The following is a 57,671-nucleotide window of genomic DNA, read 5'->3' as shown; positions in this document are numbered from 1 at the left end:
ACTTGGCGATGTGGTTGCCGACGACCTCGTGCGGTTTTTTGAAGGTCATGGTCAGCGTGGAAGATTTCGCTTTATGCGCGGGGCTGAACCCTTCAATCGTGAAATCATCCGCCTCGACCCGCCAACTTGCGCTGACAAAGGGCGCAAGGCGTGGCGCGTTCTGGGCGCGCAAGGCCACCTTTTCCATCAGCGCCTCGGCATAGGCGGTGACAGCGGCGACCAAATGCGCGTCATCGGGGGCGTGGGCGGCAATGTCCTGATCCAGTTCCCAAAGGGCGCCGTGCAGGGCGATCTGGCCATTGTCGGTTAACACCTCCTCGACCTCGCCGACCTCGGCCGTCACCTCGGTCTGATGCGCGGACAGCAAATAGGCGGTCGCATTGCCGAACACATAAAGTGTCACCAACGCCTCTGCCGCCAGCAATTCCGCAAACTCGGTCTTGCGTGCGGCGGGCAGAGCCCCTTCAAGGTTGGCGCGTTTCAAATCCCCAAGCCCCGAGACAGAGGCATAATTCTCGGCAACAGCCAAAGCGATGGAAATGGCGCGCCGCAATGCGTTGAGCACCGTGGCCTGCACCGGTGACATCAGCGCATCGCCCTCGTCCGCGCCCTCGATGGTGGCCATGATCTGCACGGCTCCCGTCGGCGTACTGCGCCGTGTCACCAGCCCCGGCGTAGTAGTGCGAAAGCGGCGGCGGGTGCCGAGCCCGCTTGATCGCTCCTCGGCGAGCGCAGTGGTTCTTTTGCCGATGCGCGGCGCGTGATCGAACCCCTGCAACATGGCCAGTGCCATGGGGTAATGCGCGGTGATCTCGGCCTCGCGCAGTTCCATTTGATCCGATGTCTGGCTCATCTCACGCCCCCGCTCTTCTCTGTTCCAAAAAATCCTCCCCGAAGGGCCGGATTGCCATCCCGCTCTGCGGTCTCAATATCTCAGCACCCGTCCCGCAGGGCTGACCACAAATTTCCGCACTGACGCAAAGCCGGGCGGGTTCAATTCCTCAAGCGCCTGATAAGGCCGTTGTGGCTGCACGATGCTACGCTCCATCCGCGTGGTGCCGGTTTCGGCTCCGCGTCCCGCAAACGGGTCGAGGGCAAAGACTTCCCGCTCGACGCTCGAAAACCAGCCCTGCCGTTCGGTCATCACGCGCTCTGACTGCAAATCTTCCTCGGTCCAAACCAACGCCCAATCCTGCCCCTGCGGCGCGCGCGCGGCTTCCAGCACGCGCGAAATCGGCCCCGTCTGCTTGGTAAAGGCCGACGAATACATCGGCCCCACATGAAACCGCCGCAGACGCTTGGGGTGCAGGTCGTCAAAATCCTCGTCAAACCCTTTGGCGATGGTCACCAGCTTCAGCCCGCCCAAGGCCTGTGCCATCAAGTGCGCCTGCACTTCGGGCCAGCGGCGCTGGTCTTTGGGTAATGCGGTGCGGCCCGTATCCTCGACCTCCATCATATAGATCACGGGCAGGTTCACCTGACTGTCATAGACGGCCCAGTGGATGCGGAAGGTGCGACGTTCCTCGCTCAGGTTACCAGTCCATACAATGCGTGGATCATTGCGCGCCCAGAACAGGTTTCCGCGCAGCAGTTCCTCGTAATAGTACCGCTGGGACAGCGCGAATTGCAGTTTCGTGGGCGGTTTGCGTTCGCTGATGATCACGTCGACCATCTGTTTCTTCAACTCGTTCGCCGATGGCATGCCCGCAAGGTGGCGCTCGGCCTGTTGGGCGTCGCTGGCCATGGTGATGATCTCGTCCGCAGCGGGAAAACCGCTTTCGACCGCATCAATGGCAAGGCTGCCAAAGAACCGCCCCGTATCGCGCCCCACCAGCAGGTATTTCTGGCTAAGAGCGCGGAAGGTAAAAGTCAGTTCAGTCAGATAGCGGGTGAGGATATTCACCTCATCGCGGTTCAGATCACCTTCGGCCTCCATCACGCCCGCCACACGGGCGAGATGTGAGGTGATCGTCTCGAACTTTTTGAAATAGCGGCGCGAGGCGAAAAGGTCCGTCAGGCCGATGGTTTCTGTCTTGCTCATGACGGGCAATCAACCACGCGCACAGGCGCGCAACATGCCGCCGGACGCAGTCGGCTGTGGCGGGCAGAGCGTCATCGCTCAGCCCCCATACGCGTTGCTGTCGTGCTTCTCGACGATCTTGGCAAACCGGCGGGCAAAGCGTTCGTCCGCCTTGGCCTTCTGTTCCAGTACGTCGCGGGCGAACACCATATGGTCCTCGTGCGCTTCGAGCATGTCGGCCATTTTCCTGTTCGTCGCGGCACCGATGCCGGCCATGGCGGTCTGCGCCTCTTGGTCTGTTTTCACACCGATTTCGTTGATGCGGTGGGCCACGTCCTGCTGCTGCGCCGTTTTCAACGATTTGGTCAGAGCATCATACAGCACCACGCGCTGCTTGGTGTCCGTCTGCAATTTGTTGATCAGCACCATTTGCGTCGCCGCCTGGTTCTGCAGCGAGTCGATCCAGGTTTTACCCTTTTCGATATAGCGTTCCAGCGTTTGCGACTTGGCCAGCTTCACCTGTTCGTCCTGTACCATCTGGTTGTACTGGCTGTTCAGTTCGGCCAGTTCGGTTTCCAATGCGGTCCGCTTGGCCGCATCGGTTTCCGACGCGATCTTGTTTTCAAGCGTGATGATCTTGGGGTCCATCGCCTGAATATCGCCCTGCAACGCAGCCAGTTCCTGAACGGTGAATTCGCGTTCATCCAGCGTTTCGGTCAGGTTGTTCTCGACCTTGACCTTCTGTTCCTCAAGCATCGCCAACTGCCCTTCGAGCAATTGCACAATCACGTCGGATTTCGAGATCAGATCCTGCAACTTGTCATCGATCGAGGCAGAGCGTACGCGTTCCTGCCGCATCGATTCCGCCTTGGCGCGCGAGAAGATCCCAATCAGGGTTTCCATGCCCGTCTTGTTGCGCATCTCGTCAAAGTCTTTGGAGAAGGCGGCCGTTACATCGTCCAGACCCATGATCAGTTCGGCGATGTTCGCATTCATGACGTCGGTATGGGCATGCACGTCCTCAAGAGAGGCATTTTCGATATCCAGCGCGATGTCATCGCCCGACTTCATCTTGGACCGCGCGATTTCAATCCGGCTGGTCAGTTCGGCAATCTTGCTTTGCGCTTCTGCGACCTGGGCCTGGGATTCTTTCACCTGACTTGCGAAGTCGGCCATCTAATTCTCCAATCTATCAACATCTTGATACGTATATAGGTAATGTAACGACGATTTACATCGGCGTGCAGTGGCGATTTATCAGATAGTTGCAAAAAGCCTGCGCCTTGAAAAGCCGTGTCGCACCTGAACGGAAAAGAGCGCCATAAAATATGGGCGTTCGGGCGGAGTAAGCCGCCCGCGCAGCACTTGGCGCGGGCGTGCCGATTTCTTTAAAGAGGCGTCGGCCGGATCAGCCGATCACGTTGTGTTCGGGGCCATAGGGGAAGCCGGTGATATTTTCGGCACCATCCTCGGTAATGACCAGAATGTCATGTTCACGGTATCCGCCAGCACCCGGTTGGCCGTCGGGAATGGTCAGCATCGGCTCCATCGAGATCACCATGCCGGGTTCAAGGATCGTGTCCACGTCCTCGCGCAGTTCCAGACCCGCCTCGCGCCCGTAATAGTGCGACAGAACGCCGAAGGAATGCCCGTAGCCAAAGCTGCGATATTGCAGAAGGTCGCGGTCCTGTAGGAACGCGTTCACACCCTCGGTCACCTGCGCGCAGGTCACTCCGGGTTTCAGCAGCGACATACCCAGTTCATGGGCGCCGACATTCGACTCCCACAGTTTCAGGCTGGCGTCATCCACCGACTGGGCGAACAAGGTGCGTTCAAGCGCTGTGTAATAGCCGGAGATCATCGGGAAAGTATTGAGCGACAGGATATCGCCCGCCTCAATCGCACGGGCGGTGACGGGGTTGTGCGCGCCGTCCGTGTTCAGGCCCGACTGGAACCAGACCCACGTGTCGCGATATTCTGCGTCGGGAAAGCGTTTGGCGATTTCCAGTTCCATCGCGTCACGCCCCGCCATGGCAACGTCGATTTCGCGTGCGCCGACTTTGATCGCGTCGCGGATCGCATAGCCGCCAACATCGGCCACTTGCGCACCGTGTCGGATCAGGGCGATTTCTGTCTCGGATTTGTACATGCGCTGGCGCATCGTTGTTTCGCTAAGGTCCACTGTGACGACGGGGTTCAGGAAATCTTCGAGCTTGCCTTGTTGTTGCAGGGTCAGGTGGTCGGCTTCTACCCCGATCACGGCACCTGTGCCGGTCACTTCGCGCACGGCGCGCCAGAAGTTATCCCGCTGCCAGTCTGTGTAGGTGATGTTGTCGCCATGGCTGCGCCGCCACGGCTGACCCGCATCGATGCCCGCGCTGATGGTCACACAGGCGTCTTCGGTCACGACACAGGCGTAAGGACGGCCAAAGGCGCAATACAGAAAGCCCGAATAATAGGCGACATTGTGCATCGAGGTGAGCACGGCAGCGCTTGCGCCTTGTGCTTCCATCCGGTCGCGTAGCTCGGCAAGGCGGGCGTCATATTCGGTGGCGTCGAACGGCAGCGGGGCTTTTTCGCCATTGTGCAGGCGGTAATGGTCGGGGCGAGTGGTCATCCTGACCCTCCTTTTCAGAAAGGTCCCGGCGTACAGGACGAAAGGCGTCTAGATGCGGGCGACGCCATCACCCACGGCCTGCTGCGATGTTGCCGATCACGGGGCTGTCGTCAAGCGGCGTGTCAGGTCGCTCTCTGGATCGCAAAGCGGGTCGATGACGTTGAAATGATGTTCGTCCTGCACGACCACATGTTTGCAGCTCCACGCCTGTGCCAGTTGTTCGGCTTGCTGTAGAAAGGCGGGACGTTCCGCGCCTCCGACCCAGACGGTCACGGGTGTGTCGGGTGCGGGCTGGTGTACGGGACTTTCGGCGCGGGCCATGTCACGGTCAAGGCCGAAGGCGTCGTTCATACTGGTGCGGAGCAATGGCTCAAGATCGGCAACAGGTGAAATCGGCACCACATGGCTGATGCGGTCGCGCACGGTTGCGGGCAGCATAGCGGGGGCAAGCATCCGCGCCGCCAGATGGCCGCCCGCAGAATGACCGGCAAGGCTGATCGGGCCTTGGGTTGTATTTGCGACGCTCATCACGGCCTGGGCGATCTGCTGTGTAATGCCTGCGATACGCAGATCAGGGCAGAGGTCATAGGATGGCATCGCCACCGTCCAGCCCCGCGCCACCGCGCCCGCCGCGAGATGCGACCAGAACGTTCGGTCGAACCGCAGCCAGTACCCCCCGTGGATGAAGATCAGCGTGCCCTTGGCAGTGCCTTCCGGGCTGAACATATCCAGCGCCATTCGTTCCGACGGCCCGTAGGGGATATCCAGACGTGCCCGCGGCCCTAGGCCGTCGCGGAAGGCCGCCGCCTGTGTCGTCCACCGGGCCGGATAGGCGTCTGCACCCTCAATATATGCCGCGTTTGCGTAGGCATCGTCCAATTCTGCCATTTTGGCCTCCGGTATTACTGGACAAGCCTAAGCCATGTTGAGAGACAGATACCAGACCTCGAAAGGATGCCCCGATGCTTGATCAGACGACTGACCTTAAATCCATGCTCAAAGACCCTTCGTTGCTGGAAACGCGTGCCTATGTGAACGGCGCGTGGATCGATGGCGATGACGGCACATTTGACGTCACCAACCCCGCCCGTGGCGATGTGATCGCGCAGGTCGCAGACCTAAGCCGTAAACAGGTGGGCGATGCCATTGCCGCCGCCGAAGCCGCGCAAAAGGAATGGGCCAAGTGGACCGGTAAGGAACGCGCCGCCGTGATGCGCAAATGGTTCGACCTGATGATGGAAAATCAAGACGATCTGGGTGCCATCTTGACCGCCGAACAGGGCAAACCGCTGGCCGAGGCGAAGGGCGAAATCGCTTATGGCGCATCGTTCATCGAATTCTTCGGCGAACAGGCCAAGCGTATCTATGGCGAAACAATTCCGGGTCACCAGCGTGACAAGCGGATCACTGTGATGAAGCAGCCCATCGGCGTTGCCGCGTCGATCACCCCGTGGAACTTTCCCAATGCGATGATCACACGCAAGGCCGCGCCTGCGCTGGCGGCGGGCTGTGCCTTTGTCGCGCGTCCGGCCGCGGAAACGCCCCTGTCGGCCATCGTCATGGGTGTGCTGGCGGAACGCGCCGGCATTCCTGCGGGCGTGTTCAACGTGGTGCCTTCGTCGTCGTCCTCGGCTGTGGGCAAGGAGTTCTGCGAGAACCCCGCTGTGCGCAAGCTGACCTTTACAGGCAGCACCGAAGTCGGGCGCATCCTAATGAAACAGGCCGCCGATCAGGTGATGAAGTGCAGCATGGAACTGGGCGGCAACGCGCCGTTCATCGTGTTTGATGACGCTGATCTGGACGCCGCCGTCGAGGGTGCGATCCTGTGCAAATTCCGCAACAACGGCCAGACCTGCGTTTGCGCCAACCGCATCTATGTGCAGGCGGGCGTTTATGATGCCTTTGCTGAAAAACTGAAAAAGCGGGTCGCCGCTATGAAAGTCGGCGACGGGTTCGAAGACGGTGTGGAGCTTGGCCCGCTGATCAACGACGAAGCATCGGAAAAAGTGGTCGCTCATATCAAGGACGCCAAGGAAAAAGGCGGCACCGTGATCTTGGGCGATTCCAAGGACGACATGGAAGGCAACTTCTTTGCGCCCACCATCATCACCGGCGTGACGCAGGACATGGCCGTGGCGACCGAAGAAACCTTTGGCCCGCTCGCACCCTTGTTCAAGTTCGAGAACGAAGACGATGTGATCGCCATGGCCAATGACACGATCTTTGGTCTGGCGTCCTACTTCTATGCCAAAGACCTGAGTCGCGTGTACAAAGTGGCCGAGGCGCTGGAATACGGCATCGTCGGCGTGAACACCGGCCTGATCTCGACCGAGGTCGCGCCCTTTGGCGGCGTCAAGCAATCCGGTCTTGGCCGCGAAGGATCCCACCACGGGATCGAGGATTATCTTGAAATGAAATATGTCTGCATGAGCGTTTAAGCATCATGCAAAGGGCGGGCCAAAAGCCCGCCCTTTTTAGTTACTCGGCAGCGCGACGGGGCAGCACCCAGTCGGGCCGTACAAAGTGGCAGGTATAGCCGTTGGGTATCCGCTCAAGATAATCCTGATGCTCCGGCTCCGCCTCCCAGAAATCTCCGACAGGCTCGACCTCGGTCACGACCTTGCCAGGCCATAGGCCCGAGGCTTCCACATCCGCGATTGTGTCCAGCGCGATGTCTTTCTGTTCTTCGTCAACATAGTAGATCGCCGACCGATAGCTCAGCCCGCGGTCATTGCCTTGCTGGTTCAGCGTGGTCGGGTCGTGGATCTGGAAGAAGAACTCCAGCAACTCGCGATAGGACGTGACGGCGGGGTCAAAGATAATCTCGATCCCTTCGGCATGGGTGCCGTGATTGCGGTAGGTAGCGTTCGGCACGTCTCCACCGGTGTATCCGACGCGGGTCGATTTGATGCCGGGTTTCTTGCGGATCAGGTCCTGCATTCCCCAGAAACATCCGCCTGCCAAAACTGCGCGTTGTTCGCTCATGCGACATCCTCCACTTGGTTCAAATATTCGCCGTAGCCTTCGGCTTCCATGTCATCGCGATGCACAAAGCGCAGAGAGGCCGAGTTGATGCAATAGCGCAAGCCGCCACGGTCGCGGGGACCATCGGGAAACACGTGGCCAAGGTGGCTGTCGCCGTGTTTGCTGCGCACTTCGGTGCGGATCATGCCGAGTGACGCATCGCGCAACTCCTCGACGTAAGCCGGTTCGATGGGCTTGGTGAAAGATGGCCAGCCGCAACCCGAGTCATATTTGTCAGACGATGCGAACAACGGCTCGCCCGAGACGATATCGACGTAAATTCCGGGTTCCTTGTTGTTCAGCAGCTTGCCGGTGCCGGGGCGTTCCGTGCCGCTTTGCTGGGTCACGTGGAACTCTTCGGCGGACAGGGTCGCGATCACGTCCGGATTTTTGGTATATTCGGCCATTGGGTACCTTTCCTATGATCCCTCACATCTGCCCTATATTTGGGGCGCAGTGCCCTAATTGAAAGAGGGTGACGCAAAGCTGTGATGCCCTACCTTAAGGAAACGGATTTGTTACGGGACGCAAGGATGCACCGTTTGATCGCCGCAATAGTGGCCATTTTCTTGGGCGGCTTTGCCTTTGCGGGACTGCCGAATGTGACGCTGCCATCTATTGACGGGGGCACGTTGGAGTTTGCGGATTGGGATGGGCGGCCCGTTTTGGTGGTAAACACTGCGTCGCAATGCGCTTACACCCGCCAGTACACCGAATTACAGAGCCTGTACGATACCTACCGTGATCGCGGCTTGGTCGTGTTGGCCGTGCCGTCGGATGACTTCAATCAGGAACTTGACAGCGCCGAAGAGGTCGCCGCCTTTTGCGAGATGACCTATGGGATTGATATGCCGATGGCGGATATCACCAAGGTGCGGGGCTGGAATGCGCATCCGCTTTATCGTGTCATCAAAGAGCAAACGGGGTTCGAGCCGCGTTGGAACTTCAACAAGGTACTGTTCGCGCCGGACGGCACGGTCGCTGGTACATGGGGATCACGCGTGGCGCCGATGGACAGGGCAATTGTCGATGCTGTCGAAAGCGCCCTAGGGCGGCGCGACTAGACCACGGTGAGCCGTGTACGAGCACGTATAGTGGGTTTTGGCGGTATGTGGGCCGAATCACTTGCCCTGGTTGGCGGGATGAATTCATCGGCTTAACCAACTTGTTTTAGTGAATTCGTGTCACCCGCTCGGGCGCGACGACCCTGTGCGCGATCCGTCATTCAATCGCTTTTCGATAAGGACGGACGACACCAGTGCCGACATAGGCGCGCGTGACGTGTAAAATCTTATGCGTCACAAAGAAAAGGGGCCCGCGCAGGATGCGCAGGCCCCAGTTCTGTCTGTAATCCGGAAAAACCGGATTAAAATCAGTTTGTTGAGTTGCTGGAACCCGCGCCGATGAACAGCAGCGTGGTCAGGCCAACGATTGTGGCTGTCGCGCCAAGGCTCAGGCTCAGGGCGCCGCCGGCTTGGCCGTCAACTTTTTCGGCACCTGCGCCACCGGAAACGGTTGTGTTCAGCGGCACGTCTTTTGCAACGGCTGCAGTGGATGTCGCTGCCACGAGAGCGGCTGCTGCGATGAGCTTCAGTGTCTTGGTCATAACGATGACTCCCTTTAGATTACTGGTTACAAGCTAGGTCAGATTGCGCATCAGTACAATCTGGATTGATGTGTTGGCAACTATTCGCATCCAATAGCGGATCAGTGCGGCAGAAAGGTTACTTCTTGAGCAGGCGCGTCTGCACATAACCGACGCCCGGACCGGCCCATTGGCGCGATTTCAGGACCGTTCCGTCGCGCGTATCCACCCAATAATCGTAGGTTACAGGTGCTGACGCGCCAGAGCAGTTTTCCTGCAAGTGCACGGTCTTCGTTGTGCGCTGGACAATCTCGATGGCCTCGACCCCGAGATTGCGCATGTCACAGGACAGCGGGATCTGGGTGATGCCGTTGTCGCCGTTCTTGACGTACAGGGCGTGTGGACCGGACACCGCGCTGCGCGTACGCACCGACTGTACGGCACTGCCCGCATCGGTCGAACCGAGATCGTTGCCAAGGCCGCGCGTTGTCACCAGTACGCCCGAGCGCATGGTCAGTTGGACATCGTCCGCCGTGCGCCATGTGCGCAGGCCGCCGCTCCGGTCCGAATAGGGTATTAGAAAGGCGGTTTGGCCGGTGCGTTCCAGCTGCACCTCAAGGGTGGATACCGTCAGGCCGTCGATGACCGCAGTGGTCAGTGCAGGGACGGCTGGTGTCGCCTCGGGCCGCGTGCGCAGGACGTCCACATAGGTGCCGAACTGTGCCGCTTGGGTGTTCGGCAAATCGGTCCCGCCCGAGCAACCGGCCAGAAACAGGCCGGCAACCGCAGCGACCAGATTGATTGCGCGCATCATTCCCATACCCTTCCCCAATCAGCACTCAGGTCAGACAGGTGACCATCGCGCACTTGTTCGTACAGACGATCCGACACATTCAGACGGGCACCGCCGTCACGCTGGATCGGACGAATGGTTGTCGACAGGGATTGCCGCGTCGGACGACCGGTGAACCAGCTGACCGGAATGGTCACTGTGATGCCCTTGTCGAACGATCCTTCGCCAAAATCTGCAGTGGATACATCGGTCAGGGTAAAGAACCCGCCAACCCGCCAGCCATTGGCAAACTCGCGTTCAAGAGAGACTGTTGCCCCCAAATCGCCTGCCAAATAGCGGCCTACATCCAGTTGGCCGTAATAGCCCTTGCCAAAGTTGTAATAAGCCGAGACGTGACCGGTCGCGACTTCGTAGTTCTGGAAGCCGAAGCGCTGGTCGAAATCACGTTGCTTGACATAGTTCGCTTCGATTCCGAGGCCGAGGCGGCTATTAACGGGTTTCCACAACAGCTCTGCCGACACACCGCCATACATCTGCTCAAGGTAACCAACACTGATGCGAGCATAGGTGTTTTTGCCGGGCTTCCACTGTTTGGACACGAACAGGTTTTCGAGTGTGGTATCGGCTGCACGCGCATAAAGGACACCATCGGTGCGCACGCGCTGGATGGCCGAGTTGGACAGGCGCGGGCTGCTTGCCACGTTGCCCGCAAGGCGGTGGCGGATTTCACCGGAAAGCAACCAGCCTGGACCGAAGCGGTACCGCGCCTCGGCGGATATTCCGAAATCGACCCGCACAGGATCGTCCGGGTCGAAGAAGCTTGGGCGGATGTAAGGGCCGATAGCCCAGCTGAAACGTGGATAAAGATCCTCGGTCACGGCTGTTACGCCGGTTGCGCGGGGTGCTGCGCTGTCGATTACCGCGTTGGAAAGAAGGGCCTGACTTGCATTCGGCTGGAACTCGAGCGTCTCAAGGTCGCGGCGCGACAGGGTCACCTTGGACATCGCGAGGCCGTTGTTCACCAGCACGATGTCGAACATATTTACCGAAGGCGGCAAGATCCTTGCCATAGCACGGGCAGTCCTGCCGACAACGATCGCCTGATTGTCGTAGCGGATACTGGAAACGCGGGCCTCGGCGCGCGTGGCCGAGACGGACACGCTTTCCAACCGGATGCCGTCATCGGTCAGCTCTGGCGCGATGGCGTCACGAATGACGATGGGCGCAGATGAGGATGTGGTCCAACTGGTGTCATAGGCCGCAGGGTTCACATTGCGGTCTGGCCGCACGATGACCGGACGCGGTCCGGCAATTGAAAACGGTGCGGCGGGTTTTTTCGGGTTGAACTGGATTTGCGCGTTGATCCCGATCTCGGACCCATAAAGCCAGTAACCGCCGACACGCAGGTTGTTGAAGACTTGGTATTCAACGCCAAAGTTGAGGCGCGATTTCTTGGTGAACAGGCCGCGTGTGGTTTCTGCCGCATAGGCATCGGTCGAGTATTCGACCTTGAAGCCAAGCCGGTCATTTGCCTGCCACTCGATCCCGCCGAAGGGCGAGACGGGGCCTCGGAACCATGTGTCTGTGGCCGGTTCGCCGCCAAACGCGCCACCAGCCCGCGCGGGTCTGGTTGATCCGAACGGCGCGCCTATGTCGCCTGTGCTGCCAAAGCGCCCCCAGCCAAGGCCTGCTGTGACCTTGAATTTTCCGGGCAGGTTGAAGGGGTGTTCAAAATTCTTGGTCGCGACCAAATATTCAGCGGCATTGATGCTGGTGCCTGCAAAGTCTTGCAAGCCAACCGACACTGCCGGCACATAGCGACCTTCCTTAAGCAGCAGATACCGCACATCAAAGTTACGATCCCGCAGGGTCGAGCCATCAGGGTTAAAACCTTGCAACCCGTTATAGCGGAAGCTGGCAGAGATGCGGGGCGAGAACTGGAATGTCAGGTTTGTTCTGGTTTGACCGCCAAAGGTCGATACGCCGATGGCGACTTGACCACTAGGCAGCGCTTCGCCGCTTGGCATGTCGATCAGGCCCGGAACGCCATAAAAGTTAAGCGAAGGAGAGGAGGTCACCACGGCCGGTTTGCCGGTGTTACGGCCCTGCGCGGTAGCAATGGTCGCCGCCGTGCTGATCGCCCCAATGGTAATTCCGGCCAATACAAAGGCGTGAAGGGTCTTTGCCATGCTCTTTAACTGCCCGAAAATTGTGAACGACATTTGCGATGCCTTTTAGAACACGAGGGGCATTCCCAGATCAACGGCAAGAATCTGCTTCTGGGGTAACACGCGAAAAAACGCGTCTTTCAAGATACAGACATCGCTTTTTGTCGGCAAAGAGCTCGGTTCTGGCGTCAGAAGTAACTGCGCACAAGGCTGCCTGCGATCAGGCTCCAGCCGTCGGCGACCACAAAAAAGGCCAGCTTGAACGGAAGCGACACAATGGCGGGCGGCACCATCATCATCCCCATGCTCATCAACACAGCAGCGGCGACGAGGTCGATGATCAGGAAGGGAAGGAAGACAAGGAAGCCGATCTGGAAAGCGCGCGAAATCTCGGACAGCAAAAAGCTGGGGATCAGCACAGACAGCGGGGCGTCCGGTGTCAGGACGATGTTCTGGGTGTCGGGGCGCAAATCTGCCATCGCGGTAAATGTGTCTGCATCCAGCCGCGCGGCCATAAAGTCCCGAAAGGGGGCCAGTGTGCGCTCGAACGCGATTTCTGGATCAATCAATTCGTTCGTAAGCGGTTCCAACCCCTCGTCCCACGCGCGGGTGAAGACCGGTTCCATTACGAAATAAGTTAGAAATAGTGCCAGACTGACGATCAGCATATTCGGCGGAGACTGCTGAAGTCCGATAGCCTGACGCAAAATCGATAGTACTGTCACCAGAAACGGAAAACAGGTGAGCATGATTGCAAGACCGGGCGCGAGGCTCAGCACAGAGATCAGCGCGAACAGTTGAATCGTACGCGCACTTAACGACGTGTCATCCCCGAGAGAGAAGGACAGATCCTGTGCCAGCGCGGGCAAGGGCGACAGCACCACAATCAACAGAACGAGCGATAGGAGCCGCATATAGTCAGGCGCCCGGCGAGAGATCGAAAATTTCGGTCAGTCGTACAAGAAGTTGCCCGTCCTCGTCGTCATCGGCCTCTTCAAGAATGCCGCGCGCAATCAATTTGTCGCCGACAAACAGGTCAACGGGGTCATCCACCCGCTTGTCCAATGTCAGCACCGCGTTTGTTCCCAACATGACCAAATCGCGAACCAACGGGCGGGCACGACCAACCGAGACAGTGATTTCTATGGGTACAGCCGTGAAAGGGTTGTGGGTGTCAGACGCAAGCGTCTGCGTGTCAGGCAGGTCCGCCATCGGTCACCTCCGGTTTCTGGGTTTCAAAATAAGTGGTTATGGCCGCCGTGATTTCCGCCATCATCTTGTCGAGGTTCAGCTCGGTCTCGGCATCGCCGAGTTGCAGCAATGCCTGGTTGGCCGTCAGGGCCGGACTTGTGACCAGCTTGAACGGATCCTGTAGGTCGGAGGACAGAATTGATCGCACGGCGTCTTCGCTTTCGGGCGCAACGACGATCTCGATCGGTTTATCCAGCGCCTCGCGCACTACGCTTGCCACGAAATCGCGGATATGCGCGCCCAGACTAGCCTGCGCGGCTGTGGGCAAGATCTTCTCCACAACGTCCGACATGATGCTTTGCACCGCGGCATTCATCGTCGCCCGCAGCTCGTGGTATTCGAATGAGGCGGATTGCAGGCTGGAGGCCAGTTCGGTGGATACGTGGGTCAGGGATTCCGATTGAGCGCCATCAGCGTCTTCCCACCCTGCCTTGTAGCCGCTTTCAAAGGCCTGAAGCTTCAGTTCCTCGATTTCGTCAACTGTGAGGGACTGTTTGCCGACCTTTGTGGTCTTCAACGTCCCGAAGTCTTGGAAAAGGTGCGATGAAGACATCACGCACGCTCCTCTGATTCTTCGAGCCATGAACGCAGGATCTCTACCGTCTCTTCCTGTTTGTCGCCGATCATGTGGCGCAAACGGTCCACAGGGTCCCCCGATCCTGCCATCGAACCGGCCCCGCTGGCCGGAAAGTTGAGCACCGGAAGATCGGGCAAGTCGTCACTGCCGCCGTTCAGCTGAATGTCGGGAAAGTCATCGATCGTGTCACTTACCTCGCCGGTCAGGGCGCTGGATGACGTGTCAGAGGAGTTGTCCGCAGCGATTGCCGCAGGTGGTGCAGTTAGCGCAGGCGTTACGGCAGGGCGCGATAGGACAGGGCGGACGACAAACAACCCAAGAACGAGCGCAACAATGGCCAGGATTGCCATCTGGATCGCAGACATAACGTCCAACTCGAACAGATCGAGTAGCGATGTTTCCGCTTGGGTTCCCGCCGGTTCGACCTTTTGGAGGGCCATTGATTTGATGGTGATGATGTCGCCGCGACTTTCGTCATAGCCCACCGCCGATTGCACCAATTCGCGCAACGCCTCGATTTCTTCTTCGGAGCGTTCGGCGGGCGTAGCCTGATCGTCTGCATCAGGTGGCAGGGCGTGGTTCACAAGCACAGCGACAGTGATTCGCTTCACCGCTCCGGCGGCGCGGGTTACTGCGCGTTCGGTTTCGGACACCTCATAATTAATCCGTTCTCGGGTCTCTGTATCTTCGGAGGACGTGCTATCGCCGCCAGCGCCGTCGCCATCGGGCAGATTTGACGCGACGGTTACGTCACCGTTGCCAGCCTCGTTCGAGTTGCTTGTGCGTTCTTCGGTATCGGTGCTGATCGCGACGCGACCTTCGGGATCAAAGCGGCGTTCGCGAATCTCTTCAGTCTCGTTCACCGTATCGACACTCACCTCGACGATGGCATTCCCGTAACCGACACGCGCTTCAAGGAGGCGTTCAACACGCTGGCGCAGCACTTGCGCTTTGTCGTCCGATCCTGCCGCCGGTGCGGCATCGTCCGCGGCACCAATCAACGCGCCATTTGCGTCGATCACGGCAACATCTTCAGCAGAAAGCCCTGCGACAGCAGAGGCGACGAGGTAGCGGATCGCCTTGGCTTGTTGCGCCGTCAGTCCAGCGCCATTCGGGGAGACAGAAACGGACGCCGTTGGGGTCACCCCCCGCTGGAACGGGTTGGATCCTGTTGTCGCAATGTGGACACGCGCCATGGTGATATGTGGGCTGGTCACAATTGTGCGCGCCAACTCCCCTTCTTTCGCGCGCCAATATGCAGCGTCGAACATCTGTGATGTCGTGCCAAAACCGGACAGGTTATCAAGCAGCTCATAGCCGCTGTTGCTGTTCGCAGGCAGCCCTTCGCTCGCGAGGGTCATGCGCAGTTCGTCCCGATTCTGTCCGTCGACAAAAATCGAACCGCCGCGCACTTCGTAGACAACGCCACGCTGTTCAAGCGCGCGAACAACATCGCCTGCAGCGCCGTTTTCCAGCCCTGCGTAAAGGAGTGTCATGGAGGGGGCTGTGGCGATTCGCGACATTGCGAGCACCGATAGAAAAACCGCGACGGTTGCCGCCACGACAGTGATTTGTCGCCGGATATCCAAGCCCATCCAGACATTCAGTAATTGCTGCACAATCGCCTCCGTCCTGTCGCGCGTTCTGCCCGACGTTGTGCAACCAATGACTGAACTGCCTTAACAATCGGTTAGTTGATCTGTGGCATGAGTGATTTCGAACCAAGAAATGGGACGATTATGACTGATGCGGTTGCACAAGCCCCCGAAGAGGCGGGGAAAAATTCAAAGTTGCCTTTGATCCTTGGCGTTGTTGCCGCTTTGGCGGGTGGCGCGGGGGGCTTCTATGCGACGTTTTCCGGGATGATATTGGCGGTCGCCCCACCCGATTCTGTAAAGAGTGAGGCCGCGGCACCTGGTGCGATGCCCGACGTGTCATTCGTGCCTTTGGATCAAATGACCGTTTCGCTCAGCCCCCTCTCGCAAGGCAGGCACCTGATATTCAGGGCGCAGTTGGAAGTGCCTTCGAAATATGAGGGCGAGGTGCAAAAGCTGCTGCCCAGAGTTGTGGACGTGTTGAACGGCTATCTCCGCGCAGTGCGACCAACGGATTTCGAACAACCCGCCGCCCTGACGCGGCTGCGGTCGCAAATGCTAAGGCGCGTGCAAATTGTCGTCGGTCCGGGGCGTATCAATGACCTGCTGGTCATGGAATTTGTGCTGAATTGAGGAATACGATGGATTTTATTTCAGACATACTCTTAGCTGCGGGCGCGATCGGGGCAGGATTTTATTGCTTCATCCTCGGGCGTCGGTTGAAGAAGTTTAACAGCCTTGAGAAGGGCGTTGGAGGGGCGGTTGCTGTTCTTTCTTCGCAAGTTGATGAGCTTTCGGCGATGCTGACGGCCGCGCAAAAGACCGCAGCCGAGTCCTCAAAGACATTGTCTGATCTTTCGGAGCGCGCCGAGCAGACATCCCGGAAACTGGAAATGCAGATGGCATCCTTGCATGACTTGCCGGATACGCCACCGGAAGCTTCCAAAGTTGAGCAAATACCAGAACCAGTGCGCCAACCGCTGTTCACCCGCCGTACGAGTGGAGCCAACTGATGACGATGCGCAAAGTCCCGATGGCCCGACGAAGCGCCACGACCCTTATCGCCAGCCTCTTGGTCAGCTCAGCCTTGTTGCGCATCGCCTTCGGCGACGGAACTGCCATTGCCGAAGGAAACCTAGCGACCCAACTGATGATGCCAGATAGGTCCGCAGAAGCCGAGCCCGAGCAAACTTCGCTGGAGCCTGCGGAAATTACCACCCTCCTAGGCGCGCTAAACGAACGCGAGGCGCGTGTCGGTGACGCTGAGACCCAATTGGCAGTCAGGAAAAAGGCGCTCGACATCGCTCAGGTCGAGATTGAACGCCGATTGGTTGCGCTTGAGGATGCCGAGAAAAAGCTGGCGGCGACCATGGCGCGTGCGCAAACAGCGTCCGAGGATGATATCGCCAAGCTGACGGCTGTGTACGAAAACATGAAGCCAAAGGAAGCCGCGGAACTATTTGAGACAATGGAGCCGGAATTCGCCGCTGGATTCATGGCGCGAATGCGTCCTGACGTTGCTGCCAAAATACTGTCGGGATTGGACCCAACTGTCGCCTATTCCATCAGCGCGATTCTGGCGGGGCGTAATGCAAAAGCACCTAAAAGCTAGGATGAAAACCTCTCCTTAACGCGAGTGCGGGATATTCGCCGTAGCGTTAAGTTAGGAAAAAACATGATCGGTATAGTCGGAATTGTCACCATTTTCGTGATGGTCTTTGGCGGTTACTTAGCTGCCGGCGGAAAAATGGGTATCATCCTCAAATCTCTGCCATTCGAAATGACAATGATTGGCGGCGCTGCCGTCGGCGCTTTTCTCATCAGTAATTCACTTCCGGAAATCAAACATACAGCGAAGGACGTTGGCAAGGTGTTCAAGGGGCCAAAGTGGGCGCCTACGGACTATCAGGATCTTTTGTGCCTTTTGTTCGAACTGATTAGGCTTGCACGTCAAAACCCTGTTGCGATCGAGGAACACATCGAAGATCCAGAACAATCGGACATCTTTAGTAAGTATTCGAAAATAATTCAGGACAAGGAGGCCGTCGCGCTTATCTGCGACACGCTACGATCTGCGTCCATGAACTACGACGACCCTCACCAAGTTGAAGAAGTTCTGGAAAAGCGGATCGACGCAAATTTACACCATGCTCTCCATTCAAGCCATGCCTTGCAAACCGTAGCGGACGGATTGCCGGCCCTAGGTATCGTGGCAGCGGTGCTAGGCGTTATTAAAACCATGGCATCTATTGACCAACCACCTGAGGTTCTGGGCAAGCTGATCGGCGGCGCGTTGGTCGGCACATTCTTGGGAGTGTTTTTGGCTTATGGACTGGTGGGTCCATTCGCTGCGAAAGTTAAAACTGTCGTAGAGGAAGATCAGCACTTTTATCAACTTATTCGAGAAGTTTTGGTCGCAAATTTGCACAACCATGCAACTAATATTTGTATTGAAGTTGGCCGTCAGAATACCCCATCTCACTGCCGCCCGTCCTTTTCAGATCTTGAAGAGGCCTTGAAAAACGCAAAGCAAAGCTCGGCATGAAGCGTATAGTCTTCCTATTGTTTTTTGTCATCGCGACACCAGCCTTTACCTCTCCGATTGACGTACGCGCAGGCATGCACACAGGTTTTGATCGCCTCGTGTTGCACGCGCCTGCCGGCATAAAATGGGTCGCTGAGGTAGATGAGCAGAGAGTGAAGGTGGACTTTCCGGATCACGAGGAAGGGTTTGACACTACTTCAATTTACTCAAGGATCAGCCAAGGCCTTATTCAGTCAGTCGATTCGGGCGATTCATCTATTGAAGTGCAGTTATCCTGTGCCTGTGAAGTAGATATTTCAAAGCACGGCACTCGAATGATAGTCATCGACGTTTTTGCGGCGGCCGCAACTTCATCTCAGTTGACGGAACCTCCACAATCAGCAGGATTTCGGCCATCCCCGCGATTCAAGGAAATATCCGCCGGCCCGAGTTCAGTTCAAAGATATACCCCTAACCTGACATTTGGCTTATTTACCAAGGCTGCTAAAAATTCGACGGTCGGGGGCGTTGAGAATTCTCTAGCCGAGAAACCATATCGCGGTAGCGAGACCCTCAGTCAGAGCGATCTGAGAAATGTTATGGAGCGAGTGAGCTCTGGAGCAACGCGCGGCTTGCTGACAGCAGAGCTGTCAACGTCGAAGGTTGTACGGCCTAGCGCGGAAAATAAGCAGGAATCTTACACTTCCGCCCAAAGCAAAGAGTTCATTGGCGATATGTTGCAAGTTGGAAACATCAGGGTGCTAGAGGGTCCGTCTATTCAAAATGAGGAGAGAGCTGGCGAACCATCTACTACTAGTTTCACCGGCCCGTGCGATGATGCACCTAGTTTGGATATACAAAACTGGGGAGGTGATGGCTTTCCTCTTCAGGAAATTTCCGAACTACGTAGCCAATTATACGGGGAATTTGGCGAAGTAAATGAAAATATCGCAAGGGAAATGGCAAAAGTTTTCCTGCACTACGGTTTCGGTGCCGAGGCCATTCAAATGTTGGAGTTGGGCGCCAATCGGTCTACCCAAACACTTGCAATGATCGAGATGGCTGAAGTCATTGAATATGGGGAGGCGGTCAGTTCCAACTACATGTCCGGGTTAACAGCTTGCAACAATGACGCGGTTTTGTGGGCAATATTGTTATCGGATCGCAATCCGGACATCATGAATTTTGATGTGAATGCGGCACTCGTTTATTTAAATGGCCTCCCATTGCCCCTCAAGGCCATCTTTGCCCCCGTTCTGAGCCAGCGGCTACTAAATTACGGAAACGAGGAAGCTGCCGGTGTTGCGCTTAGAGCTCTTGAACGGTCTACAACTCCTTTGCCGTCGGCGGCTCGATTGACTAAGGCGGAATTAGAGTTAGCACATGGTTATGCTAAATCTGCGCAAAATCACCTGACTAAGGTTGTGTCTGCCAGTGACGAAAAGTCGGCCGTAGCTTTGATTGAACTCGTCGAAACGTATCTGAAGAATGATGCCCCGATCCCACCGGACGTTGCGGCCCTCGTCGAAAGCTATGCATTTGAATTGCGCAGCCATCCAATCGGAAAAACGTTGAATCGGAGTTATGTACTGGCTCTGGCGAAGTCCAACCAATTTGACGAAGCATTTCTGGAATTGTCACGCCTTAGGCAACTTGAGGTGGGTGATGGGTATAATGCCTTGGCGTCTGGTGTGCTTAACGTGCTGGCAAAAGACGCGAGCGACGCAGATTTCTTACTGCACGTTTTTGATCTTGAAGCGAGCGAAGTTGACGGACTGTCGGAGGCATCAAGGTTGCTCGTCGCGGAGAGATTGTTCGAGTTAGGCTTTGCAGAGCAGGCGGATTCTTTCCTGCCAGGGATCGAAGAATATGATCGAGAGGCTTACTCCGTAGTGAAATCTGCGGCGGCACTACAGCTTGGCCGTCCGAACCATGCGCTTGCTCTCATTTCCAGAGACACGTCTTCCGAAGCGGATGGCTTGAGGGCGAGAGCTTATTTTGCATCCGGAAACTACTCTGATGCCCATCGAGAGTATTCCAAGGTGGGAGATAAAGCGTTGTCGCGAGCGGCAGCGGTTCTGTCCGAGGAATGGGTGAATCTGGTGTCTGAAGACGACGCTATGTTCGGGCCTTTGGTTCCAGTAGCGACTGCAGAAGTGGGATTGTCGGATCCGTCGAGTGGCTTGATCGGTGAAGGTGAAGAAGCTATCGCGGGTAGTCAGGATGCACGCCGTGCCATCAATAACCTGCTACTTTCCTTAGAATAGCGATGGGATTTATCGTTAGAATTTCCGCTGTTTGCTCCCATTCTGCTCGGGCGGTCTGCCGTTTTTTTTAGTGTCTGTCAAACAGCAATTGGCGGTCGCGAACGAAATGTTCCTGCGGAGACGAGATTTGAGGTGCCCAGAGCCAGGAGGTTCCTCCAAAAGATACTCATGCGACCCATTGTGCTGTTTGGCCTTTCGGGGTGGCGATACTCAAACGCATTTTCGTTCATAGATGCTGCTCGCCAACGCATCGCCTCCATGGAGAAGGTATGGTGGGGCTCGACTGACTGAGACGATCTCAGAACTGCGTACTTTCGCCGATATACGGACTAGCGGCACCAAACGTAGAAGGCCCGCAAAATTGCGGGCCTTTAGAAATTCGCTCGTGTCGCGGTGATCAGAACACGAAATCCGTGATGTCGATGTCTGCGACATCCACATTTTTAAGCGTAATTTCATCATTGCCGCCGTGATTGATGATCACGTCGTTGCCGTTCTGGCCAATCTCCAGATCGCCCATTCCTGTGATCCCGGCATGGCCCGAGAAATCGAGAAGGTCGCTGCCATCTTCGAAATCAGTGATCGTGTCTGCATGCGATCCGGCGTTAAAGATGAAGGTGTCCGCGCCCGAGCCGCCGGCCATGACGTCTTTGCCCGTACCTCCGTTCAACAGGTCGTCGCCCGCATCGCCGTAAAGCTTATCGTTGCCTGTCCCACCGTTCAGCACATCGTTGTCATCGCCCCCGTGCAGACGGTCGTTCTTGTCGCCGCCGTTCAACACGTCGGCACCAGCGTCGCCTTTCAACAGATCATTGCCGGCACCGCCATCCATAGTGTCGTTGCCATCACCACCGTGAAGCTTGTCCTTGCCCGCATCACCCCACAGGATGTCGTTGCCGCCTTCGCCGTACAGTTGGTCGTCATCGCCGCCCCCGCTCATATGGTCGATCCGAGAGTCGCCTTTAACGTGGTCTTCGCCTGCGGTTCCCTCATAAATCGACGGGCTCAGCACGAAATCAGCGTCACTCAGGCTGCCTGCACTGACACCGTTCAGTGTGACTTGGTTGCCGTCGCCGAGGTCGATGACAGCCCCGTCCAACGAGTCGGTGATGGTTAATTCGTCGATTGTGGTGACGCCATGTGCTGTGACGTCGATCTGGTCGGCACCGGACGTGAAGTCGGTGATGATGTCCGCGCCATTTTCAAGGCCGACAACAAAGACGTCATTGCCGTCGCCGCCGGTCAGCGCATCGTTGCCGGCCTGACCGTCAATTGTGTCGTTGCCCTCAAGCCCGTCGACAATGTCATCGCCGCCCAATGCTGCGATATCGTCGTCGCCGGATGTGCCAAGGATGACATCCGGACCTTCGGTGATCGGTTCGAACTCCACAAAGGACGCAGAGTAGTCAAAAGAGTTGAGCGCATGCGCGGTCGTTTCCAAGACAAAGGTCTGGGCGTAGGCTGGTGTGAAAGTGAAGGTGATGACCGTCCCGTTCAACTCGCCCGGAGAGAAAGTACCGATGCTGGAGTTCTGGACGCTGTGTTCGGTCAACTGGCCGGCGGTAAGGAAAAGGCGGGACCCTTCAGAGGTGAACGGATCCAAAATGGCGAATTCCATGACGCCGGATGTGTGCGATAGGTCGATGGTGAATGTGTAGGCCTGTCCGGCTTCCATGTTCCCCAGATAGGTGTTGTCCTGCGTATCAATCCCGCTCAGGCTTACGTCGCCCACGCTGCCATTGAATGTGTCGCCGGAGGAGATATTTCCGTTCTGGTCGCCGGATTCATTATAAGTTGTCATTAAACTGCCTTTTAATTTGCTGCTCGAATGCAGGCGGGCATTGTTTCCATTTGGGCCCTCCTGCGATGAAGAATGGCTAAAGGGTCAAAATGGCCACAAATGGATACAGTAAAGGTTATTTTACAGTCATTGTGCTCGGCTTCGGCCGTATTCCGCACCGATTAAGTCGAATGAAAGGCAGATTTCTATCGCGGGTTGCAGATGTAATGTTTCCGCTCGCGCATCAATAGAAATACAAAAACGCCACCGACTTAACTGTCAGTGGCGTTTATCGTTTTCAGTCGGTCAAAGTTGGTATTTAGCCAACAGGGAACGGTACGTCGATCAGGACCACATCGCTGGCGTCGAGATCGGCAAGGTTCACATTCTCAAGCAGTAGTGAGTCGCGGTCGGAGAGTTGGGCGAAGACATCGGTGCCTTGCTGGACAAAGCCGATTTGCGAGAAGTCGCTAAAGCCCCATGCCGTAAAGTCGAGCAGATCGCCATTCGCGTCGAAGTCCGTTATCGTGTCAGCGCGCATTCTGTCGTCGAAGACAAACAGGTCGTCGCCCGCGCCGCCAGACATCAGGTCATCGCCCTGTCCGCCAATCAGCGTGTCGCGCCCGTTGCCGCCGTACATCTTGTCCTTGCCTGCGCCGCCATCCAGAACGTCGTTCAGGTCGCCGCCAGCCAGATAGTCATTACCGTGATCGCCGATCAGGGTGTCGTGCCCGCCTTGTCCTAGCAAGCGGTCATTGTCGGCGCCGCCGTTTAGCATGTCGTTGCCTTTACCGCCGATGATGGTGTCGTTGCTGGCCCCGCCAAAGATGGTGTCATAGCCTTTTTCACCGTCGATCCGGTCTGCGCCCGATCCGCCGTTGATCAGGTCATAGCCGTCGCCGCCCTTGATCGTATCGTTGCCCTGACCGCCATCCAACGTGTCATTGCCGCCCGCGCCATTCAGCACGTCCGAACCTGCACCGCCGATAAAGGTTTCCGCTGCGTCTGTGCCGGTAATATTGTCGCCGCCATCGGACGTGGTCACCGCCGGGGCGTCGGCCAAAATGAAGTCGGCATTGGTCAGGTCGTCGGCGGACAGGCCCGTCAGTTCAATATAGTTGCCGGAGCCTGTGTTGATGCGCACGCCCGCGCCTGAATCCTGAATGCCCAGTTGCGAGATGTCCCACACCTTCAGCATTGTTACGTCAAGCAGGTCGTCGCCTTGGGTAAAGTCGCTGATCGTGTCGCGCCCGTCGCCATTGCGGAAATAGAAGGTGTCGGCCCCTGTGCCGCCGGTCATCAGGTCGTTTTCCTTGCCGCCGTCCAGCAAGTCATCGCCATCGCCGCCGATCAGGGTGTCGTTGCCTTTTTCCCCGATCAGGCTGTCATTGTCCGCACCGCCGTCAAGCATGTCTTCCTGATTGCCGCCGTTCAGCAGATCAATGCCGTCGCCGCCCCACAGGACATCGCGCCCGCTGCCACCCAGAAGGGTATCGTCGCCTGCGTTTCCTTCGAGCGTGTCATTGCCGCCGTCGCCGTTGATGCTGTCATTGCCAAGGCCGCCCTTCACGCGGTCCGACCCGCCAAGGGCGGAATAGACGTCGTTGCCGTCCAGAAGGTCGATGCGATCCGAATTCGTTTCGCCTGTCAGGTTGTCGTCACCGGTCGTCGGTCCGGACGGGGCGGGCATGTCTTTGACCAGAGCGACGGTGTAGGAAGTGTTGGTCGCGCTTGGCGATGTCGGCTGCACCATGATCGAAACGGTGCCGGTCGTCGTCGCGGTGAAGGTAATCGGCTCCCCCAACACGCCAACCTGCGCCTGATAGATCAGGCCGTCCGAGTTCAGGTTCAAAAACTCGTAGCTCAGCGGTGCCGCTGTGGTTGTCACAATGTGGTAGGTTTTTCCGGTTTCAACCAGCATGTCGATGCTGTCCACATCGTCGCCTGCCGGAATACCGCCAAGCACGCCCGAAAAATCGTCACCGGCTTGCAGTGTATATAGTCCGCTAAAAAGTGTGCTGTCAGTTGTTTCGACTATCGAAGTCATAATTCGTCCCCCAGTGGATCAATCGCATTATATCTCTGTGTCTTTTTCGGCTGGCAGGCCGGACACTTCCGTATTGAGTATCACGCGTTGAACGAAGGTGGCAGAAAAACGTGCAAAATCAGGCGGAAATGTGGCGAGATTCTCGGTCCGCTTGTATGATTGGCGTGGGCCGCGGAAACGGTACGGGTGCGTAGGTTATTTTGTCGCCGTCGCGCTGACCAATAGGGCGGCTTTCACCAGAATCACGGCGCCGTTGGCGTAGGTCAGTATGGTGAGCGCACTGCGCACGACGCGCATCCGCGATTACAACTTCTGACAACCGTGTGAACCATCCTCTTTTTGAACAATGGTTCGGTCCATCTATGTCACAAGGTAAGAGTAACAGTTGGAGAACCGTGAATGGCCTATCGTTGGAAGAACGACCTCACCCGTGCAGACGCCACGCCTTACGCTGCCTTTGTGAACCGGCGGCAGTTGATGGGCGGTGCATTGGGGCTTGGCCTGATCGGGGCATCCGGCGCGGTGCAGGCGCAGGAGGATGGGCTTGAGCCGAACTCTTACGAGGACATCACCCAATACAATAACTTTTACGAATTCGGCACGGGCAAAAGTGATCCCGCCCAAAACGCGCATACGCTGACGACCGATCCCTGGACGGTTCAGATCGACGGAATGGTCGATGCGCCCGGTGACTATTCGATGGCGCAGATCATGGACGCGATGACCAGCGAGGAACGCATCTATCGGTTCCGCTGTGTCGAGGCGTGGTCGATGGTGATTCCGTGGAACGGGTTCGAGTTGGCCGATCTGCTGACCATGGCGGGCGTGCAGGACGGGGCGAAATACGTGGCCTTTGAAACCGCCTTGCGCCCAGATGAAATGCCGGGCGTGCGGTTTCCCGTGCTCGACTGGCCATATGTCGAAGGTCTACGGCTGGACGAGGCGATGCATCCACTCACCATTATGGCCACTGGCATATACGGTAAACCGATCCCCAATCAGAACGGCGCCCCGATGCGTTTGGTTGTGCCGTGGAAGTACGGGTTCAAGTCCATCAAGTCGATTGTGCGTATCACCGTCACGGATCAGGAACCACCAACCAGCTGGAACAAGGCGAACGGGCGCGAATATGGTTTCTATAGTAATGTGAACCCAGAGGTGGATCACCCACGTTGGTCGCAGGCGACCGAGCGTGTCGTTGGTGGAGGCCTGTTCGCGAGCCGCCAGCCCACGCTGATGTTCAATGGCTACGCTGACGAGGTAGCGTCGCTGTATGAAGGCATGGATCTGTCCGAGAATTTCTAAACTGTTTGGCCGACATGTCGTGGTGCGCGGGGGGCAGCCCCGCCACCTCGTGGGGACATTGTATATAGTCGCGCACCGTTGAACGGCAGTACGAGGTTGAACAGAGCGCACTTTACACGATGCGCTCGACGTCGAACGCTCCCCCAAGGGAGTGGCTGAACAGCCAGCCATAAGATGGGCAAAGGAGAACACGCGATGGCCGCGACAATCGTTCAGCGCACCCGTGACGGGGTCAACCAACTGTCCCGCAAACTCCCCACATGGGCAGTATATATAGTATGCCTGATTCCTGTCCCCGTTCTGTTGTATCAGGGGATGACAGGGGGTCTTGGCCGCGAGCCGATAAAAGAGCTTGAGCACGAGCTGGGGCAACTGGCCCTCCAACTGCTGATCACTGGGTTGTGCATTACGCCCTTGCGCCGGTTCTTCGGGCTTAACCTTCTGAAGTTTCGCCGCGCGTTCGGATTGCTCGCCTTTATATATGTCGCGCTGCACCTGCTGACTTGGGCCGTTCTGGATGTACAATCGCTCGGACGTGTTTGGACCGACATCGTGAAGCGTCCGTATATCACAATTGGGATGGCGGCCTTTGTGTTGATGATCCCGCTAGCGGCGACGTCCAACAACAGATCGGTGCGCATGCTGGGGGCGGCGTGGCGCAAGCTACATCTACTTACTTACCCGATTGCGATCCTTGCAGCAGTCCACTTCTTATGGCTGAGCAAAGGCTTCCAACTGGAGCCGTTGGTCTACCTAACGATCATTTTGGCCCTCTTGGCGACCCGCGTTCCTATACTGCTGAGAAAAGTGGCGGTTTGACGGGGGCAATGACCCGTGGCGTGCATTCTTGAAACCGGTCGTTTCGGCTGAATCACCGAAAAGCGGCCGAAAACCCTTCGCTGAGAGTGCCCGTGGGCGCGATGTATCGTGAATCACGAGGGAGGTCAAAGGAATCAACGTACCCAAAACGGCTGAAGTTCGGCTTAGCGCACACGTGATTCACGGATCGGCCAAGCCGCTCTAGGGGGTGAATCCTCACATGCCCCAATATGTAGACATATGAATCACCCAGCCGAAGGTTAGCGCCTATATAGAATGCGACGTATAGGGGTGTCGGCAGAAAAGATGATCATCTAAGTACATGTTTCTATGCAGATTTTCAGGTTCTTATAAAAAATATGACGTTTCCGCAAAAAAGCACTTGCGGGTCTGCGCTACTAACTCTAGAACCCACTTCACCGGCGGCGCAGCGATGCACCAACGGGGCGCCAGACGGGCGGGACGAAGCGGCAACGCAACAGACCGAGACGAGACGCAAGAAAAAAATCAGAGGTAATCGAGGCGGGGCGCGCCAAAGAAGTTAGGGCGCATCCAGTCACTTTTGTCTCTACGCTCTTTGAAATTGATAGTAACTGAAGAGATATGTGGGCGGTTTGGTTCATTTCGATGGATCAACGTCTGTATATCGCGCTAGTAGGAACGGCCCTCGTGGTTTGACCGATGATCTAGTGTCAGCTTCACTGTTTGGACGGTTTCTTGTTTTCTTATGAAAACCTGAAGCACAACAAACAGAAGACTGTCCCATTTGAACAATGGGACGATGTGCAGAGGTTCGAACGTCAAGGATATGTCAGCAATGACATTTCAACTTGAGAGTTTGATCCTGGCTCAGAACGAACGCTGGCGGCAGGCCTAACACATGCAAGTCGAGCGCACCTTCGGGTGAGCGGCGGACGGGTTAGTAACGCGTGGGAACATACCCTTCTCTACGGAATAGCCTCGGGAAACTGAGAGTAATACCGTATACGCCCTTCGGGGGAAAGATTTATCGGAGAAGGATTGGCCCGCGTTAGATTAGATAGTTGGTGGGGTAATGGCCTACCAAGTCTACGATCTATAGCTGGTTTTAGAGGATGATCAGCAACACTGGGACTGAGACACGGCCCAGACTCCTACGGGAGGCAGCAGTGGGGAATCTTAGACAATGGGCGCAAGCCTGATCTAGCCATGCCGCGTGAGTGATGAAGGCCTTAGGGTCGTAAAGCTCTTTCGCCAGGGATGATAATGACAGTACCTGGTAAAGAAACCCCGGCTAACTCCGTGCCAGCAGCCGCGGTAATACGGAGGGGGTTAGCGTTGTTCGGAATTACTGGGCGTAAAGCGCACGTAGGCGGACTAATAAGTCAGAGGTGAAATCCCAGGGCTCAACCCTGGAACTGCCTTTGATACTGTTAGTCTTGAGTTCGAGAGAGGTGAGTGGAATTCCGAGTGTAGAGGTGAAATTCGTAGATATTCGGAGGAACACCAGTGGCGAAGGCGGCTCACTGGCTCGATACTGACGCTGAGGTGCGAAAGTGTGGGGAGCAAACAGGATTAGATACCCTGGTAGTCCACACCGTAAACGATGAATGCCAGTCGTCGGGCAGTATACTGTTCGGTGACACACCTAACGGATTAAGCATTCCGCCTGGGGAGTACGGTCGCAAGATTAAAACTCAAAGGAATTGACGGGGGCCCGCACAAGCGGTGGAGCATGTGGTTTAATTCGAAGCAACGCGCAGAACCTTACCAACCCTTGACATCCTGTGACAACTCGAGAGATCGAGCGTTCCTTAGGGACACAGTGACAGGTGCTGCATGGCTGTCGTCAGCTCGTGTCGTGAGATGTTCGGTTAAGTCCGGCAACGAGCGCAACCCACATCTTTAGTTGCCAGCAGTTCGGCTGGGCACTCTAAAGAAACTGCCCGTGATAAGCGGGAGGAAGGTGTGGATGACGTCAAGTCCTCATGGCCCTTACGGGTTGGGCTACACACGTGCTACAATGGCAAGTACAGTGGGTTAATCCCCAAAACTTGTCTCAGTTCGGATTGGGGTCTGCAACTCGACCCCATGAAGTCGGAATCGCTAGTAATCGCGTAACAGCATGACGCGGTGAATACGTTCCCGGGCCTTGTACACACCGCCCGTCACACCATGGGAGTTGGTTCTACCCGACGGCCGTGCGCTAACCTTTTGGAGGCAGCGGACCACGGTAGGATCAGCGACTGGGGTGAAGTCGTAACAAGGTAGCCGTAGGGGAACCTGCGGCTGGATCACCTCCTTTCTAAGGATGTTCCTAGCCAGATTTGTTCGCAAATCTCATGGAACACTTAGCAAGAGACGCAAACAAAGCGTCTCAAACATCAGGGCATCTTAGATGACCCTTTGAGCCAGGCCGTCCTCGTATCTCTTCAGTATAAAGAACACGGGCTACCGCCCGTATGGGTCGGTAGCTCAGGTGGTTAGAGCGCACGCCTGATAAGCGTGAGGTCGGAGGTTCAAGTCCTCCTCGACCCACCAGTCCTTTCGGGGCCTTAGCTCAGCTGGGAGAGCGCCTGATTTGCATTCAGGAGGTCAGGAGTTCGATCCTCCTAGGCTCCACCATTCTTACTAGATTGCATCAGTAAGAGCGTTTTATGCGCTTTTACTCGTCCAATCTGGACGCTGCTGACAGGTTAAGCTGCAGCAAATTGACATCGTATAGAGAGATACAGTTACTTTGAGAGCAATCTCAAATGTAACAATCAACACTGTTTGATCGCGCCGAGTGTGGCGATGATCTCAGATTGGTTCTGTGTTTAGCTTAGTAGTCGCAAGGCGAAGAGCAGATGCAGAAGGCGACTTATCGAATGTTTCCTCGTTCGACCTGACGTATCCCAGCTGAAACAAACAGAGTTGTCCAAGTCAAGTACACTAACCAGAGCAGTCAGGTTGTGGTCCCGCACGGAACACAATCAGTAACGACTGTTCATTTGTCAGCATGGTTACAAAACATGCTGGCGGGTAAAGTATGCTTTTGATCTCAGAAGAAGGCCGCATTTAGTTACCAGCTGTGCGGTCGTGTTAGACACGCTGACCTCAAGTAGCCGCAAGGCGATAGGTCGTCAGTCAAGTCTTTCTTTTTCTGGATCAAATCAAGCGCGAGAAGGGCGTTTGGTGAATGCCTTGGCAGTAAGAGGCGATGAAAGACGTGATACTCTGCGATAAGCCATGGGGAGCTGAGAATAAGCTTTGATCCATGGATTTCTGAATGGGGCAACCCACCTGACAGTTTCATATTGTTGCGCAAGCACTCAATATGTCGCTGAAACAGGTACTTATAGACTGAATACATAGGTTTATAAGAGCAAACCCGGGGAACTGAAACATCTAAGTACCCGGAGGAAAGGAAATCAATTGATACTCCCCTAGTAGCGGCGAGCGAACGGGGACCAGCCGAGCCGAAATTGTGACTAGAACAACCTGGAAAGGTTGACCATAGCGGGTGACAGTCCCGTATAGGAAGCATGATCGGACGTATTAAGTAGGACGGGACACGTGAAATCCTGTTTGAAGATCGGAGGACCACCTTCGAAGGCTAAGTACTCCTTACTGACCGATAGTGAACCAGTACCGTGAGGGAAAGGTGAAAAGCACCCCGACGAGGGGAGTGAAACAGCTCCTGAAACCGAACGCCTACAAACAGTTGGAGGGCCCTTGAGGCCTGACAGCGTACCTTTTGTATAATGGGTCATCGACTTGGTCTATCTAGCAAGCTTAAGCCGTTAGGTGTAGGCGCAGCGAAAGCGAGTCTTAATAGGGCGAATGAGTTAGGTGGATCAGACCCGAAACCGAGTGATCTAGGCATGACCAGGATGAAGGTAAGGTAACACTTACTGGAGGTCCGAACCCACACCTGTTGAAAAAGGTCGGGATGAGTTGTGCCTAGGGGTGAAAGGCCAATCAAACTCGGAGATAGCTGGTTCTCTGCGAAATCTATTTAGGTAGAGCGTCATCCGAATACCCCGGGGGGTAGAGCACTGGATGGGTAATGGGGCCCCACAGGCTTACTGATCCTAACCAAACTCCGAATACCCGGGAGTACTAGATGGCAGACACACGGCGAATGCTAACGTCCGTCGTGGAGAGGGAAACAACCCTGACCTACAGCTAAGGCCCCTAATTCATGGCTAAGTGGGAAAGCAGGTGGGACGACCATAACAACCAGGAGGTTGGCTTAGAAGCAGCCATCCTTTAAAGATAGCGTAACAGCTCACTGGTCTAAATAAGTTGTCCTGCGGCGAAGATGTAACGGGGCTCAAGCCATGAGCCGAAGCTTAGGATGCACATAGTGCATGGTAGCAGAGCGTAGTGTGACATAACTCCAATCCTCTTTTGCATCCCTCGGGATGTAGCGGAGGATACGGAGTTTTCTGTGAAGCCGGCGCGTGAGCGATCCGGTGGAGAGATCACTAGTGAGAATGATGACATGAGTAGCGACAAAGAGTGTGAGAGACACTCTCGCCGAAAGTCCAAGGGTTCCTGCTTAAAGCTAATCTGAGCAGGGTAAGCCGACCCCTAAGGCGAGGCCGAAAGGCGTAGTCGATGGGAACCAGGTTAATATTCCTGGGCCGTGGAATGGTGACGGATCTCGAAGGTAGTTCATCCTTATCGGATTGAATGGGCTGCTTAGAGGTTCCTGGAAATAGCCTTCCTATAAGATCGTACCCTAAACCGACACAGGTGGACTGGTAGAGAATACCAAGGCGCTTGAGAGAACTATGTTGAAGGAACTCGGCAAAATACCTCCGTAAGTTCGCGAGAAGGAGGCCCGGTTCCTAGGCAACTAGGGGCTGGGGGCACAAACCAGGGGGTGGCGACTGTTTATTAAAAACACAGGGCTCTGCGAAGTCGCAAGACGACGTATAGGGTCTGACGCCTGCCCGGTGCCTGAAGGTTAAAAGGAGGGGTGAGAGCTCTGAATTGAAGCCCAGGTAAACGGCGGCCGTAACTATAACGGTCCTAAGGTAGCGAAATTCCTTGTCGGGTAAGTTCCGACCTGCACGAATGGCGTAACGACTTCCCCGCTGTCTCCAACATAGACTCAGCGAAATTGAATTACCGGTCAAGATGCCGGTTACCCGCGGTTAGACGGAAAGACCCCGTGCACCTTTACTACAGCTTCACACTGGCATTAGGCCGAACATGTGCAGAATAGGTGGTAGACTTTGAAGCAGGAACGCCAGTTTCTGTGGAGTCACCTTTGAGATACCACCCTTGTTCTGCTTGATGTCTAACCGCGGTCCGTTATCCGGATCCGGGACCCTGTGTGGCGGGTAGTTTGACTGGGGCGGTCGCCTCCTAAATCGTAACGGAGGCGCGCGAAGGTTGGCTCAGAGCGGTCGGAAATCGCTCGTTGAGTGCAATGGCAGAAGCCAGCCTGACTGCGAGACTGACAAGTCGAGCAGAGTCGAAAGACGGCCATAGTGATCCGGTGGTCCCAAGTGGGAGGGCCATCGCTCAACGGATAAAAGGTACGCCGGGGATAACAGGCTGATACTGCCCAAGAGTCCATATCGACGGCAGTGTTTGGCACCTCGATGTCGGCTCATCTCATCCTGGGGCTGGAGCAGGTCCCAAGGGTACGGCTGTTCGCCGTTTAAAGAGGTACGTGAGCTGGGTTTAGAACGTCGTGAGACAGTTCGGTCCCTATCTTCCGTGGGTGTAGGATACTTGAGAGGAGTTGCCCCTAGTACGAGAGGACCGGGGTGAACGATCCACTGGTGGACCAGTTGTCGTGCCAACGGCAGTGCTGGGTAGCTATGATCGGACAGGATAACCGCTGAAGGCATCTAAGCGGGAAGCCCCCCTCAAAACAAGGTATCCCTGAGGGCCGTGGTAGACCACCACGTCGATAGGCCAGAGATGTAAGTGCAGTAATGCATTCAGTTGACTGGTACTAATTGCCCGATAGGCTTGATTTGATCCAGTAAAAGCAAGACTCCATAGTCATGCGATGAACGATAAATCAAAAGCATACACAGCTTAAACGAAAGTCGTACGCGACTTGGACAACACGTTGATTACATCTAAAGGTCTTTTTTGGTTTGGTGATCATAGCGCAAGCAAAACACCCGGTCCCATCCCGAACCCGGCCGTTAAGTGCTGTAGCGCCGATGGTACTGCGTCTTAAGGCGTGGGAGAGTAGGTCATTGCCAAACCTAATAAGACCTTTAATTGTAAATCAAAGTATCTCTCTTACGATGACACAAAATCAAACTCACGCATTGGTATGCCAGGAAATAGAGCGTACGTTGTGTTCGTCGTTTTGTGCAATCGATTTGAGCTCGCACCATCATAGCCCGAAACCTACGGCCGATCGTGGTCAAGGCGAGTATTTCCTCATATTGGCTAATCACTGTCTTTGTCCCATCCATCGATAAAGGGGTGATCGCGCAGCGACTGGTGAAGTCTACCCGCAGTAACGACGCATTCCTCGCAATTTGGCTATGTGCAAACGAGCTGGCGGAATTATTAGCTGCTAACGGTTGAACGATGCTTCGGAAACCTCGCACTTCGTTGTCGAAGGGAAACCATCTTTCCGGATTGATCTCACCGTTCACAACTTCCCGACTGTAAATCCGCGTGACAGATGATGACGCATGGAGAATACCAGCACCACGCCGGGCAACATGGACGCCAGTGTGACAGCCATCACCAGACCGATATCTGTTTGAAAACCAAACAGGGCATTAATCGCCATGCTGATCGGTTTGCCGTTTGTCGTGGTCAAAATGCGCGCGAATACCACCTCCACCCATGAAAACATAAAACAGAAGAACGCCGTGGCTGCGATTCCCGGTGCGATGAGGGGCAGCAGGAATGTCCAGATGAACCGTGGACGCGAATAACCGTCCAGAAATGCGGTTTCATCAAGCTCTCTTGGAACGGCAGAGATGAAGCTCTGCAAAATCCAGATCGAGATTGGCAGGTTAAACAAGCAATGGGCCAAAGCGATTCCGATCACTGAGTTCACGATCTCCAGTGCCGAAAACAGTTGAAAGATTGGCAAAGTCAGTACGACTGGGGGGGTGATGCGGAAGGCGATGAAGGCAAAGAACAGATGTTTGTCACCCAGGAACGACATGCGTGAAAACGCGTACGCTGCTGGTATCGCCACCGGAATCGTAATGGCGATATTGATCATCACGTAAGCGATGGAGTTTCCGAATGCTGCCCGCAGATCCGGATCTTTCGCGATGTTTGCAAAATTACCAAAGGTGAATTGGCCCACCTCGATGCCATCTTGCGGTAAGGTGGCCATGAAGCTGACCAACGTCATTTGCACCAGCGGCAGGCAGGCGAAAAGAATGAAGAAGCCGAGCCCGATGGTTTTGACGTAAGGCAGGCAGTGTGACGGCATCATTTGCTCCCGTCTTTATCGAAATATCCCTGCGCTTTGGTGAACAGCCACGCGACAGTGACAACGATCAAAAAGTACAGAACCGACCGCGCCGCCGAAGGTCCATAGTTGAACGCCTTGATTTCTTCCCCCAGGTCCACGGCAAGGAACATGGTTGCACCACTGGGGCCGCCAGCATTGATTGGAAAGGCTTCGGTGTAGATCATGAATGAATCCATGAACCGTAGCAGCAACACCATCAGTAAAACATATTGCAGCTTGGGCAGCTGGATGTAGCGGAACACCTGCCACGGGCTGGCGCCGTCAATCGCGGCCGCTTGGTAATATGCCGCCGGAATCGTGGTTAGCGCGGAATAGCAAAGGATCACGACAAGGCTCGTCCAATGCCACGTGTCCATCACGACGATGACCGCCCATGTTTGAACTGCGGACAACTTCCAATCGGTGGACCATCCGAAATTGGCCATGAACTGACCGATCAAGCCAGTGTCGGGGTTCAGCAGGCTGAGCCAGAGTGACGGGATCATATTCCATGGCACCAGCAGGGGCAGGGCAACGCCCGCCAAGGCAAACCCGACCCAGATTTTGTTCTTCGGAATGCATAGGGCGACCGCAATCCCGAGGGGGATTTGAACGGTGAGCACGATGGCAGAGAATAGGGTGCTTTTGCCAAAGCTCGACCAGAACCGCGACGAACCTATGATCTCGGCATACCATTCGGTGCCGATCCAGAAGCGTTTGTTCAGGATAAAGATTTCGAAGAATGAGTAGTTCACGACTGTGACCAACGGGATCAACCCGACCAGCGCGAGCAAGAGCGCCGCAGGCAAAACGTATAACCAGCCTGTGTTTGTCCGCTCTTTCATGCTCGGTTTTCAGTCGCTTCAATTAGGCGTTAATCACACTGGTGCCCCATCCGTGACACTCGGCCTCCAATGACGGGGGGAGATGCCCGTCGATATACAGGGCCGACACGTCCCGCAAAGAGCAGATGGTCAAAGGCGCTTTGCGTTGGAATTTGTGGTGATCCGCCACCACCACGACACTGCGCGACCTTTGGATCGCACTTTTGCTGACCAGAATTTCCTGTCCGTCAAAGTCCAGAATATCGCCGTCTTCGTCGATGGCCGAACAGCCCAGAACAGCGAAATCGAATTTGAACTGCTTGATCATTTCCGCCGTCATCCCCCCGACAAGGCCCCCATCGGCGCGGCGCAGAACACCGCCTGTCAGGATGATTTCGCTGCTATGGTTCGCGGCGAGGATGTTGGCGATATTCAGGTTGTTGGTCACCACCAACAGGTTGTCATGATCCAGCAATTCATGTGCGACCGCCTCGGTCGTGGTGCCGATGTTCATAAAAATCGACGCGCCATCAGGGATCGCGGCGGCACAGGCGACGGCAATTGCTTTCTTACCGTCTTTGTTAAGTTTGCGCCGTTCGTTATAACCGATGTTGGTCACGCCAGAGGACAGAACCGCGCCGCCATGCACACGTTCAAGCCGCCCGCTTTCGGCCAGTTCCGACAGATCGCGCCGGATGGTCTGCACCGACACCTGATAGAGATTTGCCAACCCATCAACGGTGACTTTCCCGTCCTTACGGGCGAGATCGAGTATCTCTTTCTGCCTGAAATTCGTGACCAAAGCCTTCTCCTCCAGAAGCTTTGCGTGCCAGTCGGATTGCTTCGGCACTTCTATTTTGACGTCCAACCTGCTGATGAGGGGAGTAATTCCCCTCATGCGCAAGGCTGTGGCGTGCAGGAAAACCGAAAGTGCGACCTGCCGCAAGGTCAATAACGCGGGAAAACGAAAGTAAACGAACATTCGCCGTTGACCCGAAGCCGGTGGTCGTGCTTATTCGACAAGCGTCAGCAGCACGACTCTGGCGCATGGTTTTGATACGGGGGAGGTGTCGTTGAGCCAGCAAGAACACCAAGACATCGTTGACCTGTTCGTCATTGGCGGCGGCATCAACGGATGTGGCATCGCCCGTGACGCTGTTGGCCGTGGCCTGACGGTCGAACTGGCCGAGATGAACGATCTGGCGTCCGGCACTTCTTCGGCGTCGACCAAGCTGTTTCATGGTGGTTTGCGGTACCTCGAATATTGGGAGGTTCGCCTTGTCCGCGAGGCGTTGATCGAACGCGAAACGTTACTGCGCGCGATGCCGCATATCAGCTGGCCGATGCGCTTTGTCCTGCCCTACCATCCCGACATGCGGTTCGAGAGTGATACGCCCACATCGAAACTGCTGAATATCTTTATGCCTTGGATGAAGGGTCGTCGCCCTGCATGGCTGATCCGCTTTGGCCTGTTCCTGTATGACAATTTGGGCGGGCGCCAGATCCTGAAGGGCACAACATCCCTGCGCCTGTCCGGATCACCCGAAGGCGCGCCGCTGCAGGACCGGTTCGAAAAGGCTTATGAATATTCCGACTGCTGGATCGAAGACAGCCGTCTGGTGGTTCTGAACGCCCGAGATGCCGAGGCACGGGGCGCCCGCATCAACGTGCGCACCAAAGTTGTTTCGGCCGAGCAGATTAATGGCCACTGGCATGTCACGATGGAGGCGCAAGACAGCGGCGAACGCCGCGTGGTTGTTGCCCGTATGATCGTCAATGCGGGCGGTCCGTGGGTCGAGAATGTCATTCGCAACAAGGTGCGGATCAACTCCAGCGAGGGCGTCCGCCTGGTGCGCGGCAGTCATATCGTGACGCACAAGCTGTACGATCACGACAAATGCTACTTCTTCCAAGGCGAAGACGGGCGGATCATCTTTACCATTCCTTACGAGTCCGATTTCACCCTGATCGGCACCACCGACGCGGACCACCCGAATGTGGACGAAACGCCCGAGTGCACGCCGGAAGAGCAAGGCTATCTGCTGAATTTCGCCTCGAACTATCTGAAAAAGCCGGTGACGGCGGATGATGTCGTCTGGACCTATTCGGGGGTGCGCCCGCTTTACAATGATGGCGCGTCCTCGGCGACAGCAGCAACGCGGGACTATGTCCTGAAGGTAGACGAATCCGCAGGCGCGCCGATCCTGAACGTGTTCGGCGGCAAGATCACAACCTATCGCAAGCTTGCAGAATCCGCGCTTGAGAAGATTGGTCAGTTCTTTCCGAACGTGGACAAGCCGTGGACGGCCGGTGTGCCGCTGCCTGGTGGGGATTTTCCCGTGGACGGGGTTGATGATCTGCGTGCGCGGTTGAAGGCGCAATATACCTTTTTGTCAGAACGCTGGGCATCGCGTCTGATAAAGGCCTATGGTGTGCAGGCGACAGATGTCCTTGGGGACGCAAAAACCGAACAGGATCTTGGCCGCGCATTCGGGGCCGATCTGACAGAACGCGAAGTCATGTGGTTGGTCGAAAAAGAATTCGCGCGCACAGCCGACGATATTGTCTGGCGCCGATCCAAACTCGGCCTGAAGATGACGAAACAGGAAATTGATGCACTGGACGCATGGATGGCCAAGGCCGCCAGCGCGCCGGTGTTGCAAGACGCAGACTGATACTGCGCAGGGGGAGAGAGACAAATGTCGCTTGTTCTAGAGGGCGTGTCCAAAGTTGTGGGCGGCAAGACGCATATCTATCCGACCGATCTTGCGCTGTCCGCAGGGACGATGAACGTTTTGCTGGGGCCGACCTCGGCAGGCAAAACGTCGCTGATGCGGTTGATGGCGGGGCTGGATGTGCCCCAGACCGGCAAGATTTTCTGGAACGGTGCGGATGTGACCGGCATGCGCGTGCAGGATCGCGGAGTTGCCATGGTCTATCAGCAGTTCATCAACTACCCATCCATGTCGGTTTACGACAACATCGCCAGCCCCATGCGTCTGCTTGGCAAATCCAGTCAGGAAATCGACGCCGCCGTGAAAAAGGCCGCCGACCTGATGAAGCTATCGGCCATGCTGGACCGCAAACCGCTGGAACTGTCCGGCGGGCAACAACAGCGTTGTGCCTTGGCGCGTGCGCTGGTGAAGGACGCGGGCCTTGTGTTGCTGGACGAACCACTCGCCAACCTCGACTACAAGTTGCGCGAAGAGCTGCGCGCCGAAATCCCCAAGATTTTCGAAGAAGCCGGATCCATCTTTGTCTACGCCACGACCGAGCCGGAAGAGGCGCTTTTGCTTGGCGGCAACACGGCTACGATGTGGGAGGGTCGGGTCACGCAGTTTGATCAGACCCCAATCGTCTACCGCCAGCCGGTTGATGCGACCACTGCCCGTGTCTTTTCCAACCCGCCGATGAACTTCCTCAAGGTCAGCAAATCAGGCGACCGAATCCAGTTCGGTGATGGCAAAGAGGGCGCTGCGACAGGCGCATTCGCGGGTGTGGCTGACGGCCAGTACCTCGCAGGTTTCCGTCCCAACCATCTGGAACTGCAACAGCAGACACCCGACGCCATGGAGTTCTCTGGTCGCCTCAACGTGACCGAGATTACGGGGTCGGAAACCTTTGTGCACCTCGACCACCACGGTGAAAACTGGGTCGGGCTGGTGCACGGGGTCAAGAACCTCGAAATCGGGGCGCCTTTGAAAGTCTACCTCGATCCGAAACACATCTACATCTTTGCAGAAGACGGAACTTCCGTTGCTGCTGCATCATACGCAACCGCTGCGTGAGGGAGAAAACAGTTGGCCAAGATCACCCTCGATAATCTGGCGCATTCCTATCTGCCGAACCCGACCGGCGAAGATGACTATGCGCTCAAGCAGATGAACCACGATTGGGTGGATGGCGAGGCATATGCGCTGCTGGGGTCTTCGGGCTGTGGCAAGTCGACATTGCTGAACATCATCTCGGGCCTTTTGCATCCCAGTCAGGGCCGCATTCTGTTTGATGATGAGGACGTGACCCATGCGCCGACGACGCAGCGCAACATCGCGCAGGTGTTCCAATTTCCTGTCGTCTACGACACGATGACCGTGCGCGATAACCTTGCCTTCCCGCTGCGCAACCGCGGGGCGGAGCCTGCCTATATCCAGCAGCGCGTGCAGCAAATCGCGCAGATGATCGGGATGGAGGCGACGCTGGACCGCAAGGCACGCGGCCTGACGGCAGATGCGAAACAGAAAATCTCGTTGGGTCGTGGTATGGTGCGTGAGGACGTGAACGCCCTGCTGTTTGACGAACCGCTGACCGTGATCGACCCGCATATGAAGTGGGAATTGCGCACCCAGCTTAAGTCGCTGCACCACGAATTCGGCCACACGATGATCTATGTGACCCACGACCAGACCGAGGCGCTGACCTTCGCGGACAAGGTTGTGGTGATGTATGACGGGCGCGTGGTGCAAATGGGCACGCCACAAGAACTGTTCGAACGTCCCGAGCATACGTTCGTCGGTTATTTCATCGGCTCGCCCGGTATGAACGTGCTGAATGCAGAGGTGAACGGCGATACCGCCATTGTTGGCGGCAACGAGATCGCCCTTGGCAACGGTTTCGGCACACCGACCGGCAAGGTCGAGATTGGCGTGCGGCCTGAATTCACCACGCTTACCGATGGAGACGCGGGCCTGCCCGTGACCATCACGCGAGTCGAGGATGTCGGTCGCCACAAGATCGTGCGCGCGGATTTCGAAGGCACGGAAATCAATGTGATCATGGCCGAAGGCGAAACAATCTCGCCCGATATGAACCGCGTCACTTTCGATACATCCGGCGTAAACATCTACGCCGACAGCTGGCGCGTCGCGCCAAAGGGGGAATGAGATGGCTGCCCTTGCGATAATCACCCCCGACGACCTGCACGAAGGGAGTGCGCTATGAACAAGACCGTCAACCAAAAGGCATGGTTCCTTGTCCTGCCGGTTCTCGTCCTTGTGGCCTTTTCCGCCGTCATCCCGTTGATGACAGTTGTCAACTATTCGGTGCAGGACACATTCGGCAATAACCAGTTTTTCTGGGCGGGCCTTGAGTGGTTCAAAGAGATGATGTCGTCCGAACGGATGTGGGACGCATTGGGGCGGCAGATCGCCTTTTCCGCGATCATCCTCGCCATCGAAATTCCTCTGGGCGTCTTTGTGGCACTGAATATGCCGAAAAAAGGTGCGTGGGCGTCGGTCTGCCTGATCCTGATGTCTCTGCCGCTTCTTATCCCGTGGAACGTGGTCGGCACGATCTGGCAGATTTTCGGGCGCGTCGATATCGGCCTGCTTGGCTATACGCTCGATGCGATGGGGATCGACTATAACTATACGCAGAACTTCTATGCTGCGTGGGTGACGGTGATCGTCATGGATGTCTGGCACTGGACGTCGCTGGTTGCGCTGCTGGCCTATGCGGGGCTGCAATCCATCCCGGATGCCTATTATCAGGCTGCCAAGATTGACCAAGCGAGCCGCTGGAAAGTGTTCCGGTTTATCGAGCTGCCAAAGATCATGGGCGTTCTGATGATCGCGATCTTGCTGCGATTCATGGATAGTTTCATGATCTATACCGAGCCTTTCGTCGTGACGGGCGGCGGGCCAGGTAACTCGACCACCTTCCTGTCGATCGACCTTGTCAAAATGGCGCTTGGCCAGTTCGACCTTGGTCCGGCGGCGGCATTCTCGATCATGTATTATCTCGTGATCCTGCTGATCTCATACGTGTTCTACACCGTGATGACCAACCTCGACAAAAGGGACGGCCACTGATGTCTGATGCCGCGAAAAAAGGTGGGCGAATGATGCCGAAGTTCAAAGGCAACGCTGTGGTTATGGCGCTGTACCTGCTGTTCCTGTTGCTGCCGATCTATTGGCTGCTGAACATGAGCCTCAAAACCAACACCGAGATTTTGAACAGCTTTACGCTTTGGCCGGCTGATCTGACCTTTGACAACTATGTGACGATCCTAACCGACCCATCGTGGTACACCGGCTATCTGAACTCGATGGCTTACGTTGTGATGAACGTGGTGATCTCGTTGGCGGTGGCGTTGCCCGCAGCCTACGCGTTCAGCCGCTACAGCTTCTTGGGCGACAAGCACCTGTTCTTCTGGCTGCTGACCAACCGGATGGCGCCGCCTGCCGTATTCGCGCTGCCGTTCTTTCAACTCTACAGCTCGGTCGGGTTGTTCGACACGCATATTGCAGTGGCGCTGGCGCATTGCCTGTTCAACGTACCGCTCGCGGTGTGGATCCTCGAAGGGTTCATGCGCGGCGTACCGAAAGAGATCGACGAAACCGCCTATATTGACGGTTATTCGTTCCCGCGCTTTTTCATCCGTATTTTCACGCCTCTGGTTGCCTCGGGCATCGGTGTCACCGCGTTCTTCCTGTTCATGTTCAGCTGGGTCGAACTGTTGCTTAGCCGCACGTTGACCAGTGTCGACGCCAAGCCGATTGCGGCGACCATGACACGGACCGTCGGTGCGGCGGGAATCGACTGGGGCGTCCTGGCGGCGGCAGGTGTTCTGACCATCCTGCCCGGTGCTTTGGTGATCTATTTTGTCCGCAACTACATCGCCAAGGGCTTTGCCCTCGGTCGCGTGTAAAAGGGAGGAAACGCAATGGAATGGATGGCATGGACTTGGCCCACGGCGGTGTTCTTCGGAATCATCGCGGCCACGCTGATCACCTTTACGGTGCTTGCGATCAAATTCCCCGAAGTGCCCCGTCAGGGTGTGCTCGGGATTGAAACGACGCGGGGTGACCGTTTGTTCATCACGCTGCTTGGTTCGGCCTTTATCAATCTGGCTTGGCTCGGACTGCTCAGCGCACCTCAATGGGGGGCGCTGGTCATCTGCTTCTTCTACGCCTTGGCGGTATTCCGGTGGGTCTGAAAAGAAGCTGAAGGAACCTCGGACTGCAAGAACCGGGGAACCACAATCGTTCTAATTTTGGGAGGAACAAGAATGAACTTGCGATTAAAGGGAACAACGGCGATCGGCCTCGTAGCATGTATGATTGCTGCTCCGGCCTTTGCCGATATGGATGCTGCTAAAGCATTCCTTGACGCCGAGATCGGCGATCAGTCGGTGCTGTCCCGCGCCGAACAGGAAGCAGAGATGCAGTTCTTTATCGACGCGGCCAAACCGTTCGAAGGCATGTCGATCAACGTGGTATCCGAAACCATCGGCACCCACGAATACGAAGCCAACGTTCTGGCCCCAGCGTTCACAGCGATCACCGGTATCGAAGTGACGCATGACCTGATCGGCGAAGGCGACGTTGTTGAAAAGCTGCAAACGCAAATGCAGTCGGGCGAGAACATCTATGACGCCTATATCAACGACTCCGACCTGATCGGTACGCACTGGCGTTACCAGCAGGCGCGCAACCTGACCGACTGGATGGAAGGCGAGGGCGCAGCCGTCACCAACCCGAACCTAGATCTGGAAGACTTCATCGGCCTGTCCTTTACAACCGGCCCCGATGGCAAAGTGTACCAGCTGCCCGACCAGCAGTTCGCGAACCTCTACTGGTTCCGCTACGATTGGTTCAACGACGAAAAGAACAAGGCCGATTTCAAAGAGGCCTATGGCTATGACCTTGGCGTTCCCGTGAACTGGACCGCCTACGAAGACATCGCAGAATTCTTCACCGGTCGCGACCTGTCGCATCTGGGTGTCGATGGCGAAGTGTTCGGCAACATGGACTACGGTAAGAAAGACCCGTCGCTGGGCTGGCGTTACACTGACGCGTGGCTGTCGATGGCCGGTGCCGGTGACGTGGGCGAACCAAACGGTCTGCCCGTCGACGAATGGGGTATCCGCGTCAACGAAAACTCGCAGCCTGTCGGGTCTTGCGTGGCACGTGGCGGGGCGACCAACGGTCCAGCGGCTGTCTATGCGATCACCAAGGCGATCGAGTGGCTTGAAAAGTACTCGCCCCCTGCGGCGGCTGGTATGACATTCTCCGAAGCGGGCCCAATCCCCGCGCAAGGGAACGTCGCCCAGCAGATGTTCTGGTACACGGCCTTTACCGCAGCGTCGGTTGAACCCGATCTGCCGGTCATGAACGAAGATGGCACGCCAAAATGGCGTATGGCGCCATCGCCTCACGGTGCATATTGGACCGAAGGCACCAAGATCGGCTATCAGGATGCCGGTTCGTGGACGTTGATGAAGTCGACACCTGTTGATCGTGCCCAAGCGGCTTGGCTCTATGCCCAGTTCGTTACGTCCAAAACCGTAGACGTGAAGAAAAGCCATGTTGGTCTGACATTCATTCGTGAATCGACGATCCAGCACGAAAGCTTCACCGAGCGTGCACCGCGTCTAGGTGGTCTGGTAGAATTCTACCGTTCGCCTGCACGTGTGCAGTGGTCGCCAACAGGCACAAACGTTCCGGACTATCCCAAGCTGGCACAGCTGTGGTGGCAGAACATCGGCGACGCCATGTCGGGTGCCAAGACACCACAAGAAGCGCTGGATGCGCTTTGTGCGGATCAAGAGCGTGTGCTTGAGCGTCTGGAACGCGCAGGTGTCCAAGGTGAATACGGTCCGGTCCTAAACGAAGAGCAGGATCCGGAGTACTGGCTGAGCCAGCCCGGTTCGCCCAAGGCGAAACTGGCTAACGAGGACGAAGAACCAGTGACCGTCGCTTATGACGAACTGATCCAGTCCTGGAAGTAAGTCTGTTATCCGGGGCCAGCACGCTGGCCCCGGATTTTTTCTGACCCCGCGCGGTCTGTTGCTCTCATATATATAGAGTACGAGAAGCGCCCCTCCGGTCACCCATCCCCCTGACAGCCTGAAACTGACGCGACTCGCACCGGATTCTGTGCGGTGTTTGCTGTGTCCTCGTCCTTCTGAGTGGCGAATCCGTGGGAGAGGGGGCGTCGTTCATCGAAAATTACCTCCGCTGATCGTGATTCTGCCAAATTACGTCGACTAGAATCGTCTACCGAACAGCTCGAACGGCGGTTTTTCCGAGTCGGTCACATGGAATCGCCTACGAGTCACGACTCGCGCGAGGTGAATCGGAATCGATTCCGTTCCAATTCACGGCGATCTGGTGGATAACTCTGAGGATAAGGTGATTTGCCCGCCCCGAGGCGGCGAAGCGGTCCGGTTTTACGAGTAATTTTCCACCGATATGACCCGAGGTCCGCGAAATATCATTTCCTAAAGCACTGGGTTTACGCGAAAAATGGCGATTTTTGCGGGAAAACGCATTTTCTTGAAAAAACCGCTTGCGGGTCTGAGCCACTAACCCTAGAACCCACTTCACCGGCGGCGCAGCGATGCACCAACGGGGCGCCAGACGGGCGGGACGAAGCGGCAACGCAACAGACCGAGACGAGACGCAAGAACAAAATCAGAGGTAATCGAGGCGGGGCGCGCCAAAGAAGTTAGGGCGCATCCAGTCACTTTTGTCTCTACGCTCTTTGAAATTGATAGTAACTGAAGAGATATGTGGGCGGTTTGGTTCATTTCGATGGATCAACGTCTGTATATCGCGCTAGTAGGAACGGCCCTCGTGGTTTGACCGATGATCTAGTGTCAGCTTCACTGTTTGGACGGTTTCTTGTTTTCTTATGAAAACCTGAAGCACAACAAACAGAAGACTGTCCCATTTGAACAATGGGACGATGTGCAGAGGTTCGAACGTCAAGGATATGTCAGCAATGACATTTCAACTTGAGAGTTTGATCCTGGCTCAGAACGAACGCTGGCGGCAGGCCTAACACATGCAAGTCGAGCGCACCTTCGGGTGAGCGGCGGACGGGTTAGTAACGCGTGGGAACATACCCTTCTCTACGGAATAGCCTCGGGAAACTGAGAGTAATACCGTATACGCCCTTCGGGGGAAAGATTTATCGGAGAAGGATTGGCCCGCGTTAGATTAGATAGTTGGTGGGGTAATGGCCTACCAAGTCTACGATCTATAGCTGGTTTTAGAGGATGATCAGCAACACTGGGACTGAGACACGGCCCAGACTCCTACGGGAGGCAGCAGTGGGGAATCTTAGACAATGGGCGCAAGCCTGATCTAGCCATGCCGCGTGAGTGATGAAGGCCTTAGGGTCGTAAAGCTCTTTCGCCAGGGATGATAATGACAGTACCTGGTAAAGAAACCCCGGCTAACTCCGTGCCAGCAGCCGCGGTAATACGGAGGGGGTTAGCGTTGTTCGGAATTACTGGGCGTAAAGCGCACGTAGGCGGACTAATAAGTCAGAGGTGAAATCCCAGGGCTCAACCCTGGAACTGCCTTTGATACTGTTAGTCTTGAGTTCGAGAGAGGTGAGTGGAATTCCGAGTGTAGAGGTGAAATTCGTAGATATTCGGAGGAACACCAGTGGCGAAGGCGGCTCACTGGCTCGATACTGACGCTGAGGTGCGAAAGTGTGGGGAGCAAACAGGATTAGATACCCTGGTAGTCCACACCGTAAACGATGAATGCCAGTCGTCGGGCAGTATACTGTTCGGTGACACACCTAACGGATTAAGCATTCCGCCTGGGGAGTACGGTCGCAAGATTAAAACTCAAAGGAATTGACGGGGGCCCGCACAAGCGGTGGAGCATGTGGTTTAATTCGAAGCAACGCGCAGAACCTTACCAACCCTTGACATCCTGTGACAACTCGAGAGATCGAGCGTTCCTTAGGGACACAGTGACAGGTGCTGCATGGCTGTCGTCAGCTCGTGTCGTGAGATGTTCGGTTAAGTCCGGCAACGAGCGCAACCCACATCTTTAGTTGCCAGCAGTTCGGCTGGGCACTCTAAAGAAACTGCCCGTGATAAGCGGGAGGAAGGTGTGGATGACGTCAAGTCCTCATGGCCCTTACGGGTTGGGCTACACACGTGCTACAATGGCAAGTACAGTGGGTTAATCCCCAAAACTTGTCTCAGTTCGGATTGGGGTCTGCAACTCGACCCCATGAAGTCGGAATCGCTAGTAATCGCGTAACAGCATGACGCGGTGAATACGTTCCCGGGCCTTGTACACACCGCCCGTCACACCATGGGAGTTGGTTCTACCCGACGGCCGTGCGCTAACCTTTTGGAGGCAGCGGACCACGGTAGGATCAGCGACTGGGGTGAAGTCGTAACAAGGTAGCCGTAGGGGAACCTGCGGCTGGATCACCTCCTTTCTAAGGATGTTCCTAGCCAGATTTGTTCGCAAATCTCATGGAACACTTAGCAAGAGACGCAAACAAAGCGTCTCAAACATCAGGGCATCTTAGATGACCCTTTGAGCCAGGCCGTCCTCGTATCTCTTCAGTATAAAGAACACGGGCTACCGCCCGTATGGGTCGGTAGCTCAGGTGGTTAGAGCGCACGCCTGATAAGCGTGAGGTCGGAGGTTCAAGTCCTCCTCGACCCACCAGTCCTTTCGGGGCCTTAGCTCAGCTGGGAGAGCGCCTGATTTGCATTCAGGAGGTCAGGAGTTCGATCCTCCTAGGCTCCACCATTTGGTCTTGTCCTTATCCTCACTTCGGGTCTAAATCCGGATATGAAGATTTGTGCAATAACAATGGTGTATCAAGATTACTGGGCGCTTGCTCAGTGGATCATGCACTATTCCAAGCAGGTTGGTATCGAAAACCTTTACGTCGTGGTCCACGGACCAGATGCAAAGGTTAACGAAATCGCTAAGGGCGCGAATATCTGGAACATTCCACGTGATACGCTGGAAGGTTTCGACAAACGTCGCAACAAGATGTTGAACGACTTTCAGTCAGGTCTCCTTCGGTTTTATGACTGGGTGATCCGCACTGATGCAGACGAACTCATCTGTGTTGATCCTGATATGCACGGCTCACTTGCCGCGCTGCTTGGCAAAGTTAAGGACACAGCAGTCTTTTCAATCGGTCTGAACGTTTTCGAACAGCCGATGGAAAAAGAACTTCCAAACGACGAGCCGGTTTTCGCGCGTCGCTCTGCGGCGATCGTAACTGGGAACTACAGCAAGGCCTGGGCCATTTCAGACAGTGCTCCGCTTATGCGGCACGGTGTGAAAATTGCGCACGAAGGACAGCAAAAGTACTCGTACTGCTTTCCAGAGGGTGTCTTTCTCGTTCACCTCAAGTTCGCAAGCATCGCAGCATTGGCCAAGGTCAATGAAGCACGCAAAGAAGTCGCAAGATCCGGAGTTCCTGGTGTACCCGGTTGGGGCTGGAAACGCGCAGATGCACATGCAATGCGCTTTTTCGAGAAATCAGAAGAGCTTGGGTTCGCATCATGGTCCGATGCACTGGAACTTGCTTATCAGCAAATTCCAACGGACATGAAGTTTGACGAAAATGACGGCGTGATCAGATCGCCCGGCATACCGTTCCTTGCAAAAACCAGACTGCCGAAGTGGTTCAAAGATATGTAATGGATTGCATCAGTAAGAGCGTTTATGCGCTTTTACTCGTCCAATCTGGACGCTGCTGACAGGTTAAGCTGCAGCAAATTGACATCGTATAGAGAGATACAGTTACTTTGAGAGCAATCTCAAATGTAACAATCAACACTGTTTGATCGCGCCGAGTGTGGCGATGATCTCAGATTGGTTCTGTGTTTAGCTTAGTAGTCGCAAGGCGAAGAGCAGATGCAGAAGGCGACTTATCGAATGTTTCCTCGTTCGACCTGACGTATCCCAGCTGAAACAAACAGAGTTGTCCAAGTCAAGTACACTAACCAGAGCAGTCAGGTTGTGGTCCCGCACGGAACACAATCAGTAACGACTGTTCATTTGTCAGCATGGTTACAAAACATGCTGGCGGGTAAAGTATGCTTTTGATCTCAGAAGAAGGCCGCATTTAGTTACCAGCTGTGCGGTCGTGTTAGACACGCTGACCTCAAGTAGCCGCAAGGCGATAGGTCGTCAGTCAAGTCTTTCTTTTTCTGGATCAAATCAAGCGCGAGAAGGGCGTTTGGTGAATGCCTTGGCAGTAAGAGGCGATGAAAGACGTGATACTCTGCGATAAGCCATGGGGAGCTGAGAATAAGCTTTGATCCATGGATTTCTGAATGGGGCAACCCACCTGACAGTTTCATATTGTTGCGCAAGCACTCAATATGTCGCTGAAACAGGTACTTATAGACTGAATACATAGGTTTATAAGAGCAAACCCGGGGAACTGAAACATCTAAGTACCCGGAGGAAAGGAAATCAATTGATACTCCCCTAGTAGCGGCGAGCGAACGGGGACCAGCCGAGCCGAAATTGTGACTAGAACAACCTGGAAAGGTTGACCATAGCGGGTGACAGTCCCGTATAGGAAGCATGATCGGACGTATTAAGTAGGACGGGACACGTGAAATCCTGTTTGAAGATCGGAGGACCACCTTCGAAGGCTAAGTACTCCTTACTGACCGATAGTGAACCAGTACCGTGAGGGAAAGGTGAAAAGCACCCCGACGAGGGGAGTGAAACAGCTCCTGAAACCGAACGCCTACAAACAGTTGGAGGGCCCTTGAGGCCTGACAGCGTACCTTTTGTATAATGGGTCATCGACTTGGTCTATCTAGCAAGCTTAAGCCGTTAGGTGTAGGCGCAGCGAAAGCGAGTCTTAATAGGGCGAATGAGTTAGGTGGATCAGACCCGAAACCGAGTGATCTAGGCATGACCAGGATGAAGGTAAGGTAACACTTACTGGAGGTCCGAACCCACACCTGTTGAAAAAGGTCGGGATGAGTTGTGCCTAGGGGTGAAAGGCCAATCAAACTCGGAGATAGCTGGTTCTCTGCGAAATCTATTTAGGTAGAGCGTCATCCGAATACCCCGGGGGGTAGAGCACTGGATGGGTAATGGGGCCCCACAGGCTTACTGATCCTAACCAAACTCCGAATACCCGGGAGTACTAGATGGCAGACACACGGCGAATGCTAACGTCCGTCGTGGAGAGGGAAACAACCCTGACCTACAGCTAAGGCCCCTAATTCATGGCTAAGTGGGAAAGCAGGTGGGACGACCATAACAACCAGGAGGTTGGCTTAGAAGCAGCCATCCTTTAAAGATAGCGTAACAGCTCACTGGTCTAAATAAGTTGTCCTGCGGCGAAGATGTAACGGGGCTCAAGCCATGAGCCGAAGCTTAGGATGCACATAGTGCATGGTAGCAGAGCGTAGTGTGACATAACTCCAATCCTCTTTTGCATCCCTCGGGATGTAGCGGAGGATACGGAGTTTTCTGTGAAGCCGGCGCGTGAGCGATCCGGTGGAGAGATCACTAGTGAGAATGATGACATGAGTAGCGACAAAGAGTGTGAGAGACACTCTCGCCGAAAGTCCAAGGGTTCCTGCTTAAAGCTAATCTGAGCAGGGTAAGCCGACCCCTAAGGCGAGGCCGAAAGGCGTAGTCGATGGGAACCAGGTTAATATTCCTGGGCCGTGGAATGGTGACGGATCTCGAAGGTAGTTCATCCTTATCGGATTGAATGGGCTGCTTAGAGGTTCCTGGAAATAGCCTTCCTATAAGATCGTACCCTAAACCGACACAGGTGGACTGGTAGAGAATACCAAGGCGCTTGAGAGAACTATGTTGAAGGAACTCGGCAAAATACCTCCGTAAGTTCGCGAGAAGGAGGCCCGGTTCCTAGGCAACTAGGGGCTGGGGGCACAAACCAGGGGGTGGCGACTGTTTATTAAAAACACAGGGCTCTGCGAAGTCGCAAGACGACGTATAGGGTCTGACGCCTGCCCGGTGCCTGAAGGTTAAAAGGAGGGGTGAGAGCTCTGAATTGAAGCCCAGGTAAACGGCGGCCGTAACTATAACGGTCCTAAGGTAGCGAAATTCCTTGTCGGGTAAGTTCCGACCTGCACGAATGGCGTAACGACTTCCCCGCTGTCTCCAACATAGACTCAGCGAAATTGAATTACCGGTCAAGATGCCGGTTACCCGCGGTTAGACGGAAAGACCCCGTGCACCTTTACTACAGCTTCACACTGGCATTAGGCCGAACATGTGCAGAATAGGTGGTAGACTTTGAAGCAGGAACGCCAGTTTCTGTGGAGTCACCTTTGAGATACCACCCTTGTTCTGCTTGATGTCTAACCGCGGTCCGTTATCCGGATCCGGGACCCTGTGTGGCGGGTAGTTTGACTGGGGCGGTCGCCTCCTAAATCGTAACGGAGGCGCGCGAAGGTTGGCTCAGAGCGGTCGGAAATCGCTCGTTGAGTGCAATGGCAGAAGCCAGCCTGACTGCGAGACTGACAAGTCGAGCAGAGTCGAAAGACGGCCATAGTGATCCGGTGGTCCCAAGTGGGAGGGCCATCGCTCAACGGATAAAAGGTACGCCGGGGATAACAGGCTGATACTGCCCAAGAGTCCATATCGACGGCAGTGTTTGGCACCTCGATGTCGGCTCATCTCATCCTGGGGCTGGAGCAGGTCCCAAGGGTACGGCTGTTCGCCGTTTAAAGAGGTACGTGAGCTGGGTTTAGAACGTCGTGAGACAGTTCGGTCCCTATCTTCCGTGGGTGTAGGATACTTGAGAGGAGTTGCCCCTAGTACGAGAGGACCGGGGTGAACGATCCACTGGTGGACCAGTTGTCGTGCCAACGGCAGTGCTGGGTAGCTATGATCGGACAGGATAACCGCTGAAGGCATCTAAGCGGGAAGCCCCCCTCAAAACAAGGTATCCCTGAGGGCCGTGGTAGACCACCACGTCGATAGGCCAGAGATGTAAGTGCAGTAATGCATTCAGTTGACTGGTACTAATTGCCCGATAGGCTTGATTTGATCCAGTAAAAGCAAGACTCCATAGTCATGCGATGAACGATAAATCAAAAGCATACACAGCTTAAACGAAAGTCGTACGCGACTTGGACAACACGTTGATTACATCTAAAGGTCTTTTTTGGTTTGGTGATCATAGCGCAAGCAAAACACCCGGTCCCATCCCGAACCCGGCCGTTAAGTGCTGTAGCGCCGATGGTACTGCGTCTTAAGGCGTGGGAGAGTAGGTCATTGCCAAACCTAATAAGACCTTTAATTGTAAATCAAAGTATCTCTCTTACGATGACACAAAATCAAACCACACGAACTTCTGAACTAGATTGCTGATCGCTCGTAGAGCTCGGGGAATCGTTCGTCGTTCTTTTAGGTCGCAACTATGGCTACTATTCAGTGCTGATGCGAGCTGTCGAGCACGCGAAAAAAAACTTGAAAATACATGTGCAATAGCGCTTGAACCCTCTGCCTACGAATAGTAGGACACACCAACCAAATGGCGCGGGATGGAGCAGCCCGGTAGCTCGTCAGGCTCATAACCTGAAGGTCGTAGGTTCAAATCCTACTCCCGCAACCAATAAAAAAAGGCCCTGCAGCGTGAAAACGTTGCAGGGCCTTTTTTTTGTGTCCGGCGGGTGTCCGAGAATGGAAACTGTATGACATGGCGGGTGACCACTCCAACAGAAGCTGAAAGTGGTGGGGTCTGACCCACTACACCATGTTTTGTCAGACCGAGCTACCCGTCTAGAGCGACAGTGGCGTTCTCGGTCCCAGGAAATTTTTAGAATTTCGAATTGGTTCAGAATGGTTCGTTGCACTCGGGAAGAATACTCAAGGGAGGGGTGACCGCGCGGCGTGCGGTGTCCGCTCCAATGGATGCCGCCCGGCAGAGTCCGCCGTCCAGTTCTTATTGAAAGACAGTGCAGGCGTGAACCGGCGGGTCGCGCTGTAAGGCGGTAGTGGGTCACTTTGAAATATAAAAGTTTGTCGTCGCGCGAGGCAATGTTTATCTTAGGGTCATGAGTGATGAATATGAAATTAGTGTCCGTTCGCGAGGAGGTAGTGGTAAGTATGCAAAGCACGCTTGGTCGGTCTATGCGCCGGGCGGTGAGGAAATAGCATCAGGCGAGGAAGCTGGGGCGGACAAAAATGCTCGTGCTGCCGCCGAGCGCGCCAAAAACGAACACTATATGAAAGCGAGAAATCGCAGATGAGCGACAAACCCAAGAGACCCCGTGACGCCAACCAGCTTGCCAAGTTCATCGTGGCCGTGGCGACGGGCGAGGAAGGCGGCAACCGAATTTTGTCTGTTTCATCAAAGGGCGGCAAAGCCCGCGCAGAATCTCTGTCTACGGCGCGTAGAAAAGAGATTGCCAAGAAGGCTGCTGAAACTAGATGGGCAAAACGCCCTGCTCCCTCTGAAGAAGAGTAGACCGGGCAGCCTCATCAATCATCCCCCTCTGTATCCCTCTAATTATCACATACGGCTGCATCATCGGGTCAGAGAATCGGAATGTCTGGCGTCTTTCGCCCCCCCTGCAGATCAAGATATTGCCACCTTCCTCACTGGAGAACCGTCTAAGGTGGCGTTCAAAATGTGCGATACGTTTTCTCTCCTTTACGATGGCGCTGTACGGCTCCACCACGTCGTTTGCCGTGAAGAATCCGTCTTCGTCAGATTTGGCCAATGCGCACGCCAGCAAAGACTCCTGAAAAAAATTGGCTTGGTTGCTGCGCGTTGCGGCCCTGTACTCATCCTTAAAAGATGCTTCGGTATCCTTTATGAAGCGTTCCATAGACGCCTCTACATCATCATTGGTAACGGATAGGCGCCTATTTTCGATAGCCACAAGCGCGGCATGTTTCGAAAGCGTCTGCGTGAAGAACGGGAGGCCGCGAGATAGTGTAATAATTGTCCAGATGGCATCCGGTTCAAATCGCATTACCGTCCTTGATGCCCGGTTTGTAATTATCTCCTTAAGTTCCCTGTCATCCATCCGGCTTAAGGGGATTTGCACAAGGGGCCTGTTGATAGACGCGTGATCCTCAACCAACTGGCCGATGCTTTCTGCAACTCCCACTAAGATTATCGTGGTAGTTGTTGCATAGTCATAGAGTTCTTTAATTAGATTCGCGGTAAGCGCTTTCGCATCATCATTTTCCAGCTTGTCGTACTCATCGACAATAATGACCGGCAGCGCATTCGGTGAGCATTTAGCCAATTCACGCCTAATTTCCGAGGGGGTAATTTTGGTGAAAGTGATATCTATTGGCGCATAGTCCGCCTTGCCAGTGGCGCTTGCGGACGCTTTTAGTTCTTCTAGCGCTCTGATCCACAATGTTGAGAAATCATCTGCTGGGCTGGCTTGGACGCGAGCAACCACAAAGCTCTGCAGCATCTTGTTGTAGCGCTTCCAGAATACGTTGGAGAGCGATGTCTTCCCTACTCCACGCTCCCCAAAAAGAACAACATGCTTAGACTTCTCCATCACCGCACGAAGCATTCTAGATACCTCTTCTGAACGCCCTGCAAACAGATCCTCTTCTGAAATTGGGGCCCCGTCAAAGAGGCCGGAAATTTCAAACTCTAGGATAAGCCAATCGTCTGCGGTTTTCGGCTTTTTGTTTACGGAAAGCTTCATCTGGGCCTCGAATCGATTGCATTAGTGTTGATTGAAGGCATACACCTGTTGAGTGGAGCGTAAAAGGTGTTGATTGTTGTGATCAGGCCAGCCGAATCTGCTTGCAAGGGTCAGTTTGAAAATTTATATTGAGCTTATGAGAAGATTGGACACCAGAGCCCGCGCCCTGATCATGCGCCTTCTGGTGGAAGGTAACTCTATTCGCGCAACATCGCGCATCGCGGACGTGAGCAAGAACACGGTCGCCAAACTGCTGGAGGATGCTGGCAAGGCCTGCGCCAAATTCCACGACGAGAACGTGCGCGACGTAGAAGCCAACCATGTACAGGCAGATGAGATATGGGCTTTCTGCTACGCCAAAGAGCGCAACGTGAAGGGTGCAAAGGCTGCACCCGCTGACGCAGGCGATATCTGGGCTTGGACCGCAATGGATCGGGACAGCAAGTTGATGATCTCCTACACAGTAGGCGACTGCTCACAGGCAACGGCGCGTGAGTTCATGTTCGATCTGGCAGGCCGCTTGGCGACCCGCATCCAACTGGCCACGGACGGGCATAGCGGCTACCTCAAGGCCGTTACAGATGCATTCTCCGGCGACGTGGACTACGACGCTATGCTGATCAAGCAATACGGCGACCCTAAAGGCCAGAAGGGCCACGAGCGCAAGTATTCCCCCGCCGAATGCACCGGCGCAAAGAAAGAAGCGATATTTGGAAAGCCTGACATGGAACAGGTCGGCACATCGCATATCGAGCGCCAAAGCCTGACAATGCGCATGGGTATGCGCCGCTTCACCCGACTAACAAACGCATTCAGCAAGAAAGCCGAGAACCACGCCTATGCGGTTGCTCTGCACTTCATGCACTACAACTATTGCCGAATCCACAAGACACTTCGCGTGACGCCAGCGATGGCCGCTGGCCTTGTGGAGAGCCCTTGGGAAGTGGAAGACATTGTTATGCTGGTGGAAAAAGCTGAAGACGCTAAACCTAAGGCCCGTGGACCCTATAAGAAGAAAGCCGTTTGATTGCCTATTAAATTCCACCCCCGAGCGGGCCAAATTCTTATGTGTAATTTCAAAGGCTTCGTTGAGCCTGAAATGGTTAAGGTAAGGCCAGTTATGGTTATTTCGCCAAAGCTGCCGTACCGATCTCATATTGTCGCTATCGTGCCTATCAGCCTAAGCGGTCCAACCCACAAGGAGCCTTACGTTGTCCGCCTGTCTAAAAACTACCATCCGATGGAAAAAGACGACCTTCCATGCTGGGCAAAATGTGATCTGGTTCTGAATATTGGATTGCATCGCCTTGAGGGGTTCAAGTTAGACCGACGCAAGTGGGTTACGCCTCAAGCCAGTCCCGAGGATTTACGCGACGTTAGGACCGCCGTGTTACACGGTCTCGGCGTTCACAATTTCGGTCAGTAGCCACTTCTGACTTGATTTGGTGACAAGTGGTCACTAGTTACTAGATTGTATCCTGTTTATCGGGCTTTAAGACCTAGAGCACTAGGCAGGCTGATCACCGAGCGATGACAAGCTTAGATTAGCCTAGATATTGTCAAAGTCCTTGAAGGCCCCGCCTCGGTGGGGTCTTCTTGTTTCCGGCATGAAAAAACATATTTCAAAGTGACCCACTACCCAGCTAGGTAACGCAGTGCCTGTGGATCTCGCACGCATCGTGGCCCGCAGTGTGCGCAAGCAGCTCGAGGCGGTTGCTTAAGCAGGTAAACCGCGAGAAATCGACGCTGAACACTCTGTTATGGTTGACGCGCTTTTGAACTGCGCGATCAAACTAGGTTTCCTTGAGGAGTTCCGCATTGCTCATGCACTTTATCGGTTGGAGACGTGGCGGTAGTTAAGTAGGCGATGCATCTAGCCCCCGACGTAGTAAGTCACATCTATCCGAACGACTGCTATATTGACGCGTAGCGTCAATATAGCAGTCCAGGGCAACACTTCTGGACCATGGGGGGCATGCGTGTTCATTGCTTGCGTTTTATCGCAGCATCCGCGAAGCCGACATCCATCCGTAGACATCGCCAACCTAGCTAACCGGTAAAGCCACAAGCAATCATCAGATTGACCTCTTTGCCCCCGCCGCCGCTTCGAAGCGGTAAAGAGACTTCAGCTGTGGGCAACAGACCACTATCGTACTGACGGATAGCATCAATACTGTTGGAACCGAACAACGCTTACGAGCCTAAACCGCCGTTCGCAAAAATGGATGTCGCTGCAACGCAGCTTCTGCGAGCTGGCCTTTCGGCACATCGCGCCAGAACTGGATGTGCGAAGGTCAGCAGTGCGGAACAAGACTACTGTGTGTTGGGCGCAGATGAATGGGAGATCTGGGGTGGATCGCGGTCGAGAAGGTTCGATCAGCAAAGCTATTCTAGCTGTCTTCTGCGATAGCGGCCGCGTTCGCGGCGGAGACAAGAAAAGGGAGGTTGGTATTTTGAACAAGCTTCGCGGTTTTAGTATGACGCCATTGGTATAGACGGTCGGAGGTTCGCTAACTAGTTGGCGGTGACTGCTGTCAGGGTCGAGCCAATGGTGAGCAGATCGAACCCGTATTGGCGGCGAAGCAAGGATCAGGGGAGCAGGCTAAACAATGAACTATGCTATCGAGGAAGGTCAGACGAGCAAGATCGATTTGGAGATGTTCGAGGTTGGTCTCGGCAGTGCCATTTATCTTCGTCTGCGGGGTGCTGAAGGAGATATCCGAATTCTTGCCGACGGCGGCGTTGGCCGTGGCTATCGGGAAGATCATATCCTCACCAAACTCAACGAAGTATTCAAAAGGGAAAAGGTTGCAGAGCCGCGCGTCGATTTGATGATCGCAACCCATTATGACGAAGATCATCTTAAGGGCCTCGTCCCGATCGTTCGGAAAGGCATTGCGATCGGCGACGTTTGGCTGCCGCCAGTGGCGAGTGAAGATCGCGATCTGCCGGCTGGCGCGCAGCCAGCCCGCGAGGACATGCTTGGCGAGGCGCTGAAAACCGTACCTGGTCTGATGTGCTATCTGCGTAAACGGGGCCAAGAAATTAAGTACGCCCTTCGCTTGCTGGATCGGCTCGGCGACGAAGGCAGCAATTTTGATTTAGACTATCTTGGCCGTCGTCATTTTGAGAACTGGGGCGAAGGCCTCTCTGACGAACAGCTTGAAGCTTTGATCCGTCCATTCAGGATCGCTTATGGCGAAGCTGGAGGTCCGGCGGCAGGGTGCGAGCACGCAGATAACGCTGACCTGATCGATCCAATCGCCCATGCAGCTGTGCTGAATGACTTCGATCACAGGGTCGCTTGGCGGAGTAGGCGCTATCGCGACCGGATCGATCTAGATGGATTAGATTATTGGGCTAAGCGTCTTAGGGCGTTTGGCGATGCAGGGGCAGCGACCCAGTCATTGCGGCATCTCGTCAAAACTACTGCCCGCAAAGCGATTAACGGCGCCGCGCTACATCGACTGACTGTGGCTCTCAATAAGGCCAATATCGTCCCTCAATACCTGACAATCAATCGTGGCATTCCAGAGGATTTTCGCTGGGATGCAGCACTCCAGCAGTTTGAGCCGGCGTCAGGCCCAGGAGTTGCTGAAACCCAAATCGCGCTGATCGGCCCGTCCGACTGGTTGGTCAGCAAGTTCCGCGATCGGCTGCCTGCGCGTACAGCGGCATATATGGCCCTGGCTAGCAAAATATCGGTCAAAGGAATTACGCCAAGTAATGATCTCAGCTATGTCTTGACGATCAGCCACGCTGGTCAGCAGATACTGATCTGCGGCGATACCGGCATGTGGGATTTTAAGGTTGGCCGCAAAGGGTTCGAGCAGAAGCTGATTGACCGCTTGACGGATGTCTCAGTGGCGCAGGTGGCGCACCATGCGGGGCTGAACCGCTATTTCTATCACAGCTTGCGCGAGGCTTGGCGTGAAAGGAAGGATACGATGCCATATCTACTCGTCTCTCACGCTGAGAACGACGCTCACCGACCCAACGACGAATTCAAGACCTTCGTCCGGACAGCTTGGAATCCAAATGCCACGAACCTCCTATTCACATCCCAGCCATTGCCCGCGCGTGTCGCGCATATCGGCCACAGACTGCACAAACTGGAGAATGTGCCGATGCCAATGGGCCGCTGCGACATCCGAATGAGCTATGGTTCTGCCGGATGGGCGGTGCTCCAGCATGGGATTAAGGTCTAGGGTCTATCGGCGATTGCGGGGATGCCCGCAAAGCGAAGAGAAGCGGGAGCGCGATGCCCGTCTCGGCTTTCAGTCCCCTAAGCCAGCCCTTGGCCGTCTATATGTGGGCGAAGTTGGCCAGCCGCTCCTGGCTAGCCCCCCCCGGCTGTGAGTTGTGATCAAGGATATTGACCGTGACGATGGATCGGGATGTACAGATCGGTTGTCGCGACAATAACTCGATCAGTATTAGTGAAATGGTGAGAACGGCATAATAAGGCCGCGATGACTTGCTACTTTTCTTTAGACAGAGAATTTCGGGTTTGGTTGGACGATGAACTGCCAATGCGGTAGTGCTTTGTCCTCGTAGTTTTCTGGAATATTTAACTCGAAGGAAGGAGGGTCACATTTTACATTAAGTGACCTCTTGAAGCTCCACTAACTGCTCGTCGCGGCTGCCTA

Annotated in this window: 41 protein-coding genes, 5 tRNA genes and 6 rRNA genes (1 of these 52 running past the window's edge); 32 read left to right on the top strand and 20 right to left on the bottom strand. The window is 55.3% G+C overall.

All coding sequences use genetic code 11. The features are described 5' to 3' along the window. From AC6GQJ_RS10475 to AC6GQJ_RS10455, 5 genes are all read right to left on the bottom strand, one after another. Positions 1-853: the 5' end (the start) of an AAA family ATPase gene (locus AC6GQJ_RS10475; protein WP_500767937.1), read on the bottom strand. It extends 1,082 nt beyond the left edge of the window; the window shows 853 of its 1,935 coding nt (coding positions 1-853); the start codon lies at positions 851-853; the stop codon falls past the left edge of the window. Positions 854-925: 72 nt separating this feature from the next. Beyond that, entirely contained in the window at positions 926-2,041 is a 1,116-nt protein-coding gene (locus AC6GQJ_RS10470; RefSeq protein ID WP_500767935.1) for a hypothetical protein, read from the bottom strand. A 78-nt stretch (positions 2,042-2,119) separates the two neighbouring features. Continuing rightward, the gene (locus AC6GQJ_RS10465; RefSeq protein WP_500767933.1) at positions 2,120-3,196 is read right to left on the bottom strand and encodes a hypothetical protein; all 1,077 of its coding nucleotides are present in this window, start codon (positions 3,194-3,196) and stop codon (positions 2,120-2,122) included. 232 nt (positions 3,197-3,428) lie between these two features. Further along, a complete protein-coding gene (locus AC6GQJ_RS10460; protein WP_500767931.1) occupies positions 3,429-4,637 on the bottom strand; it encodes an aminopeptidase P family protein in 1,209 nt (402 codons plus the stop codon). Positions 4,638-4,733: 96 nt separating this feature from the next. Beyond that, positions 4,734-5,525: a hormone-sensitive lipase gene (locus tag AC6GQJ_RS10455; protein ID WP_500767929.1), complete on the bottom strand. Its 792-nt coding sequence runs from the start codon at positions 5,523-5,525 to the stop codon at positions 4,734-4,736. 74 nt (positions 5,526-5,599) lie between these two features. Between AC6GQJ_RS10455 and AC6GQJ_RS10450 the strand changes: the two genes are divergently transcribed. After that, a complete protein-coding gene (locus AC6GQJ_RS10450) occupies positions 5,600-7,075 on the top strand; it encodes an NAD-dependent succinate-semialdehyde dehydrogenase (RefSeq protein WP_500767927.1) in 1,476 nt (491 codons plus the stop codon). Between the two features lie 40 nt (positions 7,076-7,115). Here AC6GQJ_RS10450 and msrA read toward each other — a convergent pair whose 3' ends face one another. Further along, positions 7,116-7,622 carry a peptide-methionine (S)-S-oxide reductase MsrA gene (msrA, locus tag AC6GQJ_RS10445; protein WP_500767925.1) on the bottom strand — a complete coding sequence of 169 codons (507 nt, stop codon included), beginning with the start codon at positions 7,620-7,622 and terminating at the stop codon, positions 7,116-7,118. Further along, complete coding sequence (gene msrB, locus AC6GQJ_RS10440) at positions 7,619-8,068, bottom strand: peptide-methionine (R)-S-oxide reductase MsrB (RefSeq protein ID WP_500767923.1); 450 nt, start codon at positions 8,066-8,068, stop codon at positions 7,619-7,621. The genes msrA and msrB overlap by 4 nt, the downstream gene beginning before the upstream one ends. A gap of 126 nt (positions 8,069-8,194) precedes the next feature. Here msrB and AC6GQJ_RS10435 point away from each other — a divergent pair, with 126 nt between their 5' ends. Next, positions 8,195-8,725, top strand: a complete 531-nt coding sequence (locus AC6GQJ_RS10435; RefSeq protein ID WP_500767921.1) for a glutathione peroxidase — start codon at positions 8,195-8,197, stop codon at positions 8,723-8,725. 308 nt (positions 8,726-9,033) lie between these two features. On the opposite strand, the gene AC6GQJ_RS10430 is transcribed toward AC6GQJ_RS10435, so the two are convergent. The 7 genes from AC6GQJ_RS10430 to fliF form a co-directional block, all read right to left on the bottom strand. Then, positions 9,034-9,267 (bottom strand): hypothetical protein, encoded by a 234-nt coding sequence (locus AC6GQJ_RS10430; protein ID WP_500767919.1) that lies wholly within the window; start codon positions 9,265-9,267, stop codon positions 9,034-9,036. Between the two features lie 118 nt (positions 9,268-9,385). Further along, complete coding sequence (locus AC6GQJ_RS10425; protein ID WP_500767917.1) at positions 9,386-10,060, bottom strand: YjbF family lipoprotein; 675 nt, start codon at positions 10,058-10,060, stop codon at positions 9,386-9,388. Beyond that, positions 10,057-12,228, bottom strand: a complete 2,172-nt coding sequence (locus AC6GQJ_RS10420) for a YjbH domain-containing protein (protein ID WP_500767915.1) — start codon at positions 12,226-12,228, stop codon at positions 10,057-10,059. Before AC6GQJ_RS10420 ends, AC6GQJ_RS10425 begins: the two co-directional genes overlap by 4 nt. A 167-nt stretch (positions 12,229-12,395) precedes the next feature. Next, positions 12,396-13,121, bottom strand: coding sequence for a flagellar type III secretion system pore protein FliP (gene fliP, locus AC6GQJ_RS10415; RefSeq protein ID WP_500767913.1), 726 nt, complete (start codon positions 13,119-13,121; stop codon positions 12,396-12,398). 4 nt (positions 13,122-13,125) lie between these two features. Continuing rightward, complete coding sequence (locus AC6GQJ_RS10410) at positions 13,126-13,419, bottom strand: FliM/FliN family flagellar motor switch protein (protein ID WP_500767911.1); 294 nt, start codon at positions 13,417-13,419, stop codon at positions 13,126-13,128. Beyond that, on the bottom strand, positions 13,403-14,011 hold the full coding sequence (locus AC6GQJ_RS10405) for a FliH/SctL family protein (RefSeq protein WP_500767909.1): 609 nt from the start codon (positions 14,009-14,011) through the stop codon (positions 13,403-13,405). Before AC6GQJ_RS10405 ends, AC6GQJ_RS10410 begins: the two co-directional genes overlap by 17 nt. Beyond that, positions 14,011-15,654 carry a flagellar basal-body MS-ring/collar protein FliF gene (fliF, locus tag AC6GQJ_RS10400; RefSeq protein WP_500767907.1) on the bottom strand — a complete coding sequence of 548 codons (1,644 nt, stop codon included), beginning with the start codon at positions 15,652-15,654 and terminating at the stop codon, positions 14,011-14,013. The genes AC6GQJ_RS10405 and fliF overlap by 1 nt, the downstream gene beginning before the upstream one ends. 120 nt (positions 15,655-15,774) lie before the next feature. Here fliF and AC6GQJ_RS10395 point away from each other — a divergent pair, with 120 nt between their 5' ends. The 5 genes from AC6GQJ_RS10395 (at position 15,775) to AC6GQJ_RS10375 (ending at position 20,421) form a co-directional block, all read left to right on the top strand. Then, a complete protein-coding gene (locus tag AC6GQJ_RS10395; RefSeq protein WP_500767905.1) occupies positions 15,775-16,263 on the top strand; it encodes a flagellar basal body-associated FliL family protein in 489 nt (162 codons plus the stop codon). 8 nt (positions 16,264-16,271) lie between these two features. Further along, positions 16,272-16,643 (top strand): hypothetical protein, encoded by a 372-nt coding sequence (locus tag AC6GQJ_RS10390; RefSeq protein WP_500767903.1) that lies wholly within the window; start codon positions 16,272-16,274, stop codon positions 16,641-16,643. Next, positions 16,643-17,242, top strand: a complete 600-nt coding sequence (locus AC6GQJ_RS10385; RefSeq protein WP_500767901.1) for a MotE family protein — start codon at positions 16,643-16,645, stop codon at positions 17,240-17,242. The genes AC6GQJ_RS10390 and AC6GQJ_RS10385 overlap by 1 nt, the downstream gene beginning before the upstream one ends. Positions 17,243-17,305: 63 nt before the next feature. Then, positions 17,306-18,175, top strand: coding sequence for a flagellar motor stator protein MotA (gene motA / locus AC6GQJ_RS10380; RefSeq protein ID WP_500767899.1), 870 nt, complete (start codon positions 17,306-17,308; stop codon positions 18,173-18,175). Next, positions 18,172-20,421: a hypothetical protein gene (locus AC6GQJ_RS10375; protein WP_500767897.1), complete on the top strand. Its 2,250-nt coding sequence runs from the start codon at positions 18,172-18,174 to the stop codon at positions 20,419-20,421. Before motA ends, AC6GQJ_RS10375 begins: the two co-directional genes overlap by 4 nt. Before the next feature lie 397 nt (positions 20,422-20,818). Here the strand turns inward: AC6GQJ_RS10375 and AC6GQJ_RS10370 are convergent, their stop codons facing one another. Next, positions 20,819-22,222 (bottom strand): calcium-binding protein, encoded by a 1,404-nt coding sequence (locus AC6GQJ_RS10370; protein WP_500767895.1) that lies wholly within the window; start codon positions 22,220-22,222, stop codon positions 20,819-20,821. Between the two features lie 298 nt (positions 22,223-22,520). Further along, positions 22,521-24,248, bottom strand: a complete 1,728-nt coding sequence (locus tag AC6GQJ_RS10365; RefSeq protein WP_500767893.1) for a calcium-binding protein — start codon at positions 24,246-24,248, stop codon at positions 22,521-22,523. A gap of 399 nt (positions 24,249-24,647) precedes the next feature. Here AC6GQJ_RS10365 and msrP point away from each other — a divergent pair, with 399 nt between their 5' ends. The 7 genes from msrP (at position 24,648) to rrf (AC6GQJ_RS10330) (ending at position 32,572) form a co-directional block, all read left to right on the top strand. After that, positions 24,648-25,553 carry a protein-methionine-sulfoxide reductase catalytic subunit MsrP gene (gene msrP / locus AC6GQJ_RS10360; RefSeq protein ID WP_500767891.1) on the top strand — a complete coding sequence of 302 codons (906 nt, stop codon included), beginning with the start codon at positions 24,648-24,650 and terminating at the stop codon, positions 25,551-25,553. 195 nt (positions 25,554-25,748) lie between these two features. Further along, a complete protein-coding gene (gene msrQ / locus AC6GQJ_RS10355; RefSeq protein WP_500767889.1) occupies positions 25,749-26,372 on the top strand; it encodes a protein-methionine-sulfoxide reductase heme-binding subunit MsrQ in 624 nt (207 codons plus the stop codon). Between the two features lie 826 nt (positions 26,373-27,198). After that, positions 27,199-28,656, top strand: a 16S ribosomal RNA gene (locus AC6GQJ_RS10350). Positions 28,657-28,815: 159 nt separating this feature from the next. After that, positions 28,816-28,892: transfer RNA gene (locus tag AC6GQJ_RS10345), tRNA-Ile, on the top strand. 8 nt (positions 28,893-28,900) lie between these two features. Continuing rightward, positions 28,901-28,976: transfer RNA gene (locus tag AC6GQJ_RS10340), tRNA-Ala, on the top strand. 528 nt (positions 28,977-29,504) lie between these two features. Beyond that, positions 29,505-32,335: ribosomal RNA gene (locus AC6GQJ_RS10335) — 23S ribosomal RNA — on the top strand. A 122-nt stretch (positions 32,336-32,457) separates the two neighbouring features. Beyond that, positions 32,458-32,572 (top strand): 5S ribosomal RNA (rrf, locus tag AC6GQJ_RS10330). The 16S, 23S and 5S rRNA genes sit together here with 2 tRNA genes alongside, the layout of an rRNA operon. 398 nt (positions 32,573-32,970) lie before the next feature. On the opposite strand, the gene AC6GQJ_RS10325 is transcribed toward rrf (AC6GQJ_RS10330), so the two are convergent. Genes AC6GQJ_RS10325 through AC6GQJ_RS10315 form a run of 3 tightly spaced genes read right to left on the bottom strand, consistent with a single transcriptional unit; the run spans position 32,971 to position 35,421 of the window. Next, positions 32,971-33,777, bottom strand: a complete 807-nt coding sequence (locus AC6GQJ_RS10325; RefSeq protein WP_500767887.1) for a carbohydrate ABC transporter permease — start codon at positions 33,775-33,777, stop codon at positions 32,971-32,973. Next, positions 33,774-34,640: a carbohydrate ABC transporter permease gene (locus tag AC6GQJ_RS10320; RefSeq protein ID WP_500767885.1), complete on the bottom strand. Its 867-nt coding sequence runs from the start codon at positions 34,638-34,640 to the stop codon at positions 33,774-33,776. The genes AC6GQJ_RS10325 and AC6GQJ_RS10320 overlap by 4 nt, the downstream gene beginning before the upstream one ends. A gap of 22 nt (positions 34,641-34,662) precedes the next feature. Further along, the gene (locus AC6GQJ_RS10315; RefSeq protein ID WP_500767883.1) at positions 34,663-35,421 is read right to left on the bottom strand and encodes a DeoR/GlpR family DNA-binding transcription regulator; all 759 of its coding nucleotides are present in this window, start codon (positions 35,419-35,421) and stop codon (positions 34,663-34,665) included. A 271-nt stretch (positions 35,422-35,692) separates the two neighbouring features. Here AC6GQJ_RS10315 and glpD point away from each other — a divergent pair, with 271 nt between their 5' ends. The 15 genes from glpD (at position 35,693) to AC6GQJ_RS10240 (ending at position 51,812) form a co-directional block, all read left to right on the top strand. Next, positions 35,693-37,294, top strand: coding sequence for a glycerol-3-phosphate dehydrogenase (gene glpD / locus AC6GQJ_RS10310; protein ID WP_500767881.1), 1,602 nt, complete (start codon positions 35,693-35,695; stop codon positions 37,292-37,294). Between the two features lie 24 nt (positions 37,295-37,318). Further along, positions 37,319-38,407: an ABC transporter ATP-binding protein gene (locus tag AC6GQJ_RS10305; RefSeq protein ID WP_500767879.1), complete on the top strand. Its 1,089-nt coding sequence runs from the start codon at positions 37,319-37,321 to the stop codon at positions 38,405-38,407. Between the two features lie 12 nt (positions 38,408-38,419). Next, the gene (locus AC6GQJ_RS10300; protein ID WP_500767877.1) at positions 38,420-39,499 is read left to right on the top strand and encodes an ABC transporter ATP-binding protein; all 1,080 of its coding nucleotides are present in this window, start codon (positions 38,420-38,422) and stop codon (positions 39,497-39,499) included. A gap of 54 nt (positions 39,500-39,553) precedes the next feature. Further along, positions 39,554-40,426, top strand: coding sequence for a carbohydrate ABC transporter permease (locus tag AC6GQJ_RS10295; protein ID WP_500767875.1), 873 nt, complete (start codon positions 39,554-39,556; stop codon positions 40,424-40,426). Then, positions 40,426-41,265, top strand: coding sequence for a carbohydrate ABC transporter permease (locus AC6GQJ_RS10290; protein ID WP_500767873.1), 840 nt, complete (start codon positions 40,426-40,428; stop codon positions 41,263-41,265). Before AC6GQJ_RS10295 ends, AC6GQJ_RS10290 begins: the two co-directional genes overlap by 1 nt. 15 nt (positions 41,266-41,280) lie before the next feature. Continuing rightward, entirely contained in the window at positions 41,281-41,553 is a 273-nt protein-coding gene (locus AC6GQJ_RS10285; RefSeq protein WP_500767871.1) for a DUF2160 domain-containing protein, read from the top strand. A gap of 72 nt (positions 41,554-41,625) precedes the next feature. Continuing rightward, complete coding sequence (locus tag AC6GQJ_RS10280; protein ID WP_500767869.1) at positions 41,626-43,347, top strand: ABC transporter substrate-binding protein; 1,722 nt, start codon at positions 41,626-41,628, stop codon at positions 43,345-43,347. Positions 43,348-44,351: 1,004 nt separating this feature from the next. Then, a 16S ribosomal RNA gene (locus AC6GQJ_RS10275) occupies positions 44,352-45,809 on the top strand. 159 nt (positions 45,810-45,968) lie between these two features. After that, a tRNA-Ile gene (locus tag AC6GQJ_RS10270) sits at positions 45,969-46,045 on the top strand. An 8-nt stretch (positions 46,046-46,053) separates the two neighbouring features. Beyond that, positions 46,054-46,129, top strand: a tRNA-Ala gene (locus tag AC6GQJ_RS10265). Between the two features lie 63 nt (positions 46,130-46,192). Beyond that, complete coding sequence (locus tag AC6GQJ_RS10260) at positions 46,193-47,038, top strand: glycosyltransferase family 2 protein (RefSeq protein ID WP_500767867.1); 846 nt, start codon at positions 46,193-46,195, stop codon at positions 47,036-47,038. Positions 47,039-47,558: 520 nt separating this feature from the next. After that, positions 47,559-50,389, top strand: a 23S ribosomal RNA gene (locus AC6GQJ_RS10255). A gap of 122 nt (positions 50,390-50,511) precedes the next feature. Beyond that, positions 50,512-50,626: ribosomal RNA gene (gene rrf / locus AC6GQJ_RS10250) — 5S ribosomal RNA — on the top strand. Between the two features lie 254 nt (positions 50,627-50,880). Continuing rightward, positions 50,881-50,957, top strand: a tRNA-Met gene (locus tag AC6GQJ_RS10245). A gap of 633 nt (positions 50,958-51,590) precedes the next feature. Further along, entirely contained in the window at positions 51,591-51,812 is a 222-nt protein-coding gene (locus tag AC6GQJ_RS10240; RefSeq protein WP_500767865.1) for a histone H1, read from the top strand. Here the strand turns inward: AC6GQJ_RS10240 and AC6GQJ_RS10235 are convergent. After that, the gene (locus tag AC6GQJ_RS10235; protein WP_500767863.1) at positions 51,772-53,022 is read right to left on the bottom strand and encodes an nSTAND1 domain-containing NTPase; all 1,251 of its coding nucleotides are present in this window, start codon (positions 53,020-53,022) and stop codon (positions 51,772-51,774) included. The two genes, AC6GQJ_RS10240 and AC6GQJ_RS10235, sit on opposite strands and share 41 nt — an antisense overlap. 136 nt (positions 53,023-53,158) lie before the next feature. On the opposite strand from AC6GQJ_RS10235, the gene AC6GQJ_RS10230 reads away from it, so the two are divergent. The 3 genes from AC6GQJ_RS10230 to AC6GQJ_RS10220 all read left to right on the top strand — a co-directional run bounded on the left by AC6GQJ_RS10230 (position 53,159) and on the right by AC6GQJ_RS10220 (position 57,230). After that, entirely contained in the window at positions 53,159-54,049 is an 891-nt protein-coding gene (locus AC6GQJ_RS10230) for an IS1 family transposase (protein WP_500773885.1), read from the top strand. After that, positions 54,050-54,448: a type II toxin-antitoxin system PemK/MazF family toxin gene (locus AC6GQJ_RS10225; protein WP_500767861.1), complete on the top strand. Its 399-nt coding sequence runs from the start codon at positions 54,050-54,052 to the stop codon at positions 54,446-54,448. Between the two features lie 1,183 nt (positions 54,449-55,631). Next, entirely contained in the window at positions 55,632-57,230 is a 1,599-nt protein-coding gene (locus AC6GQJ_RS10220; protein WP_500767859.1) for an MBL fold metallo-hydrolase, read from the top strand. Positions 57,231-57,671: the final 441 nt, after the last annotated feature.

Source organism: Tateyamaria sp. 7Alg 36, assembly GCF_059882455.1.
This window is presented reverse-complemented; position numbering and strand designations above follow the sequence as displayed.

Excerpts from the sequence above, each read along its gene's own strand:
- AC6GQJ_RS10260 (WP_500767867.1), top strand. The coding sequence starts at position 46,193 with ATGGTGTATCAAGATTACTGGGCGCTTGCTCAGTGGATCATGCACTAT.
- AC6GQJ_RS10240 (WP_500767865.1), top strand. The coding sequence starts at position 51,591 with ATGAGCGACAAACCCAAGAGACCCCGTGACGCCAACCAGCTTGCCAAG.
- AC6GQJ_RS10410 (WP_500767911.1), bottom strand. The coding sequence starts at position 13,419 with ATGGCGGACCTGCCTGACACGCAGACGCTTGCGTCTGACACCCACAAC.
- AC6GQJ_RS10450 (WP_500767927.1), top strand. The coding sequence starts at position 5,600 with ATGCTTGATCAGACGACTGACCTTAAATCCATGCTCAAAGACCCTTCG.
- AC6GQJ_RS10325 (WP_500767887.1), bottom strand. The coding sequence starts at position 33,777 with ATGATGCCGTCACACTGCCTGCCTTACGTCAAAACCATCGGGCTCGGC.
- AC6GQJ_RS10390 (WP_500767903.1), top strand. The coding sequence starts at position 16,272 with ATGGATTTTATTTCAGACATACTCTTAGCTGCGGGCGCGATCGGGGCA.
- AC6GQJ_RS10470 (WP_500767935.1), bottom strand. The coding sequence starts at position 2,041 with ATGAGCAAGACAGAAACCATCGGCCTGACGGACCTTTTCGCCTCGCGC.
- AC6GQJ_RS10370 (WP_500767895.1), bottom strand. The coding sequence starts at position 22,222 with ATGACAACTTATAATGAATCCGGCGACCAGAACGGAAATATCTCCTCC.
- AC6GQJ_RS10455 (WP_500767929.1), bottom strand. The coding sequence starts at position 5,525 with ATGGCAGAATTGGACGATGCCTACGCAAACGCGGCATATATTGAGGGT.
- fliP (WP_500767913.1), bottom strand. The coding sequence starts at position 13,121 with ATGCGGCTCCTATCGCTCGTTCTGTTGATTGTGGTGCTGTCGCCCTTG.
- AC6GQJ_RS10405 (WP_500767909.1), bottom strand. The coding sequence starts at position 14,011 with ATGTCTTCATCGCACCTTTTCCAAGACTTCGGGACGTTGAAGACCACA.
- msrP (WP_500767891.1), top strand. The coding sequence starts at position 24,648 with ATGGCCTATCGTTGGAAGAACGACCTCACCCGTGCAGACGCCACGCCT.
- msrA (WP_500767925.1), bottom strand. The coding sequence starts at position 7,622 with ATGAGCGAACAACGCGCAGTTTTGGCAGGCGGATGTTTCTGGGGAATG.
- motA (WP_500767899.1), top strand. The coding sequence starts at position 17,306 with ATGATCGGTATAGTCGGAATTGTCACCATTTTCGTGATGGTCTTTGGC.
- AC6GQJ_RS10385 (WP_500767901.1), top strand. The coding sequence starts at position 16,643 with ATGACGATGCGCAAAGTCCCGATGGCCCGACGAAGCGCCACGACCCTT.
- AC6GQJ_RS10395 (WP_500767905.1), top strand. The coding sequence starts at position 15,775 with ATGACTGATGCGGTTGCACAAGCCCCCGAAGAGGCGGGGAAAAATTCA.
- AC6GQJ_RS10220 (WP_500767859.1), top strand. The coding sequence starts at position 55,632 with ATGAACTATGCTATCGAGGAAGGTCAGACGAGCAAGATCGATTTGGAG.
- AC6GQJ_RS10280 (WP_500767869.1), top strand. The coding sequence starts at position 41,626 with ATGAACTTGCGATTAAAGGGAACAACGGCGATCGGCCTCGTAGCATGT.
- AC6GQJ_RS10420 (WP_500767915.1), bottom strand. The coding sequence starts at position 12,228 with ATGGCAAAGACCCTTCACGCCTTTGTATTGGCCGGAATTACCATTGGG.
- AC6GQJ_RS10435 (WP_500767921.1), top strand. The coding sequence starts at position 8,195 with ATGCACCGTTTGATCGCCGCAATAGTGGCCATTTTCTTGGGCGGCTTT.
- AC6GQJ_RS10365 (WP_500767893.1), bottom strand. The coding sequence starts at position 24,248 with ATGACTTCGATAGTCGAAACAACTGACAGCACACTTTTTAGCGGACTA.
- AC6GQJ_RS10460 (WP_500767931.1), bottom strand. The coding sequence starts at position 4,637 with ATGACCACTCGCCCCGACCATTACCGCCTGCACAATGGCGAAAAAGCC.
- msrB (WP_500767923.1), bottom strand. The coding sequence starts at position 8,068 with ATGGCCGAATATACCAAAAATCCGGACGTGATCGCGACCCTGTCCGCC.
- AC6GQJ_RS10465 (WP_500767933.1), bottom strand. The coding sequence starts at position 3,196 with ATGGCCGACTTCGCAAGTCAGGTGAAAGAATCCCAGGCCCAGGTCGCA.
- AC6GQJ_RS10430 (WP_500767919.1), bottom strand. The coding sequence starts at position 9,267 with ATGACCAAGACACTGAAGCTCATCGCAGCAGCCGCTCTCGTGGCAGCG.
- AC6GQJ_RS10235 (WP_500767863.1), bottom strand. The coding sequence starts at position 53,022 with ATGAAGCTTTCCGTAAACAAAAAGCCGAAAACCGCAGACGATTGGCTT.
- AC6GQJ_RS10320 (WP_500767885.1), bottom strand. The coding sequence starts at position 34,640 with ATGAAAGAGCGGACAAACACAGGCTGGTTATACGTTTTGCCTGCGGCG.
- msrQ (WP_500767889.1), top strand. The coding sequence starts at position 25,749 with ATGGCCGCGACAATCGTTCAGCGCACCCGTGACGGGGTCAACCAACTG.
- AC6GQJ_RS10375 (WP_500767897.1), top strand. The coding sequence starts at position 18,172 with ATGAAGCGTATAGTCTTCCTATTGTTTTTTGTCATCGCGACACCAGCC.
- AC6GQJ_RS10305 (WP_500767879.1), top strand. The coding sequence starts at position 37,319 with ATGTCGCTTGTTCTAGAGGGCGTGTCCAAAGTTGTGGGCGGCAAGACG.
- AC6GQJ_RS10230 (WP_500773885.1), top strand. The coding sequence starts at position 53,159 with ATGAGAAGATTGGACACCAGAGCCCGCGCCCTGATCATGCGCCTTCTG.
- AC6GQJ_RS10290 (WP_500767873.1), top strand. The coding sequence starts at position 40,426 with ATGTCTGATGCCGCGAAAAAAGGTGGGCGAATGATGCCGAAGTTCAAA.
- AC6GQJ_RS10295 (WP_500767875.1), top strand. The coding sequence starts at position 39,554 with ATGAACAAGACCGTCAACCAAAAGGCATGGTTCCTTGTCCTGCCGGTT.
- AC6GQJ_RS10425 (WP_500767917.1), bottom strand. The coding sequence starts at position 10,060 with ATGATGCGCGCAATCAATCTGGTCGCTGCGGTTGCCGGCCTGTTTCTG.
- AC6GQJ_RS10285 (WP_500767871.1), top strand. The coding sequence starts at position 41,281 with ATGGAATGGATGGCATGGACTTGGCCCACGGCGGTGTTCTTCGGAATC.